Here is a 57,671-nt window from a genome sequence, read left to right on the forward strand (position 1 = left end):
CGGAGGGACCCAACTGGGTCAGCGTCCACTCGATCGACGCCAGTGGCTCGACGAGCAGCGACGCCGTCTACCCCTTCACCGTCACCGCCGGCCGGACCACGACCGGCGCGTGGCGTCTCGCCGATGGCCCCGGAACCAGCCAGGCGGCTGACTCGGCGACCACTGCCCATCCCGCCGCCGCAGGTACCGGGGTGACCTTCGGTGCCGAGGGCCCCGGGGCCTACACCGCCGCCACCCTGAACGGCGGCGACGGCGCCTACCTCACGCCCGAAGCCACCGGGCTGGTCGACACCGGCTCCGGGTTCAGCGTCACCGCCTGGGTCCGGCTGACCGACACCGCTTCCGACCACGTAGCAGTCTCGGTCGACGGTTCCGGCGAACCGGGATTCACCCTCGGATACTCGGCCGAGACCCGGACCTGGGCCTTCGCGACCCCGGTCACCGACATCCAGTCCCTCGGCGCTTGGCGGGTGACGGGCCCGGCTCCTGTCGTCGGGCAGTGGGCCCACCTCGCCGGCGTCTACGACCAAGTCGCTGCAACGATGACGCTCTACGTCAACGGCAACACGTACGCCGCTGCGGCCCGTCCCTCACCATGGCGAGCCTACGGCTCGGTCCAGATCGGCCGCGCACTGACCAAGTCCGGTTACACCGCTCATTGGAACGGCGGTCTGGCCGATGTACGGGTATTCGACCGGATCATCGTGCCCACCGAGATCGCTGCCCTGTTCAAGAATCAGCCGAAACGGCGCGCCTACTGGCCGTTGTCGACCGCAACCGGCGGAGTGAGCCCCGAAGCTGCCGGCGGAACCGGACTCACACTGACCGGCGGCAGCAGCATCTACACGGTCGTCGACGAACTCATGGACGACCCGGCCCTGGTCGGCTCCGGCCACCTGGTTCTCGACGGCTCCACCGGGTACGGGTCGATCGCCGGCCCGGTCACCGCGACCACCGACAGCTTCACCATGACGGCCCGAGTCCGGCTGGCCAGCGCCAGCCCCACCAGTTCGATGACCGTCTTCGCAGCAACCGGAGCGAACAACAACCTGATTCGGGTGCGCTACGACGCGCCATCTGGACAGTGGCAACTCGCCGTTGCAGGTACGGACACGGCACAGCCGCAGACGACCATGGTCTTCGACACCGACACCGCAGTCGCCGCCGAGGCTGACGGACAGCTCCTGGCCGTCGTCTACGACTCCTTCGACCGCGAGATCCGGCTATACGTCGACGGTGTGCTCGCCGCTACCGGCCGCAGACCGGTGGCGTCGATGTGGGCGGCGACCGGCTTCCAACTGGGCCGCGGACGGTCCGGGACCGGATACGGCGAATATCTGGCCGGGGCCGTCGACGATGTCCGCATCTACTCCGGGATTGCCGACCAGAACCTGATCCAGCGGCTGTCGATTCGTGAGGAGAACACCGCACTATGAACGACTCGCCCCTGCAGAGTTCCGCCCGGCGCCTGCTCGCCGCCGCACTGACCGGCACCCTCCTGACGACGATGATCGCCGTTCCCGCCTACGCCGCCACACCGACCGAAGTCGGCCGGCCCGACGTCGAAGGCGCTGACCGGACCGCCACAATCAGCGGCACGGTCAAAGGCCGGGCCCGGCCCGCCGACCCGGTTGGTGCGGCGGCGGTGACCAATGCCGGCCCGGCGGCCTGGCCGTCCGCCGGCAAGTCGTCCATCGCAGTCACCACGGCAACATCGGCCGCTGGCGGGCAGGCCCGCACGGCACAGACCGCCGCACAGGTAGAGGTACTGGACCGGGCCGCCGCGCGAGCCGCCAAGGTCACCGGTGTACTGCTGCAAGTCGCCGGCAGCCCTGCTCAACAGCAGCAACTCACCGTCGACTACTCGTCCTTCGCCGGCGCCTACGGCGGTTCGTACGGCTCCCGACTCACCCTTTCCCGCCTGCCGGACTGCGCCCTGGCAACCCCGGACAAACCAGAATGCGCCCCGGAACCACTCAAGACCACCAACGACACCGAGAAACAGACCCTGTCGGCGCAGGTGACCCTCCCCGCCACCGCCTCCACACTGACCGTCGCGGTCGCCGCCGCCGACGCCTCGGCACAAGGCACCTACGACGCGACCCCGTTGAAAACGTCGTCGTCGTGGACGATGGGCCTGTCCTCCGGCCAGCTGAGCTGGTCCTACCCGATGCGAGTGCCGCCCGTTCCAGGAACGCTCACGCCGGACGTCGCCCTCTCCTACTCCTCCCAGGCGATGGACGGACAGACAGCCGCCACCAACAACCAGGGCTCCTGGATCGGCGCCGGATTCACCTACGAACCCGGCTACATCGAGCGCCGCTACAAGTCGTGCGACGACGACGGCCATGAGAACAAGGGTGACCTGTGCTGGGGCACCCACAACGCGACAATGGTGCTCGGCGGCACCTCCACCGAACTGATCCTCGACGACACCACCGGCAAGTGGCGGTCCGCGTCCGACAACAACGCCAAGATCGAAAAGACCACCGGCGCGGCGAACGACGACGACAACGGCGAGACGTGGAAAGTCACCACCACCGACGGCACCCAGTACTTCTTCGGCCTCAACCAGCTTCCCGGCTGGACGACGGGCAAGGACGAGACCAACTCTGTCTGGACCGTGCCGGTCTTCGGCGACGACGACAACGAAGAATGCCACAAGGACACGTACACCGGCTCCTGGTGCCAACAAGCATGGCGGTGGAACCTCGACCACGTCATCGACCCGCACGACAACGTCATGTCCTACTTCTACGTCAAGGAGACCAACCACTACGCCCGCAACGGCGACACCGACGTCAACGGCACCCCCTACACCAGAGCCGGCTACCTCGAACGCATCGACTACGGCCAGCGCGCCGGTGCGGTCTACTCCAGCACCGCCCCCGCACGCGTCGTCTTCGGCGTCGCCGAGCGCTGCATCCCGACCAGCACCTTCGCCTGCGGCCCGGCCGACCTGACCGACGACACCGCCACCCGCTGGGCGGACGTGCCCTGGGACCGCAACTGTGCTGCCAGCAAGAAATGCGCCGATGAACAGACATCGCCGAGCTTCTGGACACGTAAACGCCTCACCACCGTCACCACACAGATCCTGTCCGGCAGCAGCCACACCGACGTCGACGAATGGAAGATCGACCACCTCTTCACCGACAACGGCGACGCCTCCCGGTCACTGTGGCCCACCACCATCGTCCACACCGGCAAGGTCGGCGGCACGAAGGCGCTACCCGCGGTCGACCTGACCGCCGTCCAACGCGTCAACCGGGTCGACGTTATCGGCGACGGCATCGCCGGCCTCGCCCGGCCACGGCTGGCAACGGTCACCTCGGAGACCGGCGCAACAATGTCCATCATCTACTCCCAACAACAATGCGACGCCGCGAACCTGCCCGCCCCGGGAAAGAGCACCAAGCGCTGCTTCCCGGTGAAATGGAACCCTCCAGGCGCCGAGGAACCGATCACCGACTGGTTCAACAAGTTCGTGGTCGAACAAGTCACCGACGGCGACCTGACCGCCGGATCCCCGGACATGGTCACCTCGTACGAGTACCTGGAAGACGCAGCCTGGAACCACACCGACGCCGACGGGATCACCGAGAGCAAATACCTCACCTGGGGCGACTGGCGCGGCTACGGGAAGGTCCGGGTCCGTAAAGGCGACGGCCAAACCATGACCACCCGCACCGACTACACGTTCCTGCGCGGCATGCACGGCGACAAGGACCCCGACGGCGGCACCCGCGACGCAAGCGTCACCGACTCCACCGGCGCGACCTTCACCGACTACGACGAATACTCCGGCAAACAGCTGGAATCGATCCTCTACAACGGCACAGCGGTCGTGTCGAAGACAGTCACCGAACCCTGGCGGTACCGGACCGCGACCCGGGCCCGCAGCTGGGGCACCGACCACGCCGCGTACAGCGGCAGTGACGTCACCCGTACCTACATCGCCCTGGCTGCCGGAGGCTGGCGCACGACGAAGACCGTCACCACCTTCGACACTGACACCGACGCTGACGCCGGCACACAGTACGGCCGGGTCATACGCATCGACGACTTCGGCGACACGACGGTCGGTGGCGATAACCGATGCACCCGCACCACCTACGCCGACAGCACCAATAGATGGATGCTCGCCTACCCGGCACGGGTCGAGACGGTCGCGGTCAACTGCTCGGCGACCCCGAACCGAGCCACCCAGGTCCTCTCAGACCAGATCTCCCTCTACGACGGCACCACCACGACCGGCGCGGCCCCCGTCACCGGCGACGTGACCACAGCCAAAGTACTGGCAAATCACGACGGCACCACCGCCACCTACGTCACCACCCAGCGCGGTGAATTCGACAAGTACGGCCGTGGCGAGCGCCTCATCGACGCGAAAGGGTTCGCCACCACCACCGCTCACACCGAGACGTCCGGTCTGACCACCGCGATCACGAACATCAACACACTCGGCCACAAGGCGCAGACCGTGCTGAACCCCGCGTGGGGAACGGTCACCGCCAGCGTGGACACCAACGACAAGCGCACCGACGTCGTCCTGGATCCGCTCGGCCGGGTCGCCCAGGTCTACCTGCCGGACCGCCGGCTGGCCGCAGGCATCCCCAACCACCGCTACACCTATCTGGTCTCCAAGAGCGCGCCCACCGCGGTCAAGAGCGAGCTGATCAACAACGACGCCACCTACACGATCAGCTACCGGATCTTCGACGGCCAACTACGGCCACGCCAGACCCAGGCCGAAGGCGCCGGCGGAGGTCGGCTCATCACCGACACCTTCTACAACGGCACCGGGAAGGTGAAGGAAAGCTGGGCGGCATATCACGCCACCGGCGCTCCCTCGGCCACCCTCGTCAACTCGGTGCCCACCAGTGTCAACGGGCAAAACTTCTACACCTATGACGGCGCCGACCGGCAGGTCATCGAGGTGTTCGCCGTCGGTGACACGGCGAAATGGCGTACCACCACCAGCTACGGCGGAGACCGGGTCAGCGTCGACCCGCCGGACGGCACCGCCGCCACCACCACGATCAGTGACGCCCGAGGCAACACCACCGAACTGTGGCGCTACCGCGGGCCGTCGGCCACCGGCACACACGACGTCACCGAATACTCCTACGACACCGCCGGCCGCCTGACCGGAATGACGGAGCCCGGCACCCGGACCTGGAAGTACCTCTACGACCAACGAGGCCGCAAGACCAGCGCGACCGACCCGGACGCCGGCACCTCCACCTACACCTACGACGACCTGGGCCGGATGCTCACCTCCACCGACGGGCGGGGCACGACACTCACCCACAAATACGACGACCTCGGCCGCAAAACCGACCTTTACCAGGGGAGTACACAGCTCTCCCAATGGGTGTACGACACCGCCTACACAGGGCAGTTGTACTACAGCCGCCGCTTCGTAAGCGCCACCAACTACTACACGACGGTCTATCCGACCCGGGACACCTTCTACCGGCCCACCACCACCAGATACGGCATCGCCGGAGAAAGCAGCGCCCTCAGCAAGACCTACGCCTTCACCACCAGCTACAACAACGACGGCTCGGTGGCGGGCTACAGCCTGCCCGCAGCCGGTGGACTGGCCGCCGAGAACATCGCCGTCACCTACGACGCCCTACGCCAGCCGATCGCGATCACCGGCAACACCCCTTACTCCACCGGCTACCTCTACTCCACCACCGGCAAGCTGCGCCAACTGGAAGCCGGAACCGGCACGGTCAAGACCTGGAACACCTTCGAGTACGAGGCCGGCACCAACCGACTCAAACGCAACTACCTGCTGCGTTCCACCAACGCCAGCTATGTCACCGACGTCGCCTACGACTACGACGACGCCGGCAACGTCGTCTCGATGCTGGACACTCCCGCCAGTGCGACCCCGGACCAGCAATGCTTCACATACGACCATCTCGCTCGGCTCACCGATGCCTACACCACCACGGCGACCGGTGACGACCCCTGCGCCACCGCTGCATCAGCCGAATCTACCGGCGGTCCGGCACCCTACTGGCACAGCTACACCTATGACGACAGCAGTAACCGCGACACCGAGACCATCCATCCGACCGGAGTCGGAACCGCGAAAACCCTCCGGACATACTCCTACGCCACCGGCGGCAACCGCCTGAACAATGTGAACACCGTTGTCGGCACTACGACCTCCGACGCCACCTATACCTACGACGACGGCGGAAACACCAAGACCAAGCCCACCGCCACCGGTGCCGGCAGCCAGACGCTGACCTGGGATACCGAGAACCGGCTGGCGTCCAGCACTGAGAACGGCACGACCACCACTTACGCCTACGACGCCGACGGCAACCGGCTACTGCGCCGCGAGGCCGGCTCCATCACGCTCTACCTGCCCAATCTAGAGCTCAAACTCACCACCAGCACCGGGGCGGTGACCGGAACCCGCTACATCGACCTCGGCGGCGGCCTCACCGCCGTCCGCACCAACAACGGCGTCACCTTCACCGCAGCCGACCACCATGGCACCGGTGGCACCGCCGTCGACGCGGTTACCGGTGCCGTCACCAAACGCCGACACACCCCATTCGGGACGAGCCGCGACATTAGTTCGATCGCCTGGGTGAGCGACCGTGGCTTCCTCAACGGCACCACTGACCCGACCGGAATGACCCACCTCGGCGCCCGCGAGTACGACTCCACCACCGGCCGCTTCATCTCGGTCGACCCGCTACTCGACCTCACCGATCCCAGCCAGTGGAACGGCTACGCGTACGCCCACAACAACCCGGTCACCTACAGCGATCCCACCGGGCTACTTCCCCCATGCGGTCGAGCGGACGAACCCCCGTGCCCCGACCGCACCCCCGACAACGACACCGAAACCCCGGGCAGCGAAGACGATGAACCCGGCGGTGGCAGCGGCGGCGACAGCAGCGGCGGCGGCAGCAGCGGCAGCAGCGGTGGCGGCAGCAGCGGCAGCAGCGGTGGCGGCGGCGGCAGCGGTGGCGGCAACGATGTCAATGGTGTGCTCAAGGGGGCCGGCGAACAGGCCGTCGAAGTCCTCAAGACGCCATTGCACATCATCGAAGGCATGTACGAGTGCGGCAAGAAGTACTGGCACCCGATGTGCCTCGGCCCCGGGGCCGTGATCTTGAACGCTTCCGCCGACCCCGCCGGTGCAGTCGCTGGAATGTGGGAGGGCACAGTCGGCCCGATCCGCGACGACTGGAACAGCGGCCAAAAGGACGAGGCCGTCGGACGCGGCTTCATCATGGTTCTTGAGGCTGTCGTCGGCGGAAAAGGCGCCGGAACACTGAGCAAACTCGGCCGCAACGTGGCAGCCGGGGCAGGTAAGACCTGCAAGGCCTGCGGCGTAGTCGCGGAGAAATGTAACAGCTTCGCCGTGGGAACGATGGTGCTGATGGCAGATGGAACCGCCAAAGCGATCGACGAGGTCGTGGTGGGCGACGAGGTCGTCGCCACGGACCCGATCACCGGTGAGACGCGGGCGAAGGAAGTCACCGCCGAGATCGTCGGCAACGGCGTCAAACACCTGGTGAAGTTGAGCATCAAGTCCGAAAGCGGTGACGAGGCTGAGGTAACAGCTACCGACAGCCACCCCTTCTGGGTCCCCGCCACCGGAGAGTGGGTGGACGCCACCGACTTGCGACCAGGGGAGTGGCTGCGGACGAATGTCGGCACCCGTGTCCAGATTGACCGCGTAGAACGGTGGACGGAGCCACACACCACCGTCCACAACCTCACAGTCACCGATTTGCACACGTACTATGTGCTCGCCGGAAACATCCCGGTGCTTGTCCACAACGCTGGTGGGGACAAGCTACGGCCTGACTACAATGCGGAAGGCCCTCATACCACGTTCCTTCGCGACAGAGGAACCGGCCAGATCAAGAAATGGGCGACTTGGATTCCGCAAACGAACCCTCGCAATCCAGCGCCCTGGGAGATGGTGGAGCGATTCGATTTGCAGGGTCCGACACATACCAATAGGGACGGAACTAAAGTTCCTACGCCGCATATCAATTTGCCCAATGGTGGCGATGCGCGTCCGGCTCAGCCATGGGAAATTCCGGGGAGTGGTGTTGCGCGACCGAGTTGCTGACGGAAATTTTGACTATCTAGTGAACTGGTACGCCGCCCAGTGTGACGGCGAATGGGAACACGAGTATGGGATCCGACTTGAAACTCTGGATAATCCCGGCTGGAGTATCAGCATTGACTTGTCGGGAACCTCTGCTGAGGGGAGGATCCAAAAAATGAGCAGACGAGAAATTGGCGATAGAAAGTGGATCATTTTCGAGTCCACCGGTATCTCATTCGAAGCAAGCTGTGATCCGCTTTCGCTTCAAGAAGTGGTTGAAGAGTTCAGGATTTTTGTGGAATCCCAGTAGCTGCATCGGCGCGTATGAAGGTTGGATGGCTCGACGGTCTGACCCTCGAGGCCTATCACGGGCAGCGGGTGGGTCGCGCTCTGTAGTGACTCATCCGCTGTCGTGTGTTGGGGCACGGCCGTTTCAACATCATCCGGTGAGGCCGAGGATGGTGAATGGCCTGGTCATGTCGCGGTTGGCCCAGCGGGTGGCTTCGGTGATGTCGGTGCGGCCGGCCAGGCGTAGGGCGTTGATGGCGAGGTTGCGTAGTGAGGCCAGGACGCGGGGTCCGGAGCGGGTGCGTACGCGGGAGTGGTCCTCGCGGTAGCAGGTGTCGCGGATGAAGTGCAGGGTTTCCGTGAGCCACCCGTGGTGCACCCGAAGTCGTGTTGGTCTTTCATCGTGGGTCGTCTCCTTCGGGCTGAGCAGATGGCTGGGTCCAGCGGGCTCGGGTGTAGTAGCCCGGTGGTCGGGCGCGGCGTTCGCGTAGGCGTTGGAGTTCGGCGTCGTCGGCGGTGATGATCCAGTATTTGCCGTCGGGGTGATGCCGGGCGGTGACCCAGCCTCGGTATATCCAGTTATAAACGCTGGCGGTCGGCATGCCCAGGACGGCGGCCAGACCGGTGACCGACCACTCGTGGGCGCCGGTGACGCCCGAGGCACTGGGCTTGGCTCGTGTCGTCGGCACACGAATGCCGTGCTGGTTGATCAGGTGCCGTACTTGGGCGGGCCCGAATCGGGTGGTGCGTTTCGGGGGTTTCAGGCCTTCGTCGTTGAGCCGGTCGGCGATCTGCCGGGTGCTGTGCCCGGCTTCGGCGAGTTCGGTGATGCGGGCCAGCATGCGGGGGAAGTAGGACAGTTGGTCCATGCGTCCGACCGGCCGGGTGGCCTGTCCGGTGGTCTCGTGGCCGCCGGCCCAGCGGATCGTGACGTCGACGAGTTCGCTGTCGGCGACGACCGCGACGGTGATCTTCTCGATCACGGTGCGCAGGATCTCCTTGCGGTCGTCGATGCTGGTGGTGGGTGCGTGCCAGACGGCGGGCAGATGCTCGGCCAGAGTGCGGATCGCGTCGCGTTCGGCCGGGGTCAGGGTCGCGGGGCGGGTGTCACGGAATCGCTGGTAGTCGCCGTCGAGGCGATCGGCCTCGGCCAGCGCGGTCTCCCAATCCTTCTCCAGCTGACGCACCACGAGGCGGTTCTCCGGTTCGGCCAGCTGGTATTGCCTGCGGGCCCGGTCGGCGTCGTAACGGGCCCGTTCCAGGCGCTGGCGCCACACCTTGTCCACCGTGGCGCGTTCGGCTTCGGCCTGCGCAGCGGCCGACAGCGACACCTCCAGCCCAGCCGGGGCGAGTGCCGTGAGGACCTGGCCGGTGACGTAGGCGTCCAGGGCGGGACCGGCGATGTGCTGGCACGGATCGCCGGTGCCGTAGTTGATCGGCAGGTAGGCGCAGACGTAGCCGTGAACCGTGGTCCGCGAGGCCGGGCTGTGGTAGCGCACGACCATGCGGTGCCCGCCGCAAAGTCCACAGTGCAGCAACCCGGACAACAGCGCCGATCCGCCGCGCGGGGCACCCGGAGCCGCGGCGACCTTGTACCTGCCGAAAAGTACATCCGCGCTGTTCAGGCGGCATGCTCGTACTCGTGGAGGATGCCGCCGAGGCGGTCGCGTCGGCGGATGTCGAGTCGGGTGAGCCGGTCCGGGTCGGTGATGGGTGCGGGCAGCGGGGTCAGTGGCCGGGCGTTGGCGATGCCCTGGTGTGGTCGGTGTTCGTTGTAGAAGGCTTCGTACTCGCGCAGCGCATGCAGCAGATGCCGTTGGTTGAGGATCAGGGTCTGGTCGAGGAGTTCGCGGCGGCAGGTCCGGACCCAGCGTTCCATGATCGCGTTCATCCGGGGCATCCGTACCCCGGTGAGCACCACGTCGATGCCGGCGTCGGCGAGGATGGTGTCGAACAGGGCCGGATACTTGCCGTCGCGATCGCGGATCAGGTATTTGACCTGGCAGCCGGTGTCTTCGAGGTCCATGACCAGGTTGCGGGCGGTCTGTGCCACCCAGGCGGCGGTCGGATGGGCGGTGGTGCCGAGGATCCGGATGCGGCGGGTGGTGTGTTCGATGACGGCCAGGACGTACAGCTTGGCGCCGGTCAAGGCGGTCGTTTCGAGGAAGTCCGCGGCGATGATCGCGTGGCCTTGGGACCGCAGGAACACCGCCCAGGTGTTGCTGGTGCGCTCGGGTGCCGGTTCGACACCGGCACCCTTGAGGATCTCCCAGACCGTGGAGGCGGCGACCTTGACGCCGAGCACAAGGAGTTCGCCGTGGATTCTGCGGTATCCCCAGGTGCTGTTCTCCCAGGCGAGGCGCAGGACCAGCCGGCGGATCGACCGGATCGTTCGGGGCCGCCCGACCCGGCGGGGCCGGGAACTCCGGGCGTGCCGGTGGGCGATCAGATCGCGGTGCCAGCGCAGCACGGTCTCCGGGCGTACCAGTAGCCGCAGGTGATTCAGTGCAGTTCGCGGTAGCGGGTGCAGCAGGGCCGCGAGCCAGGCCCGATCCGCTGGGGCGAACCGGACCCGTTCGCCGTGCAGGTGCCGTTCGAGCACCATGATCTGGTGCCGCAACGCCAGGATTTCGGCGTCCTTGTCGCGGTCGCTCATCGGTAGCAGCCGTAGCAGGGCGAGGGTGTTGGTCACGCCGAGGTACGCCAGTCGAAACAGCACACGTCATCCTTGCGCAGTGCTCGGCGTAGATCACGGTCACGGCCCGGCGGAGAGGCCCTTGGCCGGCTCCGTTGCGTTGTTGGATCGGGAGACGCGTTCAGCCCGGCCAGGTGGCGTGGTCAGATCGCCGTGGTGAGTTCAGCGAACGCGACGGTGACTCGTAGTCGAGGGTGTTCGTCGGCGGCGAGTTCGTAGTGTCCTCGGTGTAGGTTCTGGACGAAGGCGTGTCCGGCGATGATGGTCTGGGCGGTACGGTCGGTGCGTAATCCGCGCATCGATCGGAGTCGGTGTTTGAGCCGGCTGTGATCGGCCTCGACGGGATTGTTCGCGTACTGCTCGACGTGATGCCAGGCGGCCGGGATCAGGTCGGCGAGCACGGCGGGGTAGACCGCTGCGGCGTCGGTTACCACCTCGACAGGCACCGTTTTGAGGGTGGCGAGGGCGCGGGTGAAGAACCTTCGGGCCGCCGCACCGTCCCGGCGGGCGGACACCAGCACGTCGATGACCTGGCCGTGCTGGTCGATCGCCCGGTACACGTACCGCCAGACACCGTTGACCTTGACGTAGGTCTCGTCGACGAACCAGCGGTCACCCGGCGAACGCCGAGCGAAGCGGGCAGCGTCTGCCAGCAGTGGGGTGAACCGCTGTACCCACCGGTACACGGTGACGTGATCCACCTTCACGCCGCGTTCGGCGAGTAGTTCCTCGACGTCGCGGTAGGACAGGTTGAAGCGCAGGTACCAGCGCACCGCCATCACGATCACCTCCGGTGGAAACCGGAAGCCGGCGAACGCCGAAGACGGAGCAAACCACGAACGCGACCGGGATGACGACCTCACCGATCAACTGTGCCGGAGCACGCGGCCAACCCGACACCACAGCACCCGATCGCTCAATGCAACAGCGCCTCTCGGTGTCCTTGTCGCGGTCGCTCATCGGTAGCAGCCGCAGCAGGGCCAGAGCGTTGGTCACACCGAGGTAGGCCAGTCGCAGCAACACAACCAATCATCCTCGCGGAACACTCCGCAGAGAAACATCGTCGAGGTCCGGTCCCCGAGACCAGCCCGGGGCCAGGCCACACGCTGGGGCGATCGAGATGGCGGTGACCAATGCGGATGAGGTTCTCGGCACCCGCAGCGTCGAACACCGTCACTGCCGACGTTGTACCCACAGCGTCAGGTCTACTGGTACCAGCCAGCCACAGGGCTGCCTCGTCGACTATCGTCCGTCGGTCGGCGGTCTGGCCGTGGAACCGGGAGGCTGCTCGGTGTTGGCGCGACAGTCCACCGCCCTGCGCCCCGGCCCACCAGGACGATCCATGGCGAGGGGCCGTCTCTCACCGGACGGCGTCCTGGGCCTGGAGATCGGTTATCAGCCGCTTGGTGGCCAGCGTGCTGACGACGGCGGCCGCCTGGTTGGGGCGTCCGGGGATGCTGAGGACGTCGCCGCGGCCGAGCGCCTTGACGCCCTCCTCCGCGACGGCCTCCGCGCTCAGCCACATGGGCCGTGGCAGAGCCCGGAGTGCCTCTTCCCGGTCCAGGCCCGCGGCCTCCGCAAAGCCTGTGTCGACAGGCCCAGGGCACAGCAGCGTAGCGGTCACGCCCGTGCCGGCAAGTTCGGCTGCCAGCGTGCGGGTGTACGAGAACACGAACGACTTGGCAGCCGCGTACGCCGCCTGACCCGGCACCGGCTGGAAGGCTGTAGTCGACCCGACGTTGAGGACCGCGCCGCGGCCACGAGCGACCATGCCGGGCACGAAGCGCGCACAGAGATCGGCCACCGCCAGCGCGTCGACCTCGATCATGGCGAGTTCGGCGCCCGGATCGCACTCCGCGATGGGGCCGCGTGTCGAGTAGCCGGCGTTGTTGACGAGGATGTCGGTGACAAGCCCCAGTTCGCCGATGCGATCCGGCAGTGCGGCACGGCTTTCGCGATCGGCGAGGTCGGCGGCCAGCACGACGGCGTTCACCCCGTACTCCCGCAGCTCGCCGGCGGTCTTCGTGAGCCTGTCCACGTCACGCGCGACGAGCGTGACACCGTAGCCGTCTCTTGCCAGGGCGTGTGCCACCGCCTCGCCGATGCCGGACGACGCGCCGGTGACGATCGCGGTACCGTCCCGTCTGGCCGGGGGAAGTGCCATGTGATCAGCGTTCCTCTCGATCGGGGTGGCGGGTCCGGGCCCTGCAACAACAACGGATCATCGACCAGCTGGCGATGCCGGAAGCTGCCCACCGCCCGGCGATGCCGAGGATGCCGTCGGCTGAGCCGTCGTCGACCACCACGATCTCCAGGCCCGGCAGGCGTTGTGAGCCAGGGAGGCGAGACAGGGCTCGAGGTCCGGCTCGGCGTCGTACACCGGCACGACCACGCTCGACAGCGGCGTCAACTGGCGATCCTCTCTGAGGCGGGTGGCCGGGTCAGATGGCCTTGGCTTCTCGGACGAGCACGGCTTCCAGTGCCGCCAGCATCGCGGCGCCCGCGTCAGGCGTCATCCTTTTCTCGTCGCAGACCACCTTGAGCAGGCACTCCGGTCCTGCATCGCGCAGGTTTGCGAAGACGGTCGCGTCGCTCAGGTCCCGCCGCTCGATCACGTCGATCGAGGTCTCCCGCTCCGCCGGGCCACCGAGCTCGCCGGCCTGGCTCTCCAGCCCTTGCCACGCCTGCCGGATGGCCCGCACGTCGTTGAAGTAGTACGAGAGATCGCTGGAGAGCCCCGCGGCGGCGAGGCCGGTGAGAGTGTCCCGCCATCGGAGCGTGTCGTACCGGGCGCGGGCGTAGGCATTCAGGGTGCGCGCGTACACGGCCCGGACATGGGACGTCATCTCCCCGGTCAGGTCTTGCCGGGAGTAGCGCAGCAGCCCATTACCCAGGGTCTGGCCGATGAACTGCGTCAGCTGCGGCTGCCATCTGTTGTTGCACACCAGGAGCATCGCGGACAGATCTCGATCGATCTCGTGGTGAACAGCTCGCGTCAACGCCGCCAGGACGACGCTGGTCGTGCTCGTGCCCGTCCTGAGCGCGATCACCTGCGCGGCGATGGCGGCGGCGCGGGAGCGCAGAGCGATCACCGAGTAGGCGCCGGGCGTGGTGGGCATCAGTCCTCGTCCGGCCGGCGGGCTGGTCGCCGCGTCGACCCATCGCTCGAGCACCGCCTCGCTGCGACGGATGCTGCCCGGGGCCTGCTCATGCCGAACCAGCGTCTCGGTCTGCATCCCCGGCTCGGGCACTTCGTGACCTTCGATAGCGGTGAGCAGCTGGCGCTCCAGCAGCCGGAAGGCCACTCCGTCGAAGGGCAGGTGGGACAGGAGAAGGATCATGTGCGTGACGATCCCGCGGCGGTGCAGCAGCCCTATCCGGATCGGGGCGGCGTCCAGCTCGAAAGCCTCCGTCGGGAACCCCGCGTCCCGGAACCGCTCGAAGCCACCTCTTTCCAGCCCGCCCGCGCCGCTCGCGTCATGCATGTCCCGCACGAGGACCGAGACCTGGGCGTGATCGCGGAAGGTCTGTTCCCGCCGCTTCTCATCGAAGACGACGCGCAGGATGTCGAGCTGCGTCAGGTAGCGCTCGATGCGTGACAGCGCAGCCCGGAGCGGCACCGGGCTGTCGACCCGCGAGATGCCTATCGGGTTGAGCTGGTCCGAGCTCGAGCCGAGAACGAGCATGCTCTCCCACATGTTTCCCTCCCCCCAGGTGAGGGGGAGAGGCCCAGCTTCGGGCCCGCGAAGGACGATCTCATGCGGTTCCCACTGGTCCGCGCTCAACGCTGCGACCTTCCCCTGGTCCTGGGGGCTGGCGACTCCCCGGGGACCGCGCCCCCCTCCAGGAACCGGTCGGCGTAGGACGGTGTGGCCGAGCGCGCCCTCAGCAGGTTGCGATGCAGGTCGCCCAGTAGTTCGAGCGGCCGCCCCCGCGAACACCACTCGTCCAAGGAGACAGCGAATCCGTTTCGCTGCCACAGTCTGCCGTTGTGCTCCTCCCACTCACCGAGCGGTTCCAGGAGGATCATCGGCGTCGCCGCGTGCAGCGAGTCGAGCAGCGTACCGGCCCCAGGCTTGCTCACCACGGCGATGCCCTGGCGCACGAGGTCGAAGGAGGCGGGGCATCGCGTCGCGGCCCGATAGCCGACGCTCCCGTCCCCTCTCACCTCGCCGAAGGGCGGGAATCCGCCGTCGCTCCACGGCTGCCAGTCGGGGTCGCTCGTGAAGTACCGGGTGCCGTCGCGAAACGTGATGTCGGCGCGCTCGTGGGCGACGACGTCGAGCTGGACGCCGCCTCGGGCGAGCCGCTGCGCGTCGGTGAGGAAGGTGCCCATGCCCCACCCGCCGCCGTGCACGAGCATCCTCGGTTCGCGATCGGCCCACGGGATGACCGGCTCGCCGGAGACCGGGATGGTGATGTCGACGGTTCCCCGGCGGCTGTCCATCAGCCAGACATCGCCGGCGCCGGCGATGTCTCCTCCGGCCTGGAACGAGGGAGAATGAATCGCGTCGACGTGGCATCGTTCGACTCGTAGCCCGAGTGTGGTCCGCTGGTAGGCGTCGACCACCGGGGCCCAGAAACCCGAGAAGACGACGACGGTGGAAACCCCGCTGCCGGTCCATTCCTCCAGCAGACGGGCGGTGAGGTCGGCGTCGAGGAGGTTCCGCTGGTCCCTGGCCAGAGCATGCGCTGCTCGTGCGAGGCGGAAGTCACGGTGGAACAGTCGCCTGTTGACCTGTATACGGTCGCGGATCGGGCCCGGGAACAGCCGCTCCAGGACGTCGACGCGGGCGGCCGTCCCGGACTCGTTCAGCCGGCGGGCGAGCAGAAGTCCCGGCACGTAGGCCCCGAGCGCCACCCCGGAGGTGAGGATCGCGATCATCCCTGCGGACCGACCGGATGCGCGCCGAGGGAGTAGAAGCGGGAGCACGTCGGGCAGATCGGGAACAGTTCCTTCCGTACGTGGTCACGGACCTTCTTGGCCCGGTCGCCCTGCCAGATCTCGAGCAGGCTCTGCTCGTGGATGTTGCCGATCGTGATGTCGTAGAACGTGTGACAGGTCGTCACCTCGCCGCGCGCGGAGATCTCCGCGTACCGCCACGGTATGGCGCACCGTTGATGGAAGTCGTTCATCTTGCTCCAGTCGGCGGCCAGGTAGGCGGCGATGGTGCCGGTGTCGACGGTCTCCGGTCTGGTCCAGAAGCGCACGTTGTTGGCCTCGCAGAGCTTGCGGACCGCCAGCAGCTGGCGCACGAGCTCGTCCACGTCCACGTCGGCGAAAATCTTGGGATCACGCACGTACGAGGCGGCGTGCGGGGTCGACGTCACGCCGAAAACGTCGTGTGCGACCAGGCTGTAATGGCGATGCATCTCGGGCGTGGCGTAGCTCTGCAGCTCGACGCTGATGGCGCCCAGATGCGAGAGGTCGACGTCGCGGAAGAACTGCTCGATGGTCAGATAGTTGTCGGGGGTGATAAGGAACGTGATGCCCAGCTCGGGATAGCGCAGACCGGTGCGGCGCTTCTGCTCGCTGACTTCCTCGATGCCGCGCATCGCCTTCTGATATACCCCGCGCCCGCGCTGGCGGTCGTTGATCTCCTCCGGACCGTCGAGCGAGACCCAGATCCGGGTGGGGCTGTCGGTCACGAGTCTGTCCGCGTGGCTGCGAAGGGTTGTCCCGTTGGTCGGGAAGACGAGCTGGCAGCCTCCCTCGCGCAGGAGGTCCATCGCCTTCCAGATGCCCTTGTAGAGCAACGGCTCGCCGCCGAAGAACTCGACGTAGGGCCGCGCCGGGAGGCTCTCCTTCAGCGTGTTCAGCAGGAGATCCTCATCAAGCTCGGCGAGCTTCGACAGCTCCAGGTACGAGCCGTTCTCTCCCCACTCGTAGCACATGGTGCATCGGAGATTGCACCGTTCGAGTAGCTGGATGACCAGCCACGAGGGGCCCTTGGCCGGGGGCTTGAACTTCTGGGTGGTCATGCGGATGCCTTCCCCGTCGTCTCGGTACCGAAGATGCGGATTCCGGCGCGCCCGGCTGCCGTGGCCACCGCTGTCAGCAGGACGACCTCGTCGCTGGGCCGCTCGGTGAAAAGGGCGAGACACAGCCGCCCGCGAGGAGGCACCAGCGTTCCTGCGGTCACGAGCAGGGCGCCGGGACTTTTGCCGTCGAAGGCAAGGTTGTCGCGCTCCAGTTCACCAGCCAGCCGTTCGAAGGCGCGCGCCGTGCCGACGCGTACGGGAAGGTGGCGCAGTACCGCTTGCAGGCCGCACGAGGCGGCCCGGGCCTGGAGCGCCAGTCCGATCATTCCCATCGATGTCCGGGCGTTGACCTCGAGAACGGGTACGACCGTGCCCTCCTCGATCACCATGCCGTCTATGCAGACCGGGCCGTGGTAACCGTCCTTGCTCAGCTCGCCGGCGACAGTGGCGGCGATCTCGGGATGATCCGTCTCGTCGAGCGTCCGGAGCAGCTCGTCCGTCGCCGGCCGGCTGCCCGCGTAGGTGAAGTCCCGGTTGTCGGTCTGCACCACCGCGCCGGGCTCGGCGGAGCCGTCGGGATTGATCTCCCAATGCGTTGAGAAGTCGAGTCGGCGGCGGTATCGGGCTTGGACGATCACCTCCACGTACGCCCCCGCGGCCACTTGCGCGTCGAGGTGCCGCACGATCGAGTCCAGGACTCGGGGCGACGTCACCACCAGCGATCCCCGGCCTGCGACGCCGTACGGGTCCTTCACCACGACGTCGGCGCTGCCGTGGGCAGTGACCAGACGCCGTAGCTCCGTGGTGTCGTGGGCGACCTCACCCGCGCCTGCCCACCCGTTGCGGCGCACGATCTCGTTCGACCAGCTCTTCGAATTCACTCGTACCACAGTGTCGTAGGGCGGGTGTGTACCAGCCAGCCCGAGGGCCTCTCCCAACACTGCCGTCGATCGGAGCACTGCGTACGGGGCCAGTGTCAGGCCCGCTACAGCCGTTCGGATTTCGCTCCAGCGTGCCGGCGTGGGAGTGGAGGCTGCCGGACTCTCGCCGAACAGTTCGGGGACGATCAGATGCTCGGCCGTGAAGCCGGCGAGCGCCAGGAGCGCTGTGAAGGCGGGATGCGGTGCGGCCGGCGCCGCGAGCAGGTCCCCCGGCTCACAGAGCACCGCCAGCGTCTCGCCCAGCGCCGCTACGACGGGAGCTGCCCGCCGGTCAGACACGCCGGGCAGGCTTGCCATGTCCGCCGGACGCCACGAGCCCTCGGCGTCGAACGGCCCCATGCGGAGCGCACCCACGATCAGGCTGCCGTGGCCCGCATCGACACCACGAAGGTGTGAAACTGGCGCAGTGAGGTCAGGTCCGCGAGGTCCAGGTTCTCGAAGTCGAGGTTGACGTCCAGGGCGTCCTCGACGCTGAGCAGAAAGGTGATCATCTGGATGGAGTCGATGCCGATGTCATTGACGATGTCAGCGTCGTCGTCGATCTCGGCGGCCGGTGTGCCATCGCCGACCGCTTCGGCGAGAAGTTGCTTGAGAAGTGCCATCTCGTCCATGTCAGATTCCATTCAGATACAGCAGGATGCATTTTGAGCACACCGGCATAAGCCCGGTGCCGCGCAGCGTCTCCCGTACTCGGCGGAACCGTTCTCCCCGCCACAGCTCAACGACGTCCTCCTCGTGCAGGTCGCCCACGATGAACTCGGAGAAGAATTTGCACGAGCTCACGTTCCCGTCGGCGTGCACCTCCATCCGATTGGAGACGGCGAGGCATTTACTCCGTCGCTGTGCCGGACGCGACGTGCCGAGAACGAAATCTTCCACCTCGTCGGCGGCAAGCTGCGGTTGATAGCGGATCCGCGCTCGCCAGCGCCGTTCTGCCAGGCGTCTCATGGAATCGCGCAGGACTGGAATCGTCTCGGGGTTCAGCCGATAGGTGTACGAATGCCAGGTCGGCCGCTCCCCAGGCTTCGGCGGATTTAGCCAGGAGAACTCCCGCGCGTACATCTCGTCCATCTCCGCGGCGACGCTCTCGCTGATGTACCACGGGAACTGGAAGTACACGCTGTGGACGCCGAGTTCCTCAGCCCACTCCATGAACTCGTACATGTTGTGCACCGTCTCGTTGCTCACCATGCAGGAGACCGACACGATGCCGCGGAAATCGCCGCTGCGCTGCAGGTCCAACATCCTCTCGATGTTGCGCACGGTCCGTGGGAAGGTGCCCCGGCCCCGCAGCGCCTCGTGATCGCCGGCGAGACCGTCCAAGCTGACCAGAAGGTTCAAGTTCTCACCGATGCGCAGCAGGCTTTCCGCGTTTCGCTCCATGAGGAGCCCGTTCGTGCACATGGTGACGGTCCGCGGATGTTGCTCCAGCAGCTGTGCCACCTCGCCGAACTTCGAATGCATGAGCGGTTCGCCGCCCCACAGGAACAATTTGGCGCGGTTGTCGTCGGTGGCGGTCAGAACCCGCTCGATGATGTCGACGCCGAGTTCGGTGCGTTGCATCTCGTGACTGTACTCGCGGAGAAATCCCTGCTCGTTCCATTGATAGCAGTGCAGGCATCGCAAATTGCATTTGTAGGTCAGTTGCAGGCTGATCTCGTCCGGGATCGGCGACGCGTACGTGGGATCCGCGTCGAGGGCGCTCTTGGTTCGGGACCGAATCTCAATGGTCCGCTTGAGGTCCGAGAACTCTCGTGAGTCAATGGTTTTGGCCGTGCGTGGATGGCTCATTACCTGGACACCGTTCGTCGAAGATGTGGCCGGCAACAAATCCCGCCGTCGCGGTCCATGAACTCACCTGCGCCGACCCGGATCGGACCCGTTCGGCCGGACCGCGACTCGCAAATCAGGAGATCATATGGGATACGTTCGTGTCTACATCGGAGGGCGATCAGACATTGATCTCTACAAATTTATTTTGGTGATTCGGTGCTCCGCCTGGGCCGCGGCGCGCAGCTCATCCAGGTAGTTCAGGCCATGCAGAGCCGCCTCGGCCGGAATGCCGAAGTCGATGAGGCACGCGATCTCGTCGACGTCCGCCCGGCGGGCCCGGTCGACGACCGCCAGGGCGTCTGACACCGAGCCGAAGAGACCGTCCGTCGTGAGGTAGCGGAGATAGGCGCTGTCGACGGCCGCCGGGGCGAACGTGGTCCGGGCCCAGGACTCCGCCCGCTCTCTGGCGGACTGGCGCCCCGGTGTCGCGGCGCTCGCGGACGGGCCGGCGGACCGGAGGTTGAGGTCGAGTGCGGACATCAGGTAACGCCGCAGCGGTTCGCGCACGAGGTCCTCCACTGCGGGGAGGTTGTCGCCTAGGCAGGCGTGCAACATCAGGACGACGTGGCCACGCCCGTCACGTCCGGAGTCCGCGAACGCCCGCCGGTACTTCACGACCTTGTCCGACAGTGAATCCATGTCATGCGTCAGCAGGTTCGTGAGAAGGCCGGTGCCGGCGCGCCCCGCGGCCTCGAAGGTCTCGACGTTGCCGCTGCTCGTGAGCCACAGGGGGATGTCGGACTGGACCGGTGGCGGATAGACCTTGAGGGGCGTTTCGGCCTCGTACGGGTCGCCGCGCCATAGTCTTCGAAGGGTATCGACGGCGGCCACGGTGCGCTGTCGGCGGTCCGCGTACGCTTCCGGCGCGAGGAGGAAGTCCTGGGGGTTCCATCCGGAGGCGAGTGCGAGGCCGGCCCGTCCGCGGGAGAGGTTGTCGATCACGGCCCACTCCTCGGCGACCCGGACCGGATGATGAAGGGGAAGTACCACGCTTCCGGCGCGCACCTTGACTCGGCTGGTGGTGGCGGCCACCGCCGCCGCCGTGACCGCCGGGTTCGGAAACAGGCCCCCGAACCGGTGGAAATGGCGTTCCGGTGTCCAGACCGCCGCGAAACCGTGCTCGTCCGCGAAGCGTGCGCCCTCCATGAGCAAGCGGTAGCGGTCTCCCGCTGCCTCGCCGTCATCGGCGAAATAGAACAAGCTGAAATCCACGGCGCCCCCCGTCAGCTGGTGTCGATACCTCACGGTCCACAGGCCAAACGTGTCGCGATGATCGCTGACGGTAGCAGTCGGATAGTCGCAGGGCGAGATCGACAGTGGTATCTTTCGATCAATGGGGTTCCCCTCCCGAGGCGTGACCGCCCGGTGTACGCAGGTACCGGCGCACGCACCCGCTGATCACGCGAGGGCAGATGGAAAGCATCACCAAGAACCGGCAGCCGGCCGAGAAGCTTCGCGCGATGGTGTCTCGGGCGTACGGCCCGCATCAGCTGCCCGCCGACAGCGGGCAATGGTTCAGCGAGCTGAGTCACGGCTTGTTCAACGCGGTTTACCGGATCCGGCTGCGCTCCGGGAAGCAGGTCGTTCTGAAGGTCGCGCCGGCGCCCGAGGTCGAGGTCATGACTTACGAGCGCGGTACCATGGCGACCGAGCTGACGGCCCTCCAGCTGATCGCAGAGCACACCAAGGTTCCCGTACCCGCCGTGCATTTCGCGGACCGGACCCATGAGCTGTGCGACGCGGACTACTTCTTCATGTCCTACGTCGAGGCCGACAATCTGAACGCTGTCCGGAACAAGCTCACCCAGGCGCAGATCGACGCTTACGACCTCGCGCTCGGCTCGATCACCCGGGAACTGAACTCCCTCCACGGCGAGCTGTTCGGTCCACTGACCGGTCCGGGCGAGACCACGTGGCGTGCGACGTTCCTGCGCATGATCGAGGAGTTGCTGGGCGACGGCGAGCGGCGTGACGTCGACCTCGGCTGCGCGTACGACCGGATTCGCGCGATCCTATCGGCACACGCGGACTCCCTCGACGAGGTCACCGAACCCCACTTCGTCGCCTGGGACCTGTGGCCGGGAAACTGCATGGTGCGCGACGGCGAGATCGTGGCGATCGTGGACCATGAGCGGGCGTTCTACGGCGACCCGCTGATGGAGTTCGGATTCGCCGGCCACGAGCTGAGCGCCTTCGGCGACCCGGCCGTTTTCTTGAGCGGCTACGGGCACACGTCGCTCAGACCTGGCGAGCGGGTACGCCGTCGGCTGTACAACCTCCACCTGCTGATCGTGCAGATCATCGAGACGGAGTACCGGCAGCACCAGGACACCGGGCAGTACGACTGGGCCCGGGAACACCTGCGCACGGCCGTGCACCTGTTCGACGAGCCCATCAGGTGACCGAGTCGGCGAAGCCGCCCCTGGCCTCCGACGCCACCACTGCTCTCGGCACCGCACCACTGGGACGGCTGCTCTGGCACACCTGCTCCCAGACGACCCTGTCGGTCGGTGTCTACGGCTTCTACGCCCTGACGAACGCCTGGTTCGTCGCGCACGGGGTCGGCGCGGACGCGATGGCCGCAGTCAACCTCGCCGCTCCCGTGCTGCTCGTCATGGGCGCGGTATCGACCACGGTGGGCGCGGGCGGTGCGTCTCTCGTGTCCCGTCGGCTCGGCGCGGGCGATCCAGCCGGCGCCGCGCGGGCCGCCGGTAACGCATTCGCGATCTACTGGCTGATCGCGATTGCCGTGACCGTGTCCGGGCTCATCGCCCTGGACCCGCTGCTCGGCGTGCTCGGCGCCGGTGCGGGAACCAGCGACTACAGCCGCGACTATCTCGTGGTGCTGCTGTGCGGCACGCTGACGTACACGGGCTTCTCCAGCCTGGTGCGCGCCGAGGGCCGCCAGCGATACGCCACCGCGCTTTGGGTCGTGGCCGTGGTGGTGCAGATCATCCTCGATCCGCTGCTCATCTACGGCTTCGACCTGGGAGTGCGCGGCGCGGCGCTGGGCACCGTCGGAGGCCAGACGGTGTCGGCGCTGATGAGCTTGTGGTTCTTCTTCGGCCAGTCCACGCGGCCATACCGGGTCGGCGTCCGAGATCTGCTCCCGCGCTTGGCGGTCCTCAGGGAATTGATCGGAATCGGGGCGCCGTCGTTCCTCGCGGGGCTCGGGGCGACGCTGCTGGTCGTGTTGGTCAACAGAGCCCTTGCGACCGCTACGGTCGCCTTAGCCGCATACGCCGTCTGCGCACGCATCCAAACCTTCATCACTATGCCGCAGATGGGGATCAGCCAAGGCATACAGCCGATCGTCGGTTACAACGCCGGGCGTGGGCTGTCTGAACGCGTGCTCCGCGTCCGTACCCTTGCCCTGCGGGCGACCCTGGGCTACGGCGTGTTGGCCAGCGCCGTCTTGATCCTTCTCGCGGACCCTCTCACCCGGATCTTCGTCGAGGAGCCAGAAGTCGCCCTCGAGTCCGCGCAAGTGCTGCGGATCCTGGCAGTGGGGATAGCGGTGGCTGGCGTCGTCCCCCTGACATCAGCCTACTTCCAGTCGCTCGGCCATCTCCGGCCTGCATACGTGATCTCCGTGGGCACACTGCTGATCATTAAGCTGCCCCTTGTGCTTGCCCTCGCCGTCCTGGGCGAGGTGGGTGTCTGGTTCAGCCTCGCAGCGGGCGAGCTCTTGTCGGCCTGCGTCGCGTTGCTGGCGATCTCTCGTCTCTATACGGTAACCGGGAGATCCGAAACCAGTACAATCCGACCACCTCGGTCCTAAAGGCGGCGGCGACCACGAGCAGCTCGCGGTCGCCGCCGGGAGCGTCGGTGCCCCCCCGTCAGCCCGCCGATGCGGATGGTGGCGAACCACTCGTTGCGGTACCACAGGCGCGGCTAACAGCGGTGCTGCCTCGGACGACGAGCTGGGCGGGCACGAGAGTCTGTGTCCGCCGGGAACCTTCGCCGCGGATCTGGTGCAGAATCTCCTGCAAACAGAGGCGGCCCACCTCGGCGAAGTCCTGGCGGACGGTGGTGAGCGAGGGAATGAAGGAGGTGGCTTCCGGGATGTCGTCAAAGCCGACGACGCTGATCTGCTCCGGCACATCCTTGCCTCGCTCTTGAAAAGCTTTCAGCAGACCGAGAGCCGTCTGGTCGTTGGCGGCGAGCACAGCGGTGCAGCCCGGCCGGTCGGCCAGATCGAGGCCGGCGACATACCCCGATCGAGCCGACCAGTCCCCGTGCAACAGCGGAGGTATCGTCTGACCCGCTGCCTCCAACTCGCTGCGCCATGCCACCGCCCGTCGGATGGCGGCGGCCGATTGCTCAGGCCCGCTGACGTGCCACACCGTCCGGTGCCCCAACTTCAGCAGATGGCGGACGGCCAGGCGGACGCCCTCCGCATGGTCGCTATCCACCGTGCTGTAGCGATGGGAGATGTCGGAGTCGACCACGACGACATGGGGCAAGGTGGGCGGTAACGCCATCCCCACCTCGTCGAGCAGCTGAGCCTTCATCAGGATGATGATCCCGTCAACCGCCAGCTCGTCGAAGCGAGTGAAGGCGCCGATAAAGCCGCTGCGGGTGGGTGCCTGCACCGGGATCAAGGTGATCGCATAGCCTGCGAGCACGGCCTGAGCGGCGATTGATTCAAGAATGCGGCCGCTGCCGGTGTCGGCAAGGCTGCCCAGCATCACGCCGAGGGTTTTGAACTCGCCGTGTTTGAGAGCCCGCGCAGCACCGTTAGGTCGATAACCCAGCTCTTTCATGGCGGCGAGCACCTGTCGCCGGGTGCTGCCGTCGACGCCGCTATAGCCAGTGGAGACGCGAGAAACGGTCTGTGTGGAGACTCCAGCGAGCCGGGCAACGTCTGCCATCGACACCCGGCGCCGCCGCGGCGGATCGATCTGCGGCACTGGTTGAACCCCTCTGTCGAACCGGCCCGCCCGGGGCGACCCGTCACGTCGAAGATCCATGTTAGACACAGGGCCGGGCGCCTCCCAAGTTACTAGGGGTCTTCTGACGTTCTCGTGGGTCGGTTCTCGTGATCGTCCGGGTGGCGACGGGCAGAGGCCGCCGCGGCGGAGCATGGCCATGGCGGCCACGATGATGCAGCGATGGCCAACCGGCCCGTCACGCTCTGGTACGGTGGAGATCGTTGTCGATGTCTCATGTTCAGGCTTGTACCTCCTCGATCGGCTCGACGGCCCCCCTTGTGCGGAGGCTGTCGCCAGCGATCGCCGAAGGGAGAACCACCCCTTGAGCGCTACGCACGCCTTCCCCTGGTCCGACCTTGACGAGAAGGCCGTGGCGGTCAGCAGGGCCCTCACCATCGACGCCGTCGAGCACGCCGGCGGCGGACACCCCGGGACGGCGATGGCGCTCGCGCCGGCGGCATACCTGCTCTTCCAGCGTTTTCTCAGGCACGATCCCGGTGACCCGGACTGGGAGGGCAGGGACCGGTTCGTGCTTTCCTGCGGTCATGCGAGCCTGGCCCTGTACGTGCAGCTCTACCTGTCCGGATACGGAATCACGATCGAGGACCTCGCACGCTTGCGGCAGTGGGACTCGGCGGTGCCCTCCCATCCGGAGCGTGGCCGCACGGCCGGGGTCGAGATGACGACCGGCCCCCTCGGCCAGGGATTCGCCACCTCCGTCGGTATGGCGATGGCCGCCCGGAAACGGCGCGGCCTGTTCGACCCGGAGGCGCCGGCCGGTACCTCGGTGTTCGACCACACGGTGTGGGTTTTCGCCTCCGACGGCGACATGCACGAGGGCGTCACGAGCGAGGCGTCCTCGCTCGCCGGCCACCAGCGGCTGGGCAATCTCGTCGTACTCTACGACGACAACCGCATCTCGACCGAAGGCGACACGGCCCTCGCCTTCAGCGAAGACGTCGCCGCGCGCTACGAGTCGTACGGCTGGCACGTGCAGTGCGTCGCCGACATCAACGACATCCCCGCCCTCGCCATGGCGATGCAGGCGGCGCGTGACGAAGCCGGGCGCCCGTCGCTCATCGTCGCGCGATCGGTGATCGGCTGGCCCGCGCCGGGCGTACAGGGAACCGCCGCATCGCACGGCGGCCCGCTGGGACCCGGCGAGGTGGCCGCCACCAAGCGCCGGCTCGGGCTCGCCGAGGACAGGACCTTCGACGTGCCCGGCGCCGTGCTCGCTCACGCCCGCCGGGTCAAGGAGCGTGGCTTCCGGTCGCGTACCGACTGGAACGCCCGCTTCGACAAGTGGCGCGCCGAGTTGCCGGAAGCCGCGGCGCAATGGGACCGTGTCTCGGCGGGGCTACTGCCCCGGGACTGGACGGCCGGGTTGCCGGCGTTCGCCGCGGGCACCGAGGTCTCGACCCGCCGCTCCTCCGGCGAGGTGCTCAACGCGCTTGCCGGTGTCCTGCCCGAGCTGTGGGGCGGCTCGGCCGATCTCGGCGAGAACAACTGCACCACCATCCGGGGGGCCGACAGCTTCCTGCCCGAAGCGTTGAGCGGCTCGCCGTACGGCCGCAATCTGCATTTCGGCGTGCGCGAGCACGCCATGGGCGCGATCCTCAACGGATTCGCGCTCTACGGATTCCGGGCCTACGGCGGGACCTTCCTGGCCTTCTCCGACTACATGCGCCCGCCGGTCCGGCTTGCGGCGCTGATGGAACTGCCGGTGACCTACGTGTGGACCCACGACTCGATCGGCATCGGCGAGGACGGCCCGACGCACCAGCCGGTCGAGCACCTCGCGGCGCTGCGGGCGATCCCGGGTCTGGACGTCGTCCGGCCCGCCGACGCGAACGAGACCGTGGTCGCCTGGCGTACGGTTCTCGAGCGTTCCCGGCGGCCGGCCGGTATGGTGCTGTCCCGGCAGAACCTTCCCGTCCTCGACCGTTCACGGTTCGCGTCGGCTGAGGGCGTGGCCAACGGCGGCTACGTCCTGCTCGACGCGGCCGACGGCAACCCCCACGTCATTCTGGTCGCCACCGGGTCAGAGGTGCAGCTGGCGGTAGCGGCGGCCGAGAGGCTCGCCGCCGCGGACATCTCGGTCCGTGTGGTGTCGATGCCATGTGTCGAGTGGTTCCGGGAGCAGGACGAGACGTACCGCCACTCCGTCCTGCCACCGAGCGTCCGGGCCCGGGTGTCCGTCGAAGCCGGTGCCGCCCTGGGCTGGCACGAGTTCGTCGGCGGGGACGGCGAGATCATCAGCGTCGATCGGTACGGTGCCAGCGCTCCTTACCGCTTGTTGTTCGAGCACTTCGGCATCACGGTGGACCGCGTGGTGAGCGCGGCACACGTCAGCCTCACCAAGGCCGGCCGCGGCCGGTGACGGGCACAACTCAGGCGGGGGACGCGGTGCTGGGCCGACGCGTCACCGCCTCAGCGGCGGAATCTCGCCCGATCTCGGTTGCCGGACCTTCCGAACTCGATCTAGTGTGTCGCGAATCCTGTCTAGAGAGTGGGTGCATTTGATGCCGCTGCGTAGCGATTCCTTGACGACCTTCGCGTTCGCAACGACCTCAGACAGGACACTTCGGCATGGACCTTCCTCGTCACCACGTCATCCGCGAGGGTGACCTTCGCATTCTCAACCCGTTCTCGCCCGCGAACCTGGCGACCCTCGGGCAAGCTATCAAGCTGCGGGCCGGCGATCGCCTCGTCGACCTGTGCTGCGGCAAGGGTGAACTGCTCCGCAGCTGGCACTTGGCGCATGGCATCCGGGGCATCGGCGTGGACATCAGCACCGCGTTCGTAGCGGAGGCGCGGGAGTATTCCGCCGGCCTTCCGGTGGAGTTCGTCCACGGCGACGCGGCCGGTTTCGTCGCGCCGGAACCGGCTGACGTGGCCGCCTGCCTCGGCGCCACCTGGATCGGCGGCGGTGTCGCCGGCACCATCGAGATCCTGGAGCGCAGCTTGCGTCCCGGCGGCATGCTGCTGATCGGCGAGCCGTACTGGCGGCTGGACCCGCCCGACCAGCAGACCGTGGAGGCGTGCCACGCGCAGACCCGCGATGACTTCCGGTCGCTGCCGGAGCTGGTCGCCCACTTCGGTGACGACCTCGGCTGGGATCTGGTCGAGATGGTGCTGGCCAGTCAGGACTCCTGGGATCGATATGCGGCCGCGCATTGGCTGAACATCCGGACCTGGTTGGACGCCAACCCGGACGATAAGCTGGCCCCGCGGCTACGCGCCGAGCTGGATACCGATCCGGTACGGCACGTGCGCTATCGGCGCGAGTATCTCGGCTGGGGCGTCTTCGCCCTGCGTAAACGCGGATAGCCCGAGGACAGCTCCGCATCGGACAGGTCATCGTCGATGGATCTCCCGCCGCTTCGCACCGCTGGCTCGTGGCCGGCGCGGGCTGGCGGCGGGAGATACCACCGATCGATCACCCAGTCGCGTCGCGGGAACGCAGCAGATCGGCGAGTTGCTCCAGGTTCGTTAGCGGGATGTCGGCGTCGATTCCCCGCAGGCCCGCGGTGCGCATTCCCGCTGCCCGTCCCGCGGCCAGACCGGCCGGCGAGTCCTCGACCACCAGACAGGCAGAACTCGGAACGCCGAGTCGGCCGGCTGCCGCCAGGTAGCCCTCCGGGTCGGGTTTACCGGCGATGACGTCATCCGCGGTGATGAGAAGTGGCGCCGCGATGCCGGCCGCGCCGAGACGCGCCGCCGCCAGCGTGGCATCCGCGTTGGTCACCACCGCCCACGGCAGGTCGAGACGCCTCAGGGTGGAGAGCAGTCGATGGGCGCCGCTCAGGGCGGAGACATCGGAGAGATCGTCGTACTGCAGCGCCCACTGCCGCCGCACCGACCTGATCACCTCCGTCTCGTCGAGGCCGGGCAGCAGGGCACGGACCACGTCGCTGGTCGGAGTTCCGTGCGAGATCGCCAGCGCGGCCGCCGGTACGACACGGTGCTCGATCGCCCAGGCCGTCCACGCCTGCGCGATCGCCTTGTCCGAATCGACAAGCGTCCCGTCCATGTCCAGCAGGACCGCCGCGATGGAGCTCAGATCCCATCTCACGTCGACCGGCTCCCGGGAAGGAGATCCTGCCGGCGGAGGCAGGGACCCGGCGTTCATCGGCTCTCCTTGGCGAGGGTCACGCTCGGGGGCGGGTCCACCAGTTGCCGGGCGCGCTCCAGGTCTCCGCCGTGGAGGAGGTGCATCAGCCGCCGGTCCTCGGCGGGCAGTGCGGCGATGAGGTCCGGCGGCACCCGCGCGACGAAGGAACGGGCGAGGGACAACACCTCGCCGAGTGCGGTCTCGTCGTGCAGGTGCAGCGCGCGGATCGCGTCCTGGATGTCGTTGTGGCACATGTCCTCGACGTACGCGGGGACGAGGTCGCGCGCCTGCGCGGTGATGACGTCGAAGGTGTCGACCACCATGCGCATACAGGCGGCCAGGTTCGCGGGATCGTCGCGGCGCTGGGTGATCGACGGTGCCCCGGCCTCGCGGATGCGCCAGAGATAGACGACCTCGGGCAGCACGTCGACGGCCGTGGCCTCGATGTGGGCCCGGATCATCACCGGTGCGTCCTCGTACGCGGGGAGGGAGAACGTCAGCTTCCTCGCGTCCCAGAACGAGCGGCGGAAGACCTTGTTCCACACCATGCGGTCCCGCACCAGCGCGGTGTGCCGCCGGATGTGGGTGCGGCGTCGGGCGCGGGAGAAGGTGTCCTCATAGCCGGGATGCGGGCGGACCCCGCCGCTGTCGAGGCGGCGGACGTCACCGCTCACCATGTCGGAACCCGTCTCCTCCAGTGAGCCGACGAGCGCGGCGTAGGCGCCCTCCGGCACCACGTCGTCGCCGTCGCAGAAGGCCAGGTAGGTGCCGTTCGCCGCGCGGACCCCGGTGTTGCGGGCAGCGCTCAGCCCGGTGTTGGGCTGCTCGACGATACGGATCCGCGGGTCCTTGCGGGTCCACGCCCGCGCGATGTCGCCGCCGGTGTCGACCGACCCGTCATCGACGACGACGATCTCGAGATCGGTCAGGGTCTGGCCGGTCAGCGACGTCAGGCAGGCGTGCAGGTAACGCTCGACGTCGAAGATCGGAACGACGATGCTCAGCAATGGCGGCACGGCGCCCCCGTCTCTCCCATGGCGAGGGCGCTCACCGGCAGGTCGTGTAGTCGCCGGCGAGCCGCTCGATGTCGTCCTCGTCGAACAGCCCGAATGCCATCTCCAGGAGCCGGCCGGGCTCGGCGCCGGCGTTGCCGACACGGTGCGCGGTGCCCCGGGGGATCCAAACTCGCTCGCCGGGGGCCGCAGCCCACGCCCGGTCGCCGACTTCGACGTTCATCGGGCCGTCGAGGATCGTCCACCACTCGTCGCGCTTCTCGTGGCGGTGCAGGCTCACCTGGCCGCCGGGATCCACGGTGATGATCTTGACGGTGAGTTCGGTGTTGAGCGCCAGGATCTCCTGCCGCCCGTACGGCCTGTCGTACAGGCGTACCGCAGGTTCGGTCCGACTGTCGTTCACGCCATCGCCTCCGTTGTCCGTTCTGTGCGAGAAACAGGTGTCACTACGCCGCGCCGCCGTTCAGGAGCCCGCCGCGGCTTCCACCAGCAGGTCCTGCAGGGACGCGAGGACCGCCGCGGCCTGGTCCGGCGGGACGCGGTCGTCGTCGCACACGATGTCGACGACACAGGTACGCCCGCCGTCGTGCAGGTTGGCGAACAGGGTTGCGTCGCTGCGGTCCCGCCGTGCCACGACCCGGATCGGCTCGGTCCTTTCACGCAGATTGCTCAGTTCACCGGCTCGGTCCTCCAGACCGTCCCACGTCCCACGCTGCATTCGGACGTCGTTGAAGTAGTACGTGAAGTCGGCGGACTCGCCCCGCGCCGCCAGCGAGGTGAGCGTCCGCCGCCAGGCGAGGCTGTCGTAGCGGGCGTGGCGGTAGGCCAGGACGGCGCGCAGGTGGACCGCCTTGAGGTAGGCGGGGAAGTCGATCCTGTCATCCTCACGAGGAAGCCGGAGCAGCCCGTTGCCGAGGGTCTGCCCGGCGAAGTCGCCCAACTGCCGCTGCCACCGGTTGTTGCACACCATGAGCATGCTGCCGAGCCCCGGATCGACGTCGCGGGTGATCACCTGGCTCAGCCCGGCCAGCACGACACTCGTCGTGCTGACGTTAAGCCTTCGCGCGAGGACCTGCGCGGCGATCGCGACCGCATCCGAACGCAGGGCGGTCACGGAGTACGAGCCAGGTGTCGTCGGCATGAGACCCCGCCCGGGCGGCAGGCTGCGGGCGGCGGCGACCCAGCGCCCGATGACGGCGTCGCTCCTGCGGACGCCAGCCTCGGAGGACTCGTACCGCAGCAGTTCTCCGGTCGAGAGGCCGGGAGCGGACGGCTCGCACCCCTCCAGGGCGGCTGTCACATGCCGTTTGACGATCTCGAACGACGCGCCGTCGAACGGCAGGTGGGACAGGACCAGTGAGGCGTGGGTGACCCGGCCGCCGCGATGGAGGAGCCCGACACGGATCGGCGGCTCGCGCAGGTCGAAGGGGCCTGTGCTCAGCGCGGCCGCGTCCACTGTGTAAGGGTCCACGGGGCCGGGCGGCAACTCGCTCACCGGCACCGCGAGGCGGACCTCGGTGTGGAAGGACTCCTGGGCCCGGGACGCGTCGAACACCAGGCGGAATGCGTCGAACCGGTTCAGGCAGCGGTCCAGCAGGGAGACGGCCTCGCCGACGCCGGGCGACCGGTTCAGCGGAAAGGTCTCGTACAGATTGAACCTGCTCGCCTCCGGGCCGAGCGCGAGGATGCTCTCCCACATGTTGCCCTGCCCCCAGGAGAGCGGGAAGGGCCCGGTCCCGGCACCGTGCAGACGCACCTCGGCAAGGTCACGGGTGGCGGCGCTCATCGGCCACCCGCCCGGCACTCCTCATAGGACTTGCGCAGGGTCGCCACGAGCCAGTCCACGTCCGCGTCGGTCATGGTCGCGCCGAGCGTGACGGTGACCGACCGGCCAGCGAACTGCTCGCTGCGCTGGCATCGGGCGGGCCGGGACCACTCGACGCCCCAGGCGGTTCGGCCGTCGCGGACCGCCGCGTTGGAGTAGACACCCTGCCCCTGGTAGAGGGTGGCCGCCGGGACACCGGCGTCGGCGAGCAGGCGCAGAAGCCGACGGGCGTCCGTCCGCGAGGGCAGGAACAGGGTCACATCGCCGCCGCTGCCCTCGTCGTCGGGGATCCGGCGCCAGTGCTCCACCGTGCCGGACAGTTCGGCCCGGACGTGACGGGCTATCGACCGCAGCCGGTCGAGCATGGTGTCCAGCCGCGTCAACTGGACGCCGAGCAGCGCGCCCTCCAGTTCGGTCATCCTGAGGTTGACCCCCAGGAACGGTTCGGAGGCACCCTCGCCGCGCACCTGGCCGCTCGACGTGCTGAACTGCCCACCCTGGTCCTGGTAGCGCAGGACCCGATCGTGGACCACCGGGTCCGCGGTCGTGACCGCGCCACCCTCTCCCGCGGTGATGTTCTTCTCGAGCTGGAACGAGAAGGCCCCCGCGTCGCCCCAGGCCCCGGCCGAGCGACCCCGGTAGCGCACGCCCGCCGCCTGCGCGGCGTCCTCCAGCACCCGGAGCCCGTGCCGGCGGGCGAAGTCCATGATCGGCTCCATGTCCGCCGCCACGTTCGCGAGATGCACCGGCATGATCGCGTACGTCCGGTCGGTCAGCCGTTCCTCCAGCGACGCGGGGTCGAGCGTGAGCGTGTCGTCCACCTCGGCGAAGACCGGGACGCCTCGCGCCCAGCTGACCGCGTTGGGGCAGCCGACGAACGTCACCGCGGGCACGATCACCTCGGCCCCGGCGGGCAGCCCGAGCCCGACGAGACCGCAGGCGAGGGCGGCGGTGCCGGAACTCACCCCGACGGCGTACGGGGTGCCGATCCGCTCCGCGAAGGCCTCCTCGAACGCCTGGGCCCGGCCGAGCAGGTCCGGGCCGTAGTAGCGGAAGGGCGATCGCGCGCGGACCACCGCCGACACCGCTGCTTCCTCTTCGGTGCCCCAGAGGGCGAGGCCCCGGAGCGGTTCGTAGCGAAGCGGCCTGTCGCCACCGTCGGTTGGCACAGTTGGTCCTCCCTACCGTGCTGCCCGGCCGTCGGCGGCCGGGGGGTCGAGCAAGGCGAGCGCGGCGGCGAGCTCCGGCTCGCTGTGAGCCACCACGTAATCCTCGATGATCAAGTGGTCGAGGCGGCTGGGGCCGAAGAAGGCGAGCGCCTGTTCCGGCGTCTCGACGATCGGCTCGCCGCGGTCGTTGAACGAGGTGTTCAGCACGACGGGCACGTCGGTGATGCGGTGGAACCACTCGATGAGTTCTCGGTAGCGACCGTTGTCCGCACGCGTGACCGTCTGGACGCGGGCGGTCCCGTCGACATGGACCACGGACGGGATGACCGCCTGCTTCTCCTGCCGGACCGGCGCGACGAGCAGCATGTACGGAGATTCGATCGCCAGGTCGAAGTACTCCGCGGCCTGCTCGGCGAGGACCGCCGGGGCGAACGGGCGGAAGCCCTCCCGGTGCTTGACCCGCTCGTTGAGGATGTCCTTCATGTCTGCCCGGCGCGGATCCGCCAGGATGCTGCGGTGTCCCAGGGCGCGCGGGCCGAACTCCGAGCCCCCCGTGAACCAGCCGATCAGCGACGACCGGGACAGCAGAGTCGCCGCCAGCTTGGCGGGGGCGGTGACCTTCGCGTACGGCAGGCCGGCGGCGTCGAGGGCGCTGACCACGGCCGCGTCGGCGTACGGCCGGCCGTAGTAGGCGTGGCGGGACGGGCGTTGCGTGGAGCTGGGCCCCCGGTCGCGGGGGTGCCCACCGAGCACGTGGTAGCCGTAGTACGCGGCGCCCACCGCGCACCCGCCGTCGCCGGCGGCCGGCTGCACGTAGATGTTGGTGAATGGTGTCTCCCGCAAGAGCCGGCCGTTCGCCACACAGTTCAGGGCCACGCCGCCGGCCAGGCACAGATCCTGCAGTCCGGTGACGGCGTGCAGGTGCCGGGTGACGTGGAGCAGGGTCTCCTCCAGCAGGTTCTGCGCGGCGAAGGCGAGGTCCGCACCGCGCCGGAACCGTTCCTCGCCGGAGAGGCCGTCGAGGGCGGAGGCGATGAAGTCGAGCAGGCCACCGGCCTTGAGGTGCAGCTCGTAGCGGCCGTCCGGCAGGAGGTTGAGGTACTTGCGGAACTCCCCGCAATACCGGTCGCCGCCGTACGGCGCGAGGCCCATCGTCTTGCCGTCCTCGGTCAGGTACCAGTCCTGGTCCTCGTAGAGCACGAAGCCGATCGCCTTGCTGACGGCCTTGTACATGAACCCGAGTGAATGATCGCTGTCCCCGGCCTGGTAGACGCGCAGGGCGCTCAGGCCGTCGGTGCTCCAGTTCACCCCGAGCACCTTGGACACCTCGGTGATCCGGGTGCCCTCGCCGACGGCGGTGGTGAGCACCTCCACGCCGCGGTCGTCGATGAGGCTGCCCGCGCCGTCCACGACGATGATGGCCGCCCGGGCGAACGGCGAGGGATAGTAGGCGCTCGAGGCGTGGGCGAGGTGGTGGCGGATCAGCGTCGTGCGGCTGCGGAGCGGGAAGTACGCCGGGGCCAGCAGGGTGTCGTCGGCGACGACCGCCTCCACGTCTTCCAGTCGCGCCTCGTAGGACTCCAGGCAGTACCGCCAGGACTGGTTGAACAGGGAGTTGACGCCGACGGCGTACTTGCGTCTCGACAGTCGTTCCTCTTCGATCGCGGAGACGATGTCGCCGCCTTCGACGAGACAGGCGGAGAAGTCGTGATTCGAACCACCCAAGCCGAGCGACAGCATTCGGGTTCCTTCCGATACCGCCTTTATAGGTCGTCGCCAGAAGATCACACGCCATCTCCCGCTGTCTACCCCGAGACGCCAAAATTATAGACGCCGAGCAATGGCTACAAGGCCTCCCCCTTGACACCGAAATTCACCGTAGTACCGTGTCTAAAGATAGGGCCACGCAAACGCGTTCAGGCCGCGTCGGCGGCTGGGCGACAGTAGTGGGGGAATCGCTGCCATGCGCCTCAAAGATCACTTTCGCTCAGCCGCTCTAGGTAAACGCGATCAGAACGGCAGACTCCCATTCCTCGTCAACGACATGGTCATCGAGGAACAACTCTGCCAGATGCGGTGTTCGTACTGCCTCACCGAGGAGTACAACCTCCTGATGAATGTCCCCGACGCCAAACTCCGTCTGACCACGGATCGGCGCGAGGACTGGAAAGCCATTCTCGACCTGTATCACGAGAATGTCGACGCGCCGATCATGAGACTGTCCGGCGGCGAATTCTTCTGGTTGAAGGGCTCCACCGAGTTCGTGGCCGAAGCGTGCCAGCGCTACGAGACGGTGCAGGTCATCACCAACGGCGTCTTCCTCACCGAGCACCGCCTGCAGGCCCTGTCCGCGCTCGGCAACTGCACGCTCAGCATCTCGCTCGACGGGCACACGCTGGAGCTCAACGGACACCGTCTACCTGCGAAGCAGGCCCGCCTGCACGACACGATCATGCGGCACCTCGACAACGCCGTGAACGCCGGCCTGCGCCTGGAGATCCAGTCGGTGCTGACCGACGTCAACGTGCACGGCCAGGTCGCCTTCGCAGAGTTCCTGCGTGATCGCTACGACGGAAAAGTGACGCTCTATTTCTTTCCGGTGCGCGGCGAGATCATCAAACAGATGGGCCCGCCGCCGGGTGAGCACCTCGCGCCACTCGTCGAACACTACGACGAATTCGCCGGAGTGCTCCCACCGAAGGCCTTCGTCGAACACATTCACGAGAAGGTGCGTGGCGGAAAACGCACCCTGCCGTGCTACATCACCTCGATGATGGTGCAACTCTTCGGGCAGGGCGACGTCTCCGCGTGTCCCCACGCGTGGATCAAGCCGATGGGAAATCTCAATTCCGAACCGTTGCTAGTCATCGAGAAATACGGCAACCATCAGCATTACGACTTCTTCATGCAGGATCGGCCACGCTTTCCATTCTGTCAGACCTGCGTCACCCCCTCCGACGTTCTCAACCTGTACCTGCTGGATCGGGTGAGCGATGAGGAGATCTCCCGGAGCGCGATTTACGGCGGACCCCGTTCGATGCAACGGCTCAAGGAAATCAAGACCGCATTCGCCCCGGTCCTGAAACAGTCGGCGGAGCCCGGAGAATAGGGGAGCGAAGGCCGGGAGCCGGTATCACCGCAGAGACGCGGGGATACCGGCTTCTTCGCGTGACCGGCCGCGGCCGGTCCGCGGACCGGCCGCGGCCGGTCCGCGGACCGGCCGCGGCCGGTCACGCGACGCGCACCGAGCCGACGAGACGGAACCCCATGTGCGGCACCTTGAGGATCTGAGCTCCTGCACCGATGTCCTGGAAGACCCGGCGGAGTTCGGTCACGACGGCCAGGGCGTTGTCCTGTCCCGCGGCAGAAAGCCTCTGCCGGGTGACGATCCGGCCGCTCTGCTCGCCCAGCAACCGCAGCGTGACCCCTTGGCCGTCGGTCAGCGTGACCGACCTGCCGCCCACGGTCAGCTCGTTGGCGTCGCTCAGCGTCAGCACCTGGGATCTCTGCGGTGCCGCCGTGGCCACGAGGTAATCCAGCAAGCGGGACACCCGGCTCTCCGACAGCGGAGAGGGCAGGACGAAGCTGTAGCCCGATCGCAGCGCAGTATAGGTCGACCTCGCCGTCGCCTCCGCGTCCACGAGCACCGTGTAGGCCCCGTGCAGGCGCACCTGCCGTGGCTCGATCGGTGACTCCCCGGCCGCCCCCGCACGGTAGAAGGCGGCCAGCAGATCGTCTCCGAGCGCCGCGTCCCCGGATGTGGACACCGGGATCCGCTGGGCTCGGCACGCCCTTTCGAGCATGTCGAGTTCCACCGGCTCCAGGGTCGTGCTCAGTACGTACACGGGCTCCTCCGGTTCAGGAAGCGCTGACGGGATCGGTCTGGTCTTTGTCGTCCTGAGCGGCCCTGGCCTCCTCCTGCGGCACCGCACGGAGCCTGCGCACACCGGGCGCCAGCAACGTCAGCAGCGAGACCACCACGATGAGCAGCCCGGCGGCACCGGCGGCCGAGCCTGTGCCGAGCAGGACCACCAGCGGCCCGGCGAGCGCATACCCGAGAGGCAGCACCCCGAACGACACGAGACCGTCGTACGCGCTCACCCGCGCCATCTTGTCCTGCGGTACGTGGCTCTGCATCGAGACGGCGTACTGCACCTCGAAGATCTCCATGAAGAAGCCGGCCACCAGAGAGCAGGCGCCGATGACCCACACGCTGCCGCCCAGCGCGATGGCCAGCAGGGGACCCGCGAGCGCGGTCACGCAGAGGACGCCGACCACCATCGGTCGGACCGGCTTGTACCGTAGGGCCACCACGCCGCCCAGCACCGTGCCGACCGCGTTCGCGGCAAGGATGGCGCCCCAGGGTGCCGCGCCGCCCAGTTGCTCGCGGGCGAACAGCGGGCCGATCAGCGTGTAGGCGCCGGTCCACGCGATGTTGACGAAGGCGAACTGGATCACGACGGGCCAGAGCCAGTCCTGCGCGGCGAACTCCTTCCAGCCGTCGCGCAGCTGCCGCCAGAAGCTGGTCGCCCCCTCGACGATGTGCGCGCGGGTGGCCGGCAGTCTCGCGAGGAAGAAGGCGCTCACCACGAACGTGAGGGCGTCGGCCAGGACGACCCAGCCGGGGTCGATCACCGACGCCAGGAGACCGCCGAGCCCGGCGCCCAGGATCATGATGGTGTTCGACGCGAGACGGCTCAGCGCGTTGGCCTCGTTGAGCAGCCGCCCGGGCACCAGCGTGGGCATGACGGCACCCGATGCGGGAACCCAGAGCGACGTCGCGGCGCCCGCGACGAAGGACAGCCCCATCAACTGCCAGATCTGCGCGGTCCCGGTGAGCAGCAGGACGGCCGTCACGGCCTGGCTGATCGCGCTCGCGATCTGCGTGCCGACCAGCACCCGCTCACGTGGCAGGCGGTCGATCCACACGCCGCCGATGAGGGTGACGATCAGTAGGGGTGCGACGCGGGCCGCCATCACCCAGCCGAGGTCCGCCGCGGATCCCTGCAGATCGAGGATGCCGAACGCGAAGGCCACGGTGGACAGCGAGGTGCCGATGTCGGACGCCACCTGCCCGGTGAAGAAGATCCGGAATCGGGGGACCCGTAGGGGACCGAGGGGCAGGCGCTGCCACCGAGGTGACGTCCCGGCAACCGGTTCAGACATGGACGGTGTACCTCTCCAGGTGTTGAGAAGCGGCGGCGCCGTCCTCCAGGCCCCGTCCCGCAAGATTCGATACAGCGGACTCCGGAACGACCGCTCCGCCGGTCAGGCCGTGCTGGCCTCCTGCTTCCGCAGTTCCACGACGTATGCGGAAAGAGCCGACGCCGAGGACAGGACGTCCTCGGTCAGGTTCTCGTCCTCAAGAGTGACGCCCAGCTTCTCCTCGAGGATCAGCAGGTACTCCAGCGCGTCGAGCGAGCTGAACCCGTACGCGAGCAGGACGTTGTCCCGCTCTTCGAGTGGCACGTCCGCGGCCGGTTCCCGGCCGTTGGAGGCCGCGAACTCCGCCGCCGTCTCGTGAATGGTTCCGAGCACCTCGTCACGGTCCACGCGGAATTCTCCTCACACTCAGGAACGGAATGCAGAATGGTCGAGCGAGGCTGCCGACCGCCAATCGTCGGCATGCACAGAAGCTCGTTGATATCCGACAGCTCACCACACGACGCTCAGCTCCGTCCAGAGTAGTGAGACATTTTTTGTGGGATCGCCCGAGCGCGCCGGCGGCCGTTAGAGTGCATAGGTGCCCACCGATCACTCACCGGTGCGCTCTCGCGTCCGGTTGCAGCTGGAGAACCAGCATCCACTCTCATTACCGCACCTCGAGGAAGATGGCGACCGCCTGCTATTCCTCGGGGAACCCACGGATTTCGGAATGCCCGGCCGGGACATGCTGAACCTATGGAATCGCTGTGACGGAACCCGGCCTCTGGAGTCGTTCCCGCCGGCGGAACAGCAGACCCTTCAGCGCTGGCACGAGGCTGGCCTGGTGCTCGCCGCCCCGCCGCCGGACCCGACCGCGCGGGCGGATCTGACGGTGGTCTCCCCGCACCCCGACGACGCTCAACTGGCCCTGGGCGGGCTTCTCGCGGCCCGCGGCGGCCACGTCGTCGGCGTGTTCACCGAGGAGACCTGGACCCGTCGGCCGTACTACCGATCTCGCCCGAAGCTGACCAGTGACCTGCTGCGCGCGGAGGAGCTCGCCGCCTGCCGGGTGCTGGGAGTGAGCGTCGCGATGCTCGGTTTTCCCGAGGCGCCGCACCGACCGGCCTGGCGTGACGGCTTCCTGACCTCGGAGGACGACATCGGGCGAATTGTCCATACGGAAACAGAGCTTTTCGGCGCCCTCCTGGACGCACTGGGCCCGCAACTGGTGGGCGCGGGCGTCATCGCGGCACCCCTCGGCGTCGGCGGGCACGTGGACCACCTCCTGGTCCGCGAAGCCGTCATCGCGCTCATCGGGCTGAAAGTGATCAGCCCGGACCGGGTGCTTCTCTACGAGGACATGCCCTACTCGGTCTTCGGTGGATCCGCGTCGTGCCGCGAGGGCCTCGCCCCGCGAGCGGAGATCGGGCCGCTGCATGAGGTCCCGGCCATCACCACGCCGGCGCACGCCATGGCCAAGGGTGAAGCTCTGCGCGCCTACCGCCTCCAGGTCACACCGGGGACGATCACGCGGGTGCTCAGGCAGGGTTCCGGCGGGGAAACCGGCGCGTTCACCGAGACGCTGTGGGCGCCGCGGAGATGGGAGTACTCCGGCCCGGACCTCGGGGTCACGGAACGGTGATCGCTATCATTAGATTGACCATGATGGCTGTCTGTGCCATGCTCGCTTAAGCGCTTGAGCTAGGTCCGAACGCATCTGGGAAGGACCCGTTCATGTCTGACGTCGTCTTGTTGACTCCCCGCGAAATAGCGACCGGAGCACCAAGCCTAAACAATCAGAGTATCTCGATCACGGATGATGATTACGTTCGTCTCGATCCGATGATGCGACTATTCTACGAGAAGATTCGTGAGAATCTCGGACTGGCTTGCATAACGTCCTACCTGCGAAATTCGGGATACTCCACTCGCGCGATCAATCTGCACGGCCGCACACCCACCGACGAGGTGATCATCGAACTCATCATTCGGGAGCGGCCGCGATTCGTCGGCATCAGCATCATGTACGACCTGCACATCATCGACGCCGTCCGGCTCGTCAACTGCGTGAAAGCGGCAGACCCGGAGGTCTTCGTCGCCATCGGCGGCGCCTTCTGCACCTATAACGCCAAGCTGATAGCCGAGTCCGTTCCCGGCGTCGACTGCGTCGTCTTCGGTGAGGGTGAGATCACGGTCGTCGGGCTGCTCGACCGCCTGACCTCCGGCCGGGACTGGCGCGACGTGCCGGGCATCTACTTCCGGGACGCCGATCGGGTGCGCGGCACGGGGATGCCGGTGCTCCCGGACCTGACCCGCCTCGTATGGCCGGCGCGGGACGTCCTGCGCGCCAACAAGGCCGCAGGCATCCCCACCCCGGTGGCGTCCACCTTCACCAGCCGCGGCTGCCATGCCAAGTGCACCTTCTGCTACGCGCCCCGCCAGCCCGGCGTCGTCGACGGCTTCTGGCGGCTGCGGCCCGCCGGTGACGTAGTCGACGAGATCGAGTACCTGCAGCGCGACTTCGGCACCCGCTTCATCTGGTTGAACGACGACAACTTCGGCGGCGCCTTCAACGACGGGTTCAAACACGCCGTCGAGTTCGCCGAGGAGGTCATCCGCCGAAAGCTGCGGTTCTCGTTCCACTGCGAATTCCGGGTGGACTCCGGGCTCATCGACCACGAAGCCCTGGACCTGCTGCACCGCGCCGGGCTCGGCTCGGCCCTGCTGGGCATCGAGAGCGGATCGCCCGGGATGTTACGGCGGATCAAGAAGGGCACGACGGTGGCGTACAACTTCGACGCCGCGCGGATCTTCCGGGGCAAGGGGCTCGACCTCGACCCTGGCTGGATCATGGTGGACCCGCAGACGTCCGTCGACGAACTCTGGGAAAACCTCCAATTCATCGTCGCCTCCGACATCCACCACATCGACAACCCTTTCCTTCTGGTCAACCGCGCCATCGCGCTCCGTGGCACCGAGATGTTCGACTCGATCACCGAGCCGCTCGCGCCGGCCGACGCGGTCGGACAGGAAGGGCCGGCGTTCACAGTGTTGCGCCAGGCCCGCCGCGACTACCGCGTGCCCGACGCCAGGGTCGAGGCGCTCTGGGACGTGTGGAGCAGGCTCGGCGGTGCGATCGCCGACCGCAAGGAGAATCAGGTGCCCTTCCTGGCGAACCGGCTCGCCGGTGCCGTGCGGCAGGCCCGCCGCGCCGACCCGCGTGGACGGTCGGAGGCCCTGACCCTGCTGACCGGCCTGCGGCAGTGGCGCAACGGGCTGCCCGGTCTCTTCGCCACCTTCCTCAACTTCGGCCTGCTGCTCGCCGATGCCGACCCGGACGGCCTCGCCACGCGGCTGGACGCCGAACTCAGCCGCCTCGTCGACGACTACGACCGCGAGCACCTGGGGCTGCCGTTCGAAGAACTGCTGCGGCACGTGGAATTCGAGTTCGGCCCGCTCCTGCCGGCCGTGGAGGTGCAGGCCGCATGACCCGGCAGCTCCGCTACGGCGTCATCGGATGCGGGCGCGTCTTCCAGACGTACCACCTGCTGTGCCTGCGCAACCGGCCGGAGTTCACCGTCGCCGCGGCCTGCGACGTTGACCAGGCCCGGGCGCGGTCGCTCTTCGACGGCACCGGGTTCGACCCGTACGTCACCGCGGACTTGGCGGACTTCTTCCGGGTGGGGCACCTCGACGCGGTCTCCGTCTGCACCCCGAACGACGCGCACGTCGAGCCGGTACTGGCGGCCCTGGACGCCGGTGTCGCGGTGCTGTGCGAGAAGCCGCTCGCCGCCACCCCGGCCGGCACGGGCCGACTCGTCGACGCGGCGGCGGGGGCACGGCTCGCCGCGGTCAACCTGCCGTACCGCCACCACAGCCTGCTGCCGGCGTTCCTCGGTGCCCTGCTCCCGGGCGCCTGCGATCTCACCCTCACGTTCACGACCGCCGGGCAGCGGCTCTGGCGACCCGCCACGGCGTGGTACGCGGATGCGGCCCGCGCGGGTGGCGGCGCCCTGCTGGATCTGGGCCCGCACGCGATCGACCTCCTCACGACACTGTTCGGCCCGGCGCAGGCGACGGGATGCCGCATCGAGCGCCCCGGCGGAGTCCCGGGCGGTGTGGAAGAGTCGGCCGAGGCAAGTCTCAGGGTCGACCGTGGCCCCGTCCGAGTGCTGATCAACCGAGCAAGCCGTTCCCTGCGCCTGGATCTCGAAGCCCGCCAGGGCGACCGCGTGGTGACCCTCGATCTCAAACGCGGCGAGGTGCACACCGGTGACGGCGTCGTCGCGACCGCGAGGGGAACCCGGCCCGAACTGGCCGCGATCGAGCTGTTCCTGGACCGGGTCGCGGGCGGGGATGGTGCGGTCGCCGGCTTCGCGGAGGCGGCGGAGTCGCAGGCCACCATCCACGAGTTGTACGCGCTGGCGGATCGCTCGCCGTCCCTCACCAGGTGACTGACCCCCATCGGAGCCCGGCTCCGCGATCCGGAGGTTGCAGATGGCCGACCTGACCGTGGTGATCCCGACGGCGGGACGCTCTACACGCCTGTTCCTGACACTCTCCGCCCTGGCCCGGCAGAGGTCCGTACCCGGCACCTTCGAGATCGTCGTCGTCGACGACGGTCCGGACCCCGGGCTCGTCGCCGAGGTGGTCTCGTCGGTCGGCGTCACCGTCCCTCTGGAGGTCGTCGTCGCGGGCCGCGGCGGCGTCGCCGGTGCCCGCAACGCCGGTGCCCGGGCGGCACGGGGTGACGTACTGCTCTTCCTCGACGACGACACCCTCACCGACGGCGACGTGGTCGAGCGCCACCTGGCCGCCCACCGCGACGCGCCGAACGTCGTGGCACACGGCACCGTTCTGGACCTCACGGCCTTCATCATCGCGACGGATCCACCCATGGCGGCCCCTCACCTACGCGGCCTCCGCGACCGCCGGATCGGTGTGGAGGACCTCGACGACCTTCCCGGCGCGGCTCGGCGCCTGCGCCCGCGACGCTCCTTCATCGAGCGGACCGCCGCCGCGGTCGCCGCCACCGAGCGCTATTCCGTACTGCGCTGGATGTTGTGCATCGGCACCAACACCAGCATGCGGCGTGGCCTGTTCGAGGAGGCGGGCGGCTTCGACATCGGCCACGGCAAGCGCTGGGGTGGCGAGGACCTGGAGTTCGGGCTCCGGCTGGCGGCGGCCGGCGCCGACCTGCGGCTCGTCGAGACGAACGCCTATCACCTGCCGATGTCCCGGCCGGACGCGGACGAGGCCGTCGTGACCTTCTGGCGGGACGTCGCCCACCGGCACCGCCGGCCCCTGCTCGCCGCCGCCGGTTCCTACCTGGCGGGACGCACGACCCTCGACGAGCTGGCGGAGAGCCTGGGTGAGGATTCCCCGGCGCGTACCACCGGCAGACCCGACAGTTTCTCTGACACCTCAGAAGGAGCGGGAATGGACGTGGAGGCCGACGACCTCGGCAATGAGGGTATGCAGGCGAAGATCAAGGAGGTCATTGCCGGGGGCATCAGCAGTACGATGCGGGCGTTCGCCACGCCCCGGCCGATCGTGGTACGCCTCGCCGAAGGGTGCCGGGTGTGGGATGTCGAGGACAACGAGCTCATCGACTTCAACATGGGATACGGCCCGCACATCTTCGGGTACGCCGACGCCGACGTCCTGGACGGTGTCGCCGACCAGTTCCGGCGCGGGCACCTGACCGGCATGCCGCACGAGCTCGACCTCGAGGCGGGCCGCCTGATCACGACGCTGGTCCCCTCCATCGAGCAGGTCAAGTTCGCCAGTTCCGGCACGGAGGCGATCGCCGCCGCCCTGCGCCTGGCCCGGGCGGCGACCGGCCGGACCGTGGTGTTGACCTTCGAAGGTCACTACCACGGCTGGAGCGAGACGATCCACCGGGAGGGCAAGCTCGGGTTGCTGAGGCAGGGACACCGCTCCACCGAGCTGCGTCCCGGCGCCCTGGGCATGATTCCGGAGGCGCTCCACCACACGTTGCAGATCCCGTGGAACGACCCGGAGGCGCTCGACGAGGTGTTCGCACGCGCTGGCGACAGCATCGCCGCGGTCATCATGGAGCCGGTGATGGCCAACGCGTCCGTCGTCGTCCCGGTGGACGGCTATCTCGAACGCGTCCGGCAAGTCACCCGGGCGCACGGCGCCTGGCTGATCTTCGACGAGGTCATCACCGGGTTCCGGGTCGACATCGGGGGAGCGCAGCGGCTCTTCGGGGTACGGCCCGACCTGACGATCCTGTCGAAGGTCCTCGGCGGCGGCTTGCCCGTCGCGGCGTTCGGCGGATCACGTGAGGCGATGGCACTGCTCGCCCGCAACGAGGCCACCCACGCCGGCGTCTACGCGGGCAACCACGCCGCCATCCGGGCAGTGGTGGAGACACTGAGGAAGATCAGCCGCAATCCCGGGATCTACGACGACCTGGAGACCAAGGGGCAACGCGTCGAGACCGGCCTCGGCAAGGCCTTCGCCGACTCGGGGCGGCATGTGCACCTCCAACGGGTGGGAAGCCTGCTGTCGGTGGCGCTGCTCACCGAGCCGGTCGGTCCCGGCGCCACGATGCGCGAGCTGATCGCCGCCATCGACTTCGAGGGGCACCGGCGCGTCCAGATGGCCGCGCAGCGGGCCGGCGTCTACTACCACCCGAATCCGCTCGAGCCCTGGTTCGTGAGTACCGCGCACTCCGACGAGGACATCGATGCGGCCATGACGGTCATCCGAGCGGCGATCACGGAGCTCGCGGATGCACCCTGACCTGACGAGCGCGGGCGCCCTGGCCGAGCGCTTCCGGAAACAGGCCACGGCGCTCGGCCCGGACGTCTTCATCGGGCATGACGACGAGTCGTTCAGCGGTTCGGCGGTCAGGGATCTGCTCGACGAGAAGACCGAGACGTACGGGAAGGCGGGGATCGGGCCCGGCGACTTCGTGGGTGCGTACTCGTGGCCACCGGCGGACTTCGTCACCGACTTCTACGCGGTCCTCGGGCTCGGGGGCACCGTGGTGCCCCTGCCGCGCACACTGAGCGGCTGGGAACTGGAGCGCCTCGACACCGTCGGCCACCTTACCTGCCTGACGTCGCCGTCGGACAGTTTACTCACCCTCGGTGACGATTCCTTCACGACCTCGTCCCGCAGGCTGAGCCGCTGTGCCCGGCACCGTCCGACGGCGCCCACCGGGGCGGCGACCGGGCAGCTGACCTCCGGCACGACGAGGTCGCAGAAACTGGCCCTGCGCCCGGCCTCGGCCCTCGCGGCGGAGGCATCGGGCTACCACCGCGCCCTCGCGTTGACCCCGGAAGAGCTCGTCCTCTGTCCCGTGCCGCTCCACCACGCCTACGGTTTCGGTGTGGGCGTGGTGTCCGCCGCCCTCTACGGCGTTCCGGTGCGTTACTCCGCCAAGCTGCAACCACGGCAGCTGCTGAGGTCGATGGAACAGGGCCGGCCGGTCCTCCTCGCCTCCGTGTCGCCGATGCTCCGCCTGCTCGCCGAAAGCATGGGCGAGCAGTCCTCTCCCCCGCACGCCGTGCGGCTGCTCTACGGGGGGATGCCCCTGGACCGGCGGACCGCCGAGAAGGTCAGCTCGGTGCTCGGCGCACCGATCGGGCAGATCTACGGTACGACCGAGAGCGGGCCGGTCTGTGTGACGACGCCCGGAGACTGGAATACGACCGTGCGTGCGCTCGGCCCCCCGTTGCCGGGCGTCTCCCTCAGCCTCGACGACGCCGGTTTCATCGTCGTCCGCTCGCCGATGATGATGCTGGGCTACGCCCGCGACGGCGCGCTGGACGAGGACTCCGTTCCGCACGACGGCTTCGTGACCGGTGATCTGGGCAGGCGGACTGAGGACGGCCTCACCATCGTCGGGCGGGCCGCCACCTCGATCAATGTCGCCGGGGCGAAGGTGAGCCCGGAGGAAGTCGAGGCGGTTCTCCTGGAGCACCCGGACGTCGGCTCGTGCCTGGTCCACGGGGTCGAGGACGGGCGACTCGGGCAGCGCGTGGCCGCCGTCGTCACCCCGGAGACGGTCGACCTCCGGAAGCTGGAGCAGTTCTGCCGGGAGCGCCTCTCCCCGCCCTGGCTGCCGCAGGTCTTCTCAGCGGTCGCCACGCTGGAGACGACGTCCACGGGGAAGGTGGTGCGCCGTCTCGTCGAACACTGACGTCCCGGCCTTGCGCGTGCCGAGAACCTCATCCGCCCTGTTCACGGCAATCTCGATCATCGACGCGGGAGCCTGATTCGAGGGGCCGATCTTAGCGACCAGACCTCGGTGATCTTCGATGCATTCTGCGCCGCGAGGACTATCGATTGTGTTGCTGCGACCGACCTATCTCGGTGCGACCGCGACAAGGATGCCGAGATCCTTGCCAGACGGCGCCAGATCATGGTGCTCGAACGGCAGCTCGGGTCTGCTGCACCGATAGGTGACAGGTCAAGTCACGCGGCCTGACTGGCCGGTGTGGTCATGATGATCTCGTACTCGATAGGGGTTTGCCGGAGGCGAATTCGTAGGATGCGGGCCCTGCGGGTGCCGACAATGCCATCCGGGTAGAGATCACCATCGCGGTCCGGCCGATGGAATCCGCCCTGGGGACGGGGATGGCTGTGACCAGGGAAGATGAGGTTTCCGGCACCCACAGGGGCCGTGCACCACGCTTCCATGCAACTTGATTCGATTGCCGCCGATGAGTGTGATGCCGGCGGTGAGGATCTCGGCTTGCGGAAACGTGCGGATCGGTCGCGAGGTGAACGCGGCGTCCGGTCAGGGCTGACGGCGTCGGGCCTGGCTCGGCGTCATCCGCAGCGCTGTTGATCGTTCGCTGATCACTACGAACTCGGTATGTGGCCACCACCAGCCGGCCCGTAGGGTCACGGCGAAATCGTTCACGACGGTGACGGCGGGGCCCGGCGCGGGTACGCCGGCTGTGATCGTCCACGTAGCCGCGCCTAGTGCGGCCGGCCAGCCGGTTCCCGGGCCGTGTGGGGGTGAACTGCCGAGATGTCCGATCGGGTATCGGCGGGCCATCCGGCGCTCGGCGGTGGCCTCCCGGATGGCGAGCTCGATCTGCTGATAGGTGTCGCTGATCGCCGCGTCGAGGGCTGCCCGTACCAGAGCCTGCCCCGGCCCGGCGGCGGGGATCGCATCGCTGATCTCTTTCAGCCGCCTGCCTAGATGGCCGTCCACGCGCTCCAGGACTGGGTCGGTGAAACGGGCCGTGTGCGGGTTCGCTCGCAGCCGGGCACCGACTTCGAGCGCCGCGAACAACGCGAAGGACAGTGCCAGCGCACCGATCAGCAGCGTGGTGATCCAGCCCTCGCCCGGTAGGCCGGTTTCGGGCAGCAGCCGAGCAGGGAAACTGCCGAAGATCAGGCCGAGAATCACGCTCACCGCCACGAGTACGGCCGCCGCAAACGACTCCCAGAGCCACCTGAGACGGCTCGCGTCGAGAATGACCGGCGAAACGCGCACGATGAAGATCGTCATGGCCATACCGCTGAGAGTTCCGCTGATCCAGAGGCTGTGGAGGTTCAGGTTCTGCGCCGATCGGTCCGCCATGACGTCGGCGAGGATCAGCGGGTCACCCGGCAGGGCGATCATCAGTGTCACGGCCAGGGCGGCACCAGAGATGAGCCCGGTCAGTCCGAGCCCGTACAGGGCAGGAAACAGTGCCCCGGCTATCCGTACGGCTCCGGTCTGCCGGATCCGGGTAGTGAGCGCGGTGTGCCGCCAGGCGCGTGCAGATGCGAGCAACTGCCCGGCCGGCGGCGACGGCGCCCAGAACACCCGGCCGTGCCAGGGCACACCGGCGTGCTCGTAGCAGCGCCGTACGGCGTCGACCACCTCGGCGCGTTCGGTGTCGGTGAGCGGGCCGGTGTCCAGTAGCCGGTCGGTCCACTCCTCGACGAAACGCCGTACCCGCGGCCCGGACGCCCGCTCGGCCCAGAGCGCGCGGTCCGCCTGCAGCAGGTTCTGCTGTAGGGCTCGGTCGGCGGTGCCGGCCAGGCGCTCGATGGTACGGCGGTTGACGCCGAGGGTCGACCACCTGCCGTCCGCCCGGCGCGCCATGTTCACGAATGTCATGTGGACGTGCAGGCCCATCACAGGTTCCGGCCCGCCGGCCGGGCACGCCGTGCGGTGCACCGTTGTCCAGCCGAGCAGACCGGTTCGAGCCCGGCCGGTGAGACCGTCCCGGCCGTGATGGCTGTCCGATCCGTAGCCGGCCCGCTGTTGCAGCACCTCAGCCGCCTGCCGGATCGCAGCCGTGAAGGCGGTCTCCATTTCGGCGGTGTCCTGGGCAGGGGTTGCCATCAGGGCGCCGGTCGGCTCGGACAGGGTGAGGATCACGTCGTATCCCCGGATACCGGCCGGTACTCGGGCACGTGCGTAGTCACGTGCGAGCGCCAGCACCTCCGCCGGGTACAGGTCACCCAGATCGACGCCGGCGGCTCTGGCCACCGATGCGAGGTCATCGATCGGGGCCCGGAACACCGGAGGCCCGATTTCAGGATGGCTTCCCGATTGGGTGGCTCGTGCCCGCGCGCGAGCCACTCCGCGCTGCAGCCGCCCGAACCGGGCGGCCGCTCCAGCACCCTCGATGCGCTTCGCGCCGGTCTCGAGCGCCTCGACCAGAGGGCCCGCCGGCAGAGTGGCCCTCGGATCGGTTGCTTTGCGCACTGTGATCAGGAGTTCGCCCGTGGCCGGGTGGCAACCGTTCAGCAGCGCACGGACAGCGGCGATCTGGTCGTCGGTGACGATGCTCCCGGGATCGAGGCCGCATTCGCGCAGACCTTCCCCGAACCACTCGACCCGGTCCACGACCAGCTCGCCGTCATCATCCGGTGGCTCATGGTCGAACTGCCGCTTCAGCAGTTCCTCGATGGGGATCCCGGCCGGGCCCACCGCCGTTACCCATACCATGCGTCCGCCTTCCCGAGCTGATCCTGCACGCACGCCAAGACGAGCCCTCCATGTGCGGGGCCATGCCCCATCCGCGGTGGTCACGCATCGTGCATCCGCGACCATCGCCTACCCTCGAACGGCCTACCCGGGAACCTTCTTGGCTCAGGCGGCCTTCGGGAGGTAGATGCCCGCCAATGCGGCCAGGGCGAGAGCGTTCGGCACCGCAGCGATCGGGATCGCCTTCCATACCTTCTTCCACGCTCGTCGGTGACTGCCGCCGTAGTGCACTCGCACGACCTCCTTGCCCGGGGTGACGCTACGGATGTCGGCCCAGCGGAGGAACTCGTCGTCGATCGTGAGGCCGTACCGGGTGACGGTCACGGGACCGAAAACTGCCGTTCCGGTGTGGATCAGCGACTTGCGTGCTCCATCCAGGGCGACATCGCTGATACGCGCGGCCATCCCCGGGAAAGGGCCAGGCAGCTCGAGGGCCGTCGTGCCGTCGTGCCGGCGAAGCTCGTACTCGTAGTGGGTCTTGCTGGTTCCCTGGGCGCCCGGGACAAACGTCACGGCGCTGACATAGTCGACATCCGCCCACGGGTAGGCCTCCACGGTGGCCCTGTCCACCCGCACCAGGCCGCGCTCGAACTCGTACAGATGCGGCCGGCTGCGACGAGGCTTCGATGTCACCACTACGACGATGGTCACGACCACCGCGAGCAGGCCGCCGATCACCAGGTGGAACCGTTGTATCAGAGACTCATCGAACAGCCAGCCGAGACCGAACGTCATGCCCACCTCGACAGCGAGGAAGAACATCAGCACCGTGATGTCGAGGACCAAACCGGTCGGTTCATAAATCTCCACCAGGGCGCCCAACTCGTCCAGGTCGGCTACCGCGACTACGGACTCCGGTACGCACCGTGCCTTCCGGCGCGTCATCGCCGGAGCATGACGATGCTTGTCAGGGAAGCCCATCGTCGCCTCCTCACCGGGATCTCGTGGGGCGCTCGGAGTGACCGTGCCGCTGGGGCCACTATTGGTGTCGAGCAGCCCCGGATCGGTCTCCGGTAATCCTATGCTTGCCATGCAATCGGATCTTGTCGATCTATTGTTGGTGGTGCCGGTGTTGGGGTGTATCCCACGAGCGGTGTTTTGGCGGCACTTTGCGCGACCGACCCTGCGGCCGGCGGAACCGCGGCGTAGGTGGTCGGATCCGCCACCACACTCCGGGTGCTTGTAGACACTTCCGGGCGCTGCTGGAGTATCTGGGGCCCATCAAGGGTTCGCCGGACCTGGGGTCGGTTGCTGGCCGTTACCTGCGGCTTATGCTGCCGTCATGGACGAAGCGCAGCGTCGGTTCATGATCACCGCTGAAGTGCTGGTCGATGTCACCGATGCGGCCATCTTGCGCAGGGCAGCACTCGACCGGGTCGCCGAGGCTGGATTCGTCGCTGATGAGGATCGTAGCGTTGATCAGGTTCGGTCTGCTGAACGTGATGCGGTGTACGCCGATGTCACGGCGGCCCTGGGCTGGGTTGTCGACGTTGAGGCGATCGTCGTGGACGGGGTGGGTGCCGAAGTGGTCGGCTCGACCGTATCGGTGGCTGACGACGAAGACGCGGAAGCGGCAGGTGCCGTTGCCGGTGCTGAAGAGATGCCGGACTTCGCCGCCCTGTTTGCCGTCTGCCGCTGTGGGGCGGACGACTGCTCCGGCTTCCAGTCGACACCCCGGTCGGCGGCGAGCCTGTGGGCGGTCGCGCAGTTGCACGCTGATTTCGCCTACGACGACGTCCAGCACTTCGGCGACGCTCCGGTTTCGGAGAAGGATGATGGGTGGGCGGTATCCGTACCCCGGTGAGTGCGGTCTCGATGCCGGCGTCGGCGAGGATGGTGTCGAAACGGGGTCGGGTACTTGCCGTCACGATCGCGGATCAAGTACTTCACCTGGCAGCCGGTGTCCTCGAGGTCCATGACCGGGTTCCGGGCAGCCTGCGCGACCCGGGCGGCGCTCGGATGGGGCGTGACGCCGAGGATCCGGGCCCTTCGGGTGGCGTGCTCGATCACTGCGAGGACGTATGGGCGGGTGCCGGTCAGTGTCACGGTCTCGAAAAGGTCCGCGGCGACGAGACCTTGGGGTTGGGAGCGCGGGGACGTCGCCCAGGTGCTGTTCGTGCGTTCGGGGCCGGGTCGACGCCGGTGTCGTTGAGGATCTCCCACACGGTGGAGGCGGCGACCTTGACTCCGAGGACGAGTAGTTCGCTGCGGATGCGGCGGTAGCCCCAGTTGCTGTTCTCTCCGACGCCAGGCGCAGTACCGGGGTGCGGATCGACCGGATCGTGCGTGGCCGTCCGGTCCGGCGGGGCCGGGACCGTCGGGCGATCAGATCGCGGTGCCAGAGCAGCACCGTGTCCGGGCGCACCGGCAGCCGGAGCTGGTTCAGCACCGGTCGGGGTAGTGGGTGCAGCAGAGCGGCCGGCCACGCCCGATCCGCGGGAGCGAACCGGACCCGGTCGCCACCGAGCTGCCGTTCGAGGACCATGATCTGGTGCCGAAGGGCCAGGATCTCGGTGTCCTTGTCACGGTCGCTCATCGGCACCAGCCGCAACAGAGCCAGAGCGTTGGTCACACCGAGATAGGCCAGTCGCAGCAACACAACCGATCATCCTCGCGGAGCAGGACGCATCGAGCATCACGGAGGTCCGGTCGCTGAAACCGGCTCCTCGGATCAGGCCCGCGCGTCGGTGATCGAGATAGCTGTGAACAGGGCGGATGAGGTTTCGGCACCCGCAACGCCAGGCGCAGCAACATGAGTCAACATCCTCGCGTAGTCACCGAGGACGATTCAGGGGACACCAGAGCAGCCATGATCACCAGCCTGCCAGAACGCACCCTGACCAGCGCGGATGTTTTTCGGCAGGTGCAGGGTCGACGACCTCACATGATCTCCACTACCATCGCGCGGATGATCGCCGCAGAGCAGAAGATTTCCGGCGGTACGGCCACCGCTCCCGGCGTCGCCGCGTTGACGGACGCCGCCACCGGAGGCGACGTCGACCGTGTCCTGGAGCTTCTCGCGATCATGGACGACCCGGCCAGACGTGCAGCGCGCCGGCCGCTGGACGTGGCACAGAAGACCATGGCCGCGGACGCTCCGTGGGAGGTGCGTACCGCCGTTGCGTTCGCCGCCCTCGGTTGCCGTACCACCCCCGCTGAGGCTGCGAAAGACCTGGTCACCCTCTGGCGGCGTCACCGTTATTGGTCCGGCTGGGCCGGCCGGCAACTGAACGCTTTCACCGGCCGGGGCCCCGCATGGCTCGCCGACACCGGGCGGCGAGTGGCCGCCGCCGTTCCGGTACGCCGCCCGGTCGACTGGCGGATCACCGGCCACGACAACGCGACGCTCTATCGTGTGGCCCGGGAACTACTGTGGATGGCGGGCGCCGAACCTGAGGCCGGCGACGGCTACGTGCTCGAATGGGCGCTCAGCAAACAGCACCGGGAGGGTGAGCTGTGCCTGGCCCCCCACGTGCGCGTCCACCGCAGCACCTATCAGGAGTCCATGGCCCAGGCGTTTAGGACCGACCCGTACACCACCGCATTTCTTCCCCGGGTCTTCGCTCTTGCCGGCTTCTCGACGTATCTCAACGACTCCGAGCACTGGCGCGCGCAGCTGATCGCCCTGACCGAGACCGGCGAGGTGGCCCGCGCGACCCTGATCGACCGCTGTGTCGAAGGGCTGATGAGTGGCGGCCGGGTGCCCGAGATCCGGGGCTTCCAGAAGCTGCTGGCAGAGGTCGATCCGACCGAGGACGAACTCGCTGAACGGGCCGCGGACTGGGCCGGCCTGGCAGGGCGTGCCGACGCGCCGACCGCCGGCCGTGCCCTCGAATCACTGCGCCGGCTGCGGGACGCCGGACGGCTCGACACCGGGCTGCTGGCCGAGACGTCGTACGCCGTGCTGTCCCGGCCGGAGAAGACGCTGGTCCGCAGCCATCTGAAACTGCTCGCCGAAGCCCTTCGCCGGACCCCGGAGGACGCCGCCGACCTGCTTCCGCCGATCGCCACCGCGTTCGGGCACACCGACACCACCGTGCAGGAACAGGCGTGGAAGCTGGTGGCCCAGCACCTCACGGCCGTCGGTGACGCTGTCCGCGGCGAACTCGCCGATGCCCTCCCGGGGCTGACGCCCGACCTGCGCGACCGAGCCGCCGCCGTCCTCGGCACACCGGCGACCGCGACCGAGTCGCAGACCCCGCCGATAGTGGTGTCCGCACCGCTCCCGGTGACTGTCGCGTCCGGTGGCGCGGCCGAGGCGGTCGAGGAGATCGCCGCCCTGCTCAGCGCCCGGCGGCCGGTACCGGTCGACCGCGAGCGGGCGGTCGACGGCCTGATCCGGGCCGCCTACCGGGACCGGGCGGCACTGGCCGAACACCTGGTTCCCGTGGTCCGCCGCCAGAGCTGGATTCCTGCCGGACTGTACGAGCTGCTCAAGGCAGCCCTGGGGGAGATGACAGTCGATGAGGTGCCGGTCGGCCCGAGAGGCATGGCCGGGCGCTCCGATCACGCGCGCTGCATCCCGTGCCTGTACGAATACCTGCTTGAGGCGCGGTGGTACGAGGCCGCGCGCCGGCTGCTGACCGAGCCGGTCCCGTTCCTGCTGGCCGCGCCCGGCTGGAGCAACGGCGCGCTCGACGCCGCCGTCCTGGTCGAACGTCTCACCGAGTACGCACGGCTGGGCCTGCATGCCGGGCACGTCGACCTCGACCAGGCGCTGCTGCGGGCCCGCCTGCCTGAGCCCGCGGCACGCGACAGGCTCGCAGCCGAAGCGGCCGCGATCGGTACACCCGACGGGGTACGGCTCGCCCGTTGGCTGGAATCCGGCGGCATCCACGCCGGCCGTGACAGCGGCCCCGACGTCGAAGCCCGCACCGCACGCCCCGACCTGCGGGAAGGATTCACCCCGGACTTCCGATACGCCCAGGCCCGCACCGCGCTACCCGCCCTGCGTGACGGCTTCACCCCGCACTTCCGGCATCTCGACCAGATCCTCGACTCCAACTGGCACTTCGGGACCGACTTTGCGTCACCCTCGCTTCCCGAGTGGATCGCCGTCGTCCCCGTGTTCCGCGAATATCTCGCCGACCAGCTCACCAACCCCCTGGATCACCCCCAGTCCCTCGACGACTACCTCTTCGACCTGCCGTTACTGATCGAGACGGACGGCCCCGCCGGTCACCGGCTCACCATGGTGTTCGCCGGTGCGATCGTCTCGGCTGGCACTGCACACCGGCCCGCCGCGGTTGACGCGCTGCTGCAGGCCGACGCGCGCGGCGAACTGGACGCGCAGTGGTGCGGCGAGGTGATCGGCCGATGGGCCACCCGGCGGGGCGAGATGTTCGACATCGTCGGTGTCCTGACCGACTTGGCGCATACCGGCGCACACCGCCCAGTGTGGAATATCCTGCGGGCACTGCTTCCAGCCTTGCTGGCCCTGCCCAAGCGCCCCCGCAAGCTCAGCGGCGTGCTGCTGCTGGCCGCCGATTGCGCTGTCCGGATCGGCGCGACCGGCGAGGTGCCCGGTTTGTCCGAGTTGGCCGCGGTCACCGCCGCCTCGCAGGCGGTGAAACAGGCCCGCCGACTGCGAGACGCCCTGGCCGCCGGCGTCGTAGCAACGTCGGGTAGCGTCATCTGAGCAGGGCGTCCATGGATGGAATGATCGGATCTCGGCGTGACGGACCTCCTCCTCTGCGATGATGAACGTCGATGCGCAGATTCCTACAATGTGGATGATCACGACACTTCGATGACACGAACGCTCGCCCGACTCGGTGTTGCGAGGCGCACGCCGACGATCTTGCCGTCGGCACCGAGGATCTCCTCGACCACGGTGTTCCACTCGACCTTGATCCTCTCGTTGTCGAGCGCGCGTTTCTGCATGACCTTGCTGATCAGATCGCGAATCGACTCCCTCAGGAGGCGGGGAGCAGGTCGGCGAGCAGCGCCTCGATGCGGGCCTTGATCTCGTCGCGGATCGGGCGGACGGAGTCGACGCCCTTGCCGGCGGGGTCTTCGAGTTTCCAGTCCTCGTAGCGTTTGCCGGGGAAGACGGGGCAGGCGTCGCCGCAGCCCATGGTGATGATGGCGTCGGATTCCTTGGCGGCGTCCCAGGTGAGTTTGGTGGGGGTCTGGTCGGTGATGTCGATGCCGACCTCCTTCATCGCCTCGACCGCGGCCGGGTTGATGGTCTCGGCGGGCTCGGAGCCGGCGGAGCGGACTTCGACCTTGTCGCCGGCGAGGTGGCGCAGCCAGCCGGCGGCCATCTGGGAGCGGCCGGCGTTGTGGACGCAGACGAACAGGACGGTGGGCTTGGTGTCACTCATGGTGGTTCCTATCAGTGGGTGGTGAGCTGGTTGAGCAGGGCTTGGACCCGGGTGTCGATCTCGTCGCGGACGGCGCTGATGCCGTCGAGGTCGTCGCCGGGCGGGTGGGGCAGGTCCCAGGTCTCGTATCGGGGTCCGGGGAGCCTGGGAACGGCTTCGCCACCACCGGCGATGACGACCACGTCGGCGCTCGTCAGGATCTCGGCGGTGATCGGCTTGGAGTAGGCGTCGTCGAGGGTGAGTCCGCGTTCGGCCAGCACGGCGGCGGCCGACTTCGACACCGTCGCGGCGGGCTGCGAGCCGGCGGAGTGCACCCGCACAGCACCGTCGGCGTGGTGGTCCATCAGGGCGGCGGCCGTCTGGGAGCGGCCGGCGTTGTGGATGCAGATGAACAGCACCGACGGCGTACGGTCGGCGTCGTCGGCCGGGGCCAGAGCGGTGAGCCGGTCGGCGGCGAACCGCTTGGTCAGTTCCGGCAGCCGGGAGTCGCCGAAGGCGGTGCGGTGCAGGGCGACGTAGGAGTCAGCGACGTAGCGAGCCACGGTGTCCGCCGAGTGGACGCCGTCGAAGCGGTCCGCCAGGTCTTTGGTGGTGGCCGCGAGTAGCGCCGGCGTGTCGACGGTGCTCATGCGCGGCGAACCGGGTCGGCGTCGTGCGCGACGACGACGGCGCCGGCGTTCTCGACGGCGTGCGGGTACAGCGCCAGCACCAGGCCTACCCCGAGCAGCAGGCCGACGAGCTGCGCAAAGACGAAGCCGGGCAACGAAGCCGGCGCAATGCCGGCGAAGGTGTCGGTGAACGCGCGGCCGACGGTGACGGCCGGGTTCGCGAAGCTGGTGCTGCTGGTGAACCAGTAGGCGGCGCCGATGTACGCGCCGACGGCGGCCGGTGCGACGGAGGCCCGGCCGGACCGGACCAGCGCGGAGATCAGCAGGAGCAGGCCGACGACGGCGACGATCTCGCCGAGCCACAGGTGGCCGGCGGCGCGTTCTTTCGTCGACATCGTGACCGGGGCCAGGTCGAACATCAGGTTGGCCAGGATTGAACCGGCGATGGCACCGAGGGTCTGCGCGACGGCGTACCCGCCGAGGTCGGGGAGGGTGAGGCCGGTGCCGGTGCGGCGGCCGAGAAACCAGTCGGCGGCCGACACGACCGGGTTGAAGTGGGCGCCGGAGACCGGGCCGAAGGTCAGGATCAGCGCGCCGAGTGCGAACGCGGTCGCGACCGAGTTCTCCAGCAGCTGCAGGCCCACGTCATCGGGTGACAGCTCGACCGCCATGATGCCGGAGCCGACGACGGCGGTGACCAGCAGCGCGGTGCCGAGGAACTCGGCGAGCAGCCGCCGCCACAAAGTGATCTGGTGCATGAGAGTGGTGTGACTCCGGGTCGTCTCGGTTGGATGGTGAGGTCAGCTGGCGGGGATGGCGAACTGGTCGAGCAGCGTGCGGACGCGGCGTTCGAGGTCGTCGCGGATCGGGCGGACCTGCTCCGGGGTGAGGCTGTCCGGGTCGGCGACCTCCCAGTTCTCGTACCGGGTGCCGGGGAAGACGGGGCAGGCGTCGCCGCAGCCCATGGCGATGACCACGTCGGCGGCGCGGACGATCTCGTCGGTCCACGGTTTGGGGTATTCGCCGGTGATGTCGATGCCGCGTTCGGCCATCGCGGTGATGGCGGCCGGGTTGATGGTGGTGCCGGGTTCGGAGCCGCCGGACCAGGCGACCGCCCGGTCGCCGGCCAGGGCGGTGAAGAAGCCCAGTGCCATCTGGGAGCGGCCGGCGTTGTGGGTGCACAGGAACAGCACGACGGGTTTGCCGTCCTGGTGATGGCCTTCGACGCGGGCGAGGGCTTGCAGGCGCTGGCGGGCGAAGCGTTCGGCCAGCAGGGGCAGGTAGTTCGGCACGGTGTGGGCGGTGGCGAACTGGTCGTAGCTGGTGTGCAGGAACCGTTCGATGGTTTCGGGGCCGTAGAGGCCGGTGAACTCGCTGGCCAGCCGGACCGCGGCGGTCCGGAGAGCGAGGTCCTGGTCGATGGAGAGGTCGCGTAGCTCGGGGTGGGTCAGGTCAGCCATGGTCGGCTCCGGTGGTGAGGGCGGGCGCGATCCGGTCGATGCGGTCGGCGAGGTCGGTGTAGGCGGCCTCGAACGCTTCGTCGGTGTCGACGCGGGCGGGGTCGGGCACGGACCAGTGCAGCCGGGGCCGGATCGGGCCGGTGAGGTCTTCGTGGGCGTTGTCGCAGACAGCGATGATCAGATCACCGGCACCGACCACGTCGTCGACGTGGTCGGTGCCGGTCGGGTCGAGGGCCAGACCGTGTTCGTGGGCGACCCGCACCGC

45 protein-coding genes (2 of these 45 cut by a window edge) are annotated in these 57,671 nt (G+C 68.1%); 15 read left to right on the plus strand and 30 right to left on the minus strand.

The features are described from left to right. The 3 genes in view from BLU81_RS51750 to BLU81_RS45980 are tightly spaced (each overlapping or abutting the next) and all read left to right on the plus strand, a layout consistent with a single transcriptional unit that may run on beyond the window. Positions 1-1,436 carry the end of a LamG domain-containing protein gene (locus BLU81_RS51750; protein ID WP_157752082.1) on the plus strand. Its footprint begins 2,092 nt before the window's first position, so only the last 1,436 of its 3,528 coding nucleotides appear in the window; its start codon lies beyond the left edge, outside the window; the stop codon is at positions 1,434-1,436. Continuing rightward, positions 1,433-8,122, plus strand: coding sequence for a polymorphic toxin-type HINT domain-containing protein (locus tag BLU81_RS45975; protein WP_092555869.1), 6,690 nt, complete (start codon positions 1,433-1,435; stop codon positions 8,120-8,122). Before BLU81_RS51750 ends, BLU81_RS45975 begins: the two co-directional genes overlap by 4 nt. Continuing rightward, a complete protein-coding gene (locus BLU81_RS45980) occupies positions 8,097-8,411 on the plus strand; it encodes an immunity 53 family protein (protein WP_197686066.1) in 315 nt (104 codons plus the stop codon). Before BLU81_RS45975 ends, BLU81_RS45980 begins: the two co-directional genes overlap by 26 nt. A gap of 129 nt (positions 8,412-8,540) precedes the next feature. On the opposite strand, the gene BLU81_RS45985 is transcribed toward BLU81_RS45980, so the two are convergent. From BLU81_RS45985 to BLU81_RS46040, 12 genes are all read right to left on the minus strand, one after another. Beyond that, on the minus strand, positions 8,541-8,768 hold the full coding sequence (locus BLU81_RS45985; RefSeq protein ID WP_092555873.1) for a hypothetical protein: 228 nt from the start codon (positions 8,766-8,768) through the stop codon (positions 8,541-8,543). Positions 8,769-8,787: 19 nt separating this feature from the next. Next, positions 8,788-9,894 (minus strand): recombinase family protein, encoded by a 1,107-nt coding sequence (locus BLU81_RS45990; RefSeq protein WP_092555875.1) that lies wholly within the window; start codon positions 9,892-9,894, stop codon positions 8,788-8,790. 116 nt (positions 9,895-10,010) lie between these two features. After that, entirely contained in the window at positions 10,011-11,108 is a 1,098-nt protein-coding gene (locus tag BLU81_RS51290) for an integrase core domain-containing protein (protein ID WP_092555877.1), read from the minus strand. 119 nt (positions 11,109-11,227) lie between these two features. Continuing rightward, a complete protein-coding gene (locus BLU81_RS46000; RefSeq protein WP_092555823.1) occupies positions 11,228-11,947 on the minus strand; it encodes an IS6 family transposase in 720 nt (239 codons plus the stop codon). A 497-nt stretch (positions 11,948-12,444) separates the two neighbouring features. Further along, the gene (locus BLU81_RS46005; protein ID WP_092555879.1) at positions 12,445-13,248 is read right to left on the minus strand and encodes an SDR family NAD(P)-dependent oxidoreductase; all 804 of its coding nucleotides are present in this window, start codon (positions 13,246-13,248) and stop codon (positions 12,445-12,447) included. A gap of 277 nt (positions 13,249-13,525) precedes the next feature. After that, positions 13,526-14,782 (minus strand): condensation domain-containing protein, encoded by a 1,257-nt coding sequence (locus tag BLU81_RS46010; RefSeq protein WP_092555881.1) that lies wholly within the window; start codon positions 14,780-14,782, stop codon positions 13,526-13,528. A gap of 83 nt (positions 14,783-14,865) precedes the next feature. Further along, entirely contained in the window at positions 14,866-15,969 is a 1,104-nt protein-coding gene (locus BLU81_RS46015; protein WP_197686068.1) for a glycosyltransferase family protein, read from the minus strand. After that, positions 15,966-17,066 (minus strand): radical SAM protein, encoded by a 1,101-nt coding sequence (locus BLU81_RS46020; protein ID WP_092555883.1) that lies wholly within the window; start codon positions 17,064-17,066, stop codon positions 15,966-15,968. Before BLU81_RS46020 ends, BLU81_RS46015 begins: the two co-directional genes overlap by 4 nt. After that, the gene (locus BLU81_RS46025) at positions 17,063-18,286 is read right to left on the minus strand and encodes a hypothetical protein (RefSeq protein ID WP_157752084.1); all 1,224 of its coding nucleotides are present in this window, start codon (positions 18,284-18,286) and stop codon (positions 17,063-17,065) included. Before BLU81_RS46025 ends, BLU81_RS46020 begins: the two co-directional genes overlap by 4 nt. 77 nt (positions 18,287-18,363) lie before the next feature. Then, positions 18,364-18,618: an acyl carrier protein gene (locus BLU81_RS46030; protein WP_231953845.1), complete on the minus strand. Its 255-nt coding sequence runs from the start codon at positions 18,616-18,618 to the stop codon at positions 18,364-18,366. Between the two features lies 1 nt (position 18,619). Then, positions 18,620-19,798: a radical SAM protein gene (locus BLU81_RS46035; RefSeq protein ID WP_092555896.1), complete on the minus strand. Its 1,179-nt coding sequence runs from the start codon at positions 19,796-19,798 to the stop codon at positions 18,620-18,622. A gap of 174 nt (positions 19,799-19,972) precedes the next feature. Then, the gene (locus BLU81_RS46040) at positions 19,973-21,052 is read right to left on the minus strand and encodes a MupA/Atu3671 family FMN-dependent luciferase-like monooxygenase (RefSeq protein ID WP_092555898.1); all 1,080 of its coding nucleotides are present in this window, start codon (positions 21,050-21,052) and stop codon (positions 19,973-19,975) included. Between the two features lie 200 nt (positions 21,053-21,252). Here BLU81_RS46040 and BLU81_RS46045 point away from each other — a divergent pair, with 200 nt between their 5' ends. Next, positions 21,253-22,242, plus strand: a complete 990-nt coding sequence (locus BLU81_RS46045) for a phosphotransferase family protein (protein ID WP_092555900.1) — start codon at positions 21,253-21,255, stop codon at positions 22,240-22,242. Continuing rightward, positions 22,239-23,621: an MATE family efflux transporter gene (locus BLU81_RS46050; protein WP_092555902.1), complete on the plus strand. Its 1,383-nt coding sequence runs from the start codon at positions 22,239-22,241 to the stop codon at positions 23,619-23,621. The genes BLU81_RS46045 and BLU81_RS46050 overlap by 4 nt, the downstream gene beginning before the upstream one ends. A 58-nt stretch (positions 23,622-23,679) precedes the next feature. Here BLU81_RS46050 and BLU81_RS46055 read toward each other — a convergent pair whose 3' ends face one another. Then, a complete protein-coding gene (locus tag BLU81_RS46055; protein WP_231953846.1) occupies positions 23,680-24,753 on the minus strand; it encodes a LacI family DNA-binding transcriptional regulator in 1,074 nt (357 codons plus the stop codon). 343 nt (positions 24,754-25,096) lie between these two features. Between BLU81_RS46055 and tkt the strand changes: the two genes are divergently transcribed. Together tkt and BLU81_RS46065 are read left to right on the plus strand one after the other, a co-directional pair. Further along, entirely contained in the window at positions 25,097-27,154 is a 2,058-nt protein-coding gene (tkt, locus tag BLU81_RS46060; protein WP_231953847.1) for a transketolase, read from the plus strand. A gap of 209 nt (positions 27,155-27,363) precedes the next feature. Next, positions 27,364-28,104, plus strand: a complete 741-nt coding sequence (locus BLU81_RS46065; protein WP_092555906.1) for an SAM-dependent methyltransferase — start codon at positions 27,364-27,366, stop codon at positions 28,102-28,104. A gap of 109 nt (positions 28,105-28,213) precedes the next feature. On the opposite strand, the gene BLU81_RS46070 is transcribed toward BLU81_RS46065, so the two are convergent. From BLU81_RS46070 to BLU81_RS46095, 6 genes are read right to left on the minus strand one after another with little or no spacing between them, the layout of a single operon-like run. Further along, positions 28,214-28,849: an HAD-IA family hydrolase gene (locus BLU81_RS46070; protein ID WP_231953848.1), complete on the minus strand. Its 636-nt coding sequence runs from the start codon at positions 28,847-28,849 to the stop codon at positions 28,214-28,216. Between the two features lie 53 nt (positions 28,850-28,902). Continuing rightward, positions 28,903-29,904: a glycosyltransferase family 2 protein gene (locus BLU81_RS46075; RefSeq protein ID WP_157752085.1), complete on the minus strand. Its 1,002-nt coding sequence runs from the start codon at positions 29,902-29,904 to the stop codon at positions 28,903-28,905. A gap of 31 nt (positions 29,905-29,935) precedes the next feature. Continuing rightward, positions 29,936-30,304 (minus strand): phosphomannose isomerase type II C-terminal cupin domain, encoded by a 369-nt coding sequence (locus tag BLU81_RS46080; protein ID WP_092555912.1) that lies wholly within the window; start codon positions 30,302-30,304, stop codon positions 29,936-29,938. Positions 30,305-30,364: 60 nt separating this feature from the next. Then, positions 30,365-31,687 (minus strand): condensation domain-containing protein, encoded by a 1,323-nt coding sequence (locus BLU81_RS46085; RefSeq protein ID WP_157752086.1) that lies wholly within the window; start codon positions 31,685-31,687, stop codon positions 30,365-30,367. Beyond that, on the minus strand, positions 31,684-32,895 hold the full coding sequence (locus tag BLU81_RS46090; RefSeq protein WP_092555916.1) for a DegT/DnrJ/EryC1/StrS family aminotransferase: 1,212 nt from the start codon (positions 32,893-32,895) through the stop codon (positions 31,684-31,686). The genes BLU81_RS46085 and BLU81_RS46090 overlap by 4 nt, the downstream gene beginning before the upstream one ends. 12 nt (positions 32,896-32,907) lie before the next feature. Beyond that, on the minus strand, positions 32,908-34,635 hold the full coding sequence (locus tag BLU81_RS46095) for a carbamoyltransferase family protein (RefSeq protein ID WP_092555918.1): 1,728 nt from the start codon (positions 34,633-34,635) through the stop codon (positions 32,908-32,910). A 304-nt stretch (positions 34,636-34,939) separates the two neighbouring features. Between BLU81_RS46095 and BLU81_RS46100 the strand changes: the two genes are divergently transcribed. After that, the gene (locus BLU81_RS46100) at positions 34,940-36,004 is read left to right on the plus strand and encodes a radical SAM protein (protein ID WP_197686069.1); all 1,065 of its coding nucleotides are present in this window, start codon (positions 34,940-34,942) and stop codon (positions 36,002-36,004) included. A gap of 121 nt (positions 36,005-36,125) precedes the next feature. Here the strand turns inward: BLU81_RS46100 and BLU81_RS46105 are convergent, their stop codons facing one another. From BLU81_RS46105 to BLU81_RS46115, 3 genes are all read right to left on the minus strand, one after another. Further along, the gene (locus BLU81_RS46105; protein WP_092555920.1) at positions 36,126-36,740 is read right to left on the minus strand and encodes a winged helix-turn-helix domain-containing protein; all 615 of its coding nucleotides are present in this window, start codon (positions 36,738-36,740) and stop codon (positions 36,126-36,128) included. A gap of 13 nt (positions 36,741-36,753) precedes the next feature. Further along, positions 36,754-38,061 carry an MFS transporter gene (locus tag BLU81_RS46110; protein ID WP_092555922.1) on the minus strand — a complete coding sequence of 436 codons (1,308 nt, stop codon included), beginning with the start codon at positions 38,059-38,061 and terminating at the stop codon, positions 36,754-36,756. A 102-nt stretch (positions 38,062-38,163) separates the two neighbouring features. Beyond that, complete coding sequence (locus tag BLU81_RS46115) at positions 38,164-38,448, minus strand: acyl carrier protein (RefSeq protein ID WP_092555924.1); 285 nt, start codon at positions 38,446-38,448, stop codon at positions 38,164-38,166. Positions 38,449-38,770: 322 nt separating this feature from the next. On the opposite strand from BLU81_RS46115, the gene BLU81_RS46120 reads away from it, so the two are divergent. From BLU81_RS46120 to BLU81_RS46140, 5 genes are all read left to right on the plus strand, one after another. Continuing rightward, the gene (locus BLU81_RS46120) at positions 38,771-39,682 is read left to right on the plus strand and encodes a PIG-L deacetylase family protein (protein ID WP_092555926.1); all 912 of its coding nucleotides are present in this window, start codon (positions 38,771-38,773) and stop codon (positions 39,680-39,682) included. 203 nt (positions 39,683-39,885) lie between these two features. Continuing rightward, positions 39,886-41,529 (plus strand): B12-binding domain-containing radical SAM protein, encoded by a 1,644-nt coding sequence (locus tag BLU81_RS46125; RefSeq protein ID WP_231954904.1) that lies wholly within the window; start codon positions 39,886-39,888, stop codon positions 41,527-41,529. Beyond that, entirely contained in the window at positions 41,526-42,494 is a 969-nt protein-coding gene (locus BLU81_RS46130; protein WP_092555930.1) for a Gfo/Idh/MocA family protein, read from the plus strand. The genes BLU81_RS46125 and BLU81_RS46130 overlap by 4 nt, the downstream gene beginning before the upstream one ends. Positions 42,495-42,537: 43 nt before the next feature. Further along, complete coding sequence (locus tag BLU81_RS46135) at positions 42,538-44,811, plus strand: aminotransferase class III-fold pyridoxal phosphate-dependent enzyme (protein ID WP_092555932.1); 2,274 nt, start codon at positions 42,538-42,540, stop codon at positions 44,809-44,811. Continuing rightward, positions 44,801-46,216: a class I adenylate-forming enzyme family protein gene (locus tag BLU81_RS46140; RefSeq protein WP_092555934.1), complete on the plus strand. Its 1,416-nt coding sequence runs from the start codon at positions 44,801-44,803 to the stop codon at positions 46,214-46,216. Before BLU81_RS46135 ends, BLU81_RS46140 begins: the two co-directional genes overlap by 11 nt. Before the next feature lie 600 nt (positions 46,217-46,816). Here BLU81_RS46140 and BLU81_RS46145 read toward each other — a convergent pair. Further along, a complete protein-coding gene (locus BLU81_RS46145) occupies positions 46,817-48,973 on the minus strand; it encodes a relaxase domain-containing protein (RefSeq protein WP_157752087.1) in 2,157 nt (718 codons plus the stop codon). 144 nt (positions 48,974-49,117) lie between these two features. After that, positions 49,118-49,834, minus strand: coding sequence for a hypothetical protein (locus tag BLU81_RS46150; protein ID WP_157752088.1), 717 nt, complete (start codon positions 49,832-49,834; stop codon positions 49,118-49,120). Positions 49,835-50,294: 460 nt separating this feature from the next. On the opposite strand from BLU81_RS46150, the gene BLU81_RS48980 reads away from it, so the two are divergent. Then, the gene (locus tag BLU81_RS48980) at positions 50,295-50,816 is read left to right on the plus strand and encodes a hypothetical protein (RefSeq protein WP_157752089.1); all 522 of its coding nucleotides are present in this window, start codon (positions 50,295-50,297) and stop codon (positions 50,814-50,816) included. A 1,104-nt stretch (positions 50,817-51,920) separates the two neighbouring features. After that, a complete protein-coding gene (locus BLU81_RS46160; protein ID WP_157752090.1) occupies positions 51,921-54,650 on the plus strand; it encodes a DUF6493 family protein in 2,730 nt (909 codons plus the stop codon). 98 nt (positions 54,651-54,748) lie between these two features. On the opposite strand, the gene BLU81_RS48985 is transcribed toward BLU81_RS46160, so the two are convergent. The 6 genes in view from BLU81_RS48985 to BLU81_RS46185 are tightly spaced (at most 42 nt apart) and all read right to left on the minus strand, a layout consistent with a single transcriptional unit that may run on beyond the window. Further along, positions 54,749-54,895: a hypothetical protein gene (locus tag BLU81_RS48985; protein ID WP_373873379.1), complete on the minus strand. Its 147-nt coding sequence runs from the start codon at positions 54,893-54,895 to the stop codon at positions 54,749-54,751. A 32-nt stretch (positions 54,896-54,927) separates the two neighbouring features. Continuing rightward, entirely contained in the window at positions 54,928-55,338 is a 411-nt protein-coding gene (locus BLU81_RS46165; protein WP_092555942.1) for an arsenate reductase ArsC, read from the minus strand. 11 nt (positions 55,339-55,349) lie between these two features. Next, positions 55,350-55,967: an arsenate-mycothiol transferase ArsC gene (locus tag BLU81_RS46170; RefSeq protein ID WP_092555944.1), complete on the minus strand. Its 618-nt coding sequence runs from the start codon at positions 55,965-55,967 to the stop codon at positions 55,350-55,352. Continuing rightward, a complete protein-coding gene (locus BLU81_RS46175; RefSeq protein ID WP_092555946.1) occupies positions 55,964-56,704 on the minus strand; it encodes an aquaporin in 741 nt (246 codons plus the stop codon). The genes BLU81_RS46170 and BLU81_RS46175 overlap by 4 nt, the downstream gene beginning before the upstream one ends. Positions 56,705-56,746: 42 nt before the next feature. Next, a complete protein-coding gene (locus BLU81_RS51755; protein ID WP_092555948.1) occupies positions 56,747-57,406 on the minus strand; it encodes an arsenate reductase ArsC in 660 nt (219 codons plus the stop codon). Further along, a protein-coding gene (locus BLU81_RS46185) for an arsenate reductase/protein-tyrosine-phosphatase family protein (RefSeq protein WP_092555950.1) crosses the window boundary here: on the minus strand, positions 57,399-57,671 show its 3' end. It continues 417 nt past the right edge of the window; 273 of the gene's 690 nt are visible here — the last part of the coding sequence; its start codon lies beyond the right edge, outside the window — the gene reads right to left on this strand; the stop codon is at positions 57,399-57,401. Before BLU81_RS46185 ends, BLU81_RS51755 begins: the two co-directional genes overlap by 8 nt.

Origin of the sequence: Actinoplanes derwentensis, from assembly GCF_900104725.1 — a bacterium.
Taxonomy (GTDB): Bacteria; Actinomycetota; Actinomycetes; order Mycobacteriales; family Micromonosporaceae; genus Actinoplanes; species Actinoplanes derwentensis.

Coding starts and splice junctions, on each gene's coding strand:
- BLU81_RS46120 (WP_092555926.1), top strand. CDS start 38,771: ATGCCCGGCCGGGACATGCTGAACCTATGGAATCGCTGTGACGGAACC.
- BLU81_RS48980 (WP_157752089.1), top strand. CDS start 50,295: ATGGACGAAGCGCAGCGTCGGTTCATGATCACCGCTGAAGTGCTGGTC.
- BLU81_RS45975 (WP_092555869.1), top strand. CDS start 1,433: ATGAACGACTCGCCCCTGCAGAGTTCCGCCCGGCGCCTGCTCGCCGCC.
- BLU81_RS46030 (WP_231953845.1), bottom strand. CDS start 18,618: ATGGACGAGATGGCACTTCTCAAGCAACTTCTCGCCGAAGCGGTCGGC.
- BLU81_RS46170 (WP_092555944.1), bottom strand. CDS start 55,967: ATGAGCACCGTCGACACGCCGGCGCTACTCGCGGCCACCACCAAAGAC.
- BLU81_RS46145 (WP_157752087.1), bottom strand. CDS start 48,973: ATGGTATGGGTAACGGCGGTGGGCCCGGCCGGGATCCCCATCGAGGAA.
- BLU81_RS46035 (WP_092555896.1), bottom strand. CDS start 19,798: ATGAGCCATCCACGCACGGCCAAAACCATTGACTCACGAGAGTTCTCG.
- BLU81_RS46110 (WP_092555922.1), bottom strand. CDS start 38,061: ATGTCTGAACCGGTTGCCGGGACGTCACCTCGGTGGCAGCGCCTGCCC.
- BLU81_RS46165 (WP_092555942.1), bottom strand. CDS start 55,338: ATGAGTGACACCAAGCCCACCGTCCTGTTCGTCTGCGTCCACAACGCC.
- BLU81_RS46085 (WP_157752086.1), bottom strand. CDS start 31,687: ATGAGCGCCGCCACCCGTGACCTTGCCGAGGTGCGTCTGCACGGTGCC.
- BLU81_RS46100 (WP_197686069.1), top strand. CDS start 34,940: ATGGTCATCGAGGAACAACTCTGCCAGATGCGGTGTTCGTACTGCCTC.
- BLU81_RS46125 (WP_231954904.1), top strand. CDS start 39,886: ATGCGACTATTCTACGAGAAGATTCGTGAGAATCTCGGACTGGCTTGC.
- BLU81_RS46015 (WP_197686068.1), bottom strand. CDS start 15,969: ATGATCGCGATCCTCACCTCCGGGGTGGCGCTCGGGGCCTACGTGCCG.
- BLU81_RS46045 (WP_092555900.1), top strand. CDS start 21,253: ATGGAAAGCATCACCAAGAACCGGCAGCCGGCCGAGAAGCTTCGCGCG.
- BLU81_RS48985 (WP_373873379.1), bottom strand. CDS start 54,895: ATGCAGAAACGCGCGCTCGACAACGAGAGGATCAAGGTCGAGTGGAAC.
- BLU81_RS46020 (WP_092555883.1), bottom strand. CDS start 17,066: ATGACCACCCAGAAGTTCAAGCCCCCGGCCAAGGGCCCCTCGTGGCTG.
- BLU81_RS46095 (WP_092555918.1), bottom strand. CDS start 34,635: ATGCTGTCGCTCGGCTTGGGTGGTTCGAATCACGACTTCTCCGCCTGT.
- BLU81_RS46010 (WP_092555881.1), bottom strand. CDS start 14,782: ATGTGGGAGAGCATGCTCGTTCTCGGCTCGAGCTCGGACCAGCTCAAC.
- BLU81_RS46005 (WP_092555879.1), bottom strand. CDS start 13,248: ATGGCACTTCCCCCGGCCAGACGGGACGGTACCGCGATCGTCACCGGC.
- BLU81_RS46065 (WP_092555906.1), top strand. CDS start 27,364: ATGGACCTTCCTCGTCACCACGTCATCCGCGAGGGTGACCTTCGCATT.
- BLU81_RS45990 (WP_092555875.1), bottom strand. CDS start 9,894: ATGGTCGTGCGCTACCACAGCCCGGCCTCGCGGACCACGGTTCACGGC.
- BLU81_RS46160 (WP_157752090.1), top strand. CDS start 51,921: ATGATCGCCGCAGAGCAGAAGATTTCCGGCGGTACGGCCACCGCTCCC.
- BLU81_RS51755 (WP_092555948.1), bottom strand. CDS start 57,406: ATGGCTGACCTGACCCACCCCGAGCTACGCGACCTCTCCATCGACCAG.
- BLU81_RS46175 (WP_092555946.1), bottom strand. CDS start 56,704: ATGCACCAGATCACTTTGTGGCGGCGGCTGCTCGCCGAGTTCCTCGGC.
- BLU81_RS46135 (WP_092555932.1), top strand. CDS start 42,538: ATGGCCGACCTGACCGTGGTGATCCCGACGGCGGGACGCTCTACACGC.
- BLU81_RS46130 (WP_092555930.1), top strand. CDS start 41,526: ATGACCCGGCAGCTCCGCTACGGCGTCATCGGATGCGGGCGCGTCTTC.
- BLU81_RS46140 (WP_092555934.1), top strand. CDS start 44,801: ATGCACCCTGACCTGACGAGCGCGGGCGCCCTGGCCGAGCGCTTCCGG.